48 protein-coding genes (2 of these 48 only partly in view) are annotated in these 57,671 nt (G+C 60.6%); 19 read left to right on the forward strand and 29 right to left on the reverse strand.

Annotation, left to right across the window (positions count from 1 at the left end):
- The 3 genes from Q7C33_RS01555 to Q7C33_RS01565 form a co-directional block, all read right to left on the reverse strand.
- Nucleotides 1-574, reverse strand: partial view of an extracellular solute-binding protein gene (locus Q7C33_RS01555; RefSeq protein WP_030138436.1) — the 5' portion only. It extends 530 nt beyond the left edge of the window; only the first 574 of its 1,104 coding nucleotides appear in the window; its start codon is at nucleotides 572-574; its stop codon lies off the left edge, out of view.
- Nucleotides 575-790: 216 nt separating this feature from the next.
- A complete protein-coding gene (locus Q7C33_RS01560) occupies nucleotides 791-2,239 on the reverse strand; it encodes an aldehyde dehydrogenase family protein (protein WP_217861345.1) in 1,449 nt (482 codons plus the stop codon).
- Nucleotides 2,236-3,873 carry a 5-guanidino-2-oxopentanoate decarboxylase gene (locus Q7C33_RS01565; RefSeq protein WP_407682849.1) on the reverse strand — a complete coding sequence of 546 codons (1,638 nt, stop codon included), beginning with the start codon at nucleotides 3,871-3,873 and terminating at the stop codon, nucleotides 2,236-2,238. The genes Q7C33_RS01560 and Q7C33_RS01565 overlap by 4 nt, the downstream gene beginning before the upstream one ends.
- A gap of 160 nt (nucleotides 3,874-4,033) precedes the next feature.
- Between Q7C33_RS01565 and Q7C33_RS01570 the strand changes: the two genes are divergently transcribed.
- Nucleotides 4,034-4,915, forward strand: a complete 882-nt coding sequence (locus tag Q7C33_RS01570) for a LysR substrate-binding domain-containing protein (RefSeq protein ID WP_258649165.1) — start codon at nucleotides 4,034-4,036, stop codon at nucleotides 4,913-4,915.
- A gap of 130 nt (nucleotides 4,916-5,045) precedes the next feature.
- Here Q7C33_RS01570 and Q7C33_RS01575 read toward each other — a convergent pair whose 3' ends face one another.
- Both Q7C33_RS01575 and metE read right to left on the reverse strand, forming a co-directional pair.
- The gene (locus Q7C33_RS01575) at nucleotides 5,046-6,065 is read right to left on the reverse strand and encodes an alpha/beta fold hydrolase (protein WP_407682717.1); all 1,020 of its coding nucleotides are present in this window, start codon (nucleotides 6,063-6,065) and stop codon (nucleotides 5,046-5,048) included.
- A gap of 267 nt (nucleotides 6,066-6,332) precedes the next feature.
- On the reverse strand, nucleotides 6,333-8,645 hold the full coding sequence (gene metE / locus Q7C33_RS01580; RefSeq protein WP_407682718.1) for a 5-methyltetrahydropteroyltriglutamate--homocysteine S-methyltransferase: 2,313 nt from the start codon (nucleotides 8,643-8,645) through the stop codon (nucleotides 6,333-6,335).
- Between the two features lie 109 nt (nucleotides 8,646-8,754).
- On the opposite strand from metE, the gene metR reads away from it, so the two are divergent.
- On the forward strand, nucleotides 8,755-9,672 hold the full coding sequence (metR, locus tag Q7C33_RS01585) for a transcriptional regulator MetR (RefSeq protein ID WP_030138430.1): 918 nt from the start codon (nucleotides 8,755-8,757) through the stop codon (nucleotides 9,670-9,672).
- Nucleotides 9,673-9,861: 189 nt separating this feature from the next.
- On the opposite strand, the gene Q7C33_RS01590 is transcribed toward metR, so the two are convergent.
- The 4 genes from Q7C33_RS01590 to Q7C33_RS01605 form a co-directional block, all read right to left on the reverse strand.
- Nucleotides 9,862-10,359 (reverse strand): GNAT family N-acetyltransferase, encoded by a 498-nt coding sequence (locus Q7C33_RS01590; protein ID WP_407682719.1) that lies wholly within the window; start codon nucleotides 10,357-10,359, stop codon nucleotides 9,862-9,864.
- Nucleotides 10,356-10,994, reverse strand: a complete 639-nt coding sequence (locus tag Q7C33_RS01595; protein ID WP_030138428.1) for a LysE family translocator — start codon at nucleotides 10,992-10,994, stop codon at nucleotides 10,356-10,358. Before Q7C33_RS01595 ends, Q7C33_RS01590 begins: the two co-directional genes overlap by 4 nt.
- Before the next feature lie 24 nt (nucleotides 10,995-11,018).
- The gene (locus Q7C33_RS01600) at nucleotides 11,019-11,435 is read right to left on the reverse strand and encodes an NUDIX hydrolase (RefSeq protein ID WP_030138427.1); all 417 of its coding nucleotides are present in this window, start codon (nucleotides 11,433-11,435) and stop codon (nucleotides 11,019-11,021) included.
- 215 nt (nucleotides 11,436-11,650) lie between these two features.
- Complete coding sequence (locus tag Q7C33_RS01605; protein WP_249875964.1) at nucleotides 11,651-13,018, reverse strand: HD domain-containing phosphohydrolase; 1,368 nt, start codon at nucleotides 13,016-13,018, stop codon at nucleotides 11,651-11,653.
- 227 nt (nucleotides 13,019-13,245) lie between these two features.
- Here Q7C33_RS01605 and Q7C33_RS01610 point away from each other — a divergent pair, with 227 nt between their 5' ends.
- The 6 genes from Q7C33_RS01610 to Q7C33_RS01635 all read left to right on the forward strand — a co-directional run bounded on the left by Q7C33_RS01610 (nucleotide 13,246) and on the right by Q7C33_RS01635 (nucleotide 23,459).
- Nucleotides 13,246-15,537, forward strand: coding sequence for an EAL domain-containing protein (locus tag Q7C33_RS01610; RefSeq protein WP_407682720.1), 2,292 nt, complete (start codon nucleotides 13,246-13,248; stop codon nucleotides 15,535-15,537).
- A complete protein-coding gene (locus Q7C33_RS01615) occupies nucleotides 15,534-17,408 on the forward strand; it encodes an EAL domain-containing protein (protein WP_407682721.1) in 1,875 nt (624 codons plus the stop codon). Before Q7C33_RS01610 ends, Q7C33_RS01615 begins: the two co-directional genes overlap by 4 nt.
- A 40-nt stretch (nucleotides 17,409-17,448) precedes the next feature.
- A complete protein-coding gene (locus Q7C33_RS01620) occupies nucleotides 17,449-18,408 on the forward strand; it encodes a cytochrome-c peroxidase (RefSeq protein WP_198796552.1) in 960 nt (319 codons plus the stop codon).
- A complete protein-coding gene (locus Q7C33_RS01625; protein ID WP_407682722.1) occupies nucleotides 18,405-20,204 on the forward strand; it encodes a DAHL domain-containing protein in 1,800 nt (599 codons plus the stop codon). The genes Q7C33_RS01620 and Q7C33_RS01625 overlap by 4 nt, the downstream gene beginning before the upstream one ends.
- Nucleotides 20,201-21,607 (forward strand): ATP-binding protein, encoded by a 1,407-nt coding sequence (locus Q7C33_RS01630; protein ID WP_030138528.1) that lies wholly within the window; start codon nucleotides 20,201-20,203, stop codon nucleotides 21,605-21,607. Before Q7C33_RS01625 ends, Q7C33_RS01630 begins: the two co-directional genes overlap by 4 nt.
- Nucleotides 21,608-21,839: 232 nt before the next feature.
- Nucleotides 21,840-23,459, forward strand: a complete 1,620-nt coding sequence (locus tag Q7C33_RS01635) for an FMN-binding glutamate synthase family protein (RefSeq protein WP_407682723.1) — start codon at nucleotides 21,840-21,842, stop codon at nucleotides 23,457-23,459.
- A gap of 79 nt (nucleotides 23,460-23,538) precedes the next feature.
- Here the strand turns inward: Q7C33_RS01635 and Q7C33_RS01640 are convergent, their stop codons facing one another.
- The 8 genes from Q7C33_RS01640 to Q7C33_RS01675 form a co-directional block, all read right to left on the reverse strand.
- Nucleotides 23,539-24,957 (reverse strand): glycosyltransferase family 39 protein, encoded by a 1,419-nt coding sequence (locus tag Q7C33_RS01640; protein WP_407682724.1) that lies wholly within the window; start codon nucleotides 24,955-24,957, stop codon nucleotides 23,539-23,541.
- Nucleotides 24,958-24,995: 38 nt separating this feature from the next.
- A complete protein-coding gene (locus Q7C33_RS01645) occupies nucleotides 24,996-25,937 on the reverse strand; it encodes a lysylphosphatidylglycerol synthase transmembrane domain-containing protein (RefSeq protein ID WP_407682725.1) in 942 nt (313 codons plus the stop codon).
- Nucleotides 25,934-26,674, reverse strand: coding sequence for an SDR family oxidoreductase (locus Q7C33_RS01650; RefSeq protein ID WP_407682726.1), 741 nt, complete (start codon nucleotides 26,672-26,674; stop codon nucleotides 25,934-25,936). The genes Q7C33_RS01645 and Q7C33_RS01650 overlap by 4 nt, the downstream gene beginning before the upstream one ends.
- The gene (locus Q7C33_RS01655) at nucleotides 26,671-27,987 is read right to left on the reverse strand and encodes an FAD-binding oxidoreductase (RefSeq protein ID WP_407682727.1); all 1,317 of its coding nucleotides are present in this window, start codon (nucleotides 27,985-27,987) and stop codon (nucleotides 26,671-26,673) included. The genes Q7C33_RS01650 and Q7C33_RS01655 overlap by 4 nt, the downstream gene beginning before the upstream one ends.
- A 55-nt stretch (nucleotides 27,988-28,042) precedes the next feature.
- A complete protein-coding gene (locus tag Q7C33_RS01660) occupies nucleotides 28,043-29,512 on the reverse strand; it encodes a UbiA family prenyltransferase (RefSeq protein ID WP_407682728.1) in 1,470 nt (489 codons plus the stop codon).
- Entirely contained in the window at nucleotides 29,509-29,874 is a 366-nt protein-coding gene (locus Q7C33_RS01665; protein WP_407682729.1) for a GtrA family protein, read from the reverse strand. The genes Q7C33_RS01660 and Q7C33_RS01665 overlap by 4 nt, the downstream gene beginning before the upstream one ends.
- Before the next feature lie 385 nt (nucleotides 29,875-30,259).
- Nucleotides 30,260-31,681, reverse strand: a complete 1,422-nt coding sequence (locus Q7C33_RS01670) for an amino acid permease (protein ID WP_407682730.1) — start codon at nucleotides 31,679-31,681, stop codon at nucleotides 30,260-30,262.
- Nucleotides 31,682-32,241: 560 nt separating this feature from the next.
- On the reverse strand, nucleotides 32,242-32,700 hold the full coding sequence (locus Q7C33_RS01675) for an REP-associated tyrosine transposase (RefSeq protein ID WP_407682731.1): 459 nt from the start codon (nucleotides 32,698-32,700) through the stop codon (nucleotides 32,242-32,244).
- A gap of 385 nt (nucleotides 32,701-33,085) precedes the next feature.
- Between Q7C33_RS01675 and Q7C33_RS01680 the strand changes: the two genes are divergently transcribed.
- Complete coding sequence (locus tag Q7C33_RS01680) at nucleotides 33,086-36,193, forward strand: transglycosylase domain-containing protein (RefSeq protein ID WP_407682732.1); 3,108 nt, start codon at nucleotides 33,086-33,088, stop codon at nucleotides 36,191-36,193.
- 19 nt (nucleotides 36,194-36,212) lie between these two features.
- On the opposite strand, the gene Q7C33_RS01685 is transcribed toward Q7C33_RS01680, so the two are convergent.
- From Q7C33_RS01685 to Q7C33_RS01720, 8 genes are all read right to left on the reverse strand, one after another.
- The gene (locus Q7C33_RS01685) at nucleotides 36,213-36,704 is read right to left on the reverse strand and encodes a CS1 type fimbrial major subunit (protein ID WP_407682733.1); all 492 of its coding nucleotides are present in this window, start codon (nucleotides 36,702-36,704) and stop codon (nucleotides 36,213-36,215) included.
- Nucleotides 36,705-36,838: 134 nt separating this feature from the next.
- Entirely contained in the window at nucleotides 36,839-37,330 is a 492-nt protein-coding gene (locus tag Q7C33_RS01690; protein ID WP_407682734.1) for an adhesin, read from the reverse strand.
- Between the two features lie 41 nt (nucleotides 37,331-37,371).
- Nucleotides 37,372-37,854, reverse strand: a complete 483-nt coding sequence (locus tag Q7C33_RS01695; protein ID WP_030138539.1) for a CS1 type fimbrial major subunit — start codon at nucleotides 37,852-37,854, stop codon at nucleotides 37,372-37,374.
- Nucleotides 37,855-37,892: 38 nt separating this feature from the next.
- Nucleotides 37,893-38,636, reverse strand: coding sequence for a molecular chaperone (locus Q7C33_RS01700; protein ID WP_407682735.1), 744 nt, complete (start codon nucleotides 38,634-38,636; stop codon nucleotides 37,893-37,895).
- Between the two features lie 60 nt (nucleotides 38,637-38,696).
- Entirely contained in the window at nucleotides 38,697-39,941 is a 1,245-nt protein-coding gene (locus Q7C33_RS01705; protein ID WP_407682736.1) for a hypothetical protein, read from the reverse strand.
- Nucleotides 39,942-39,980: 39 nt separating this feature from the next.
- Nucleotides 39,981-41,228 carry a hypothetical protein gene (locus Q7C33_RS01710; protein ID WP_407682737.1) on the reverse strand — a complete coding sequence of 416 codons (1,248 nt, stop codon included), beginning with the start codon at nucleotides 41,226-41,228 and terminating at the stop codon, nucleotides 39,981-39,983.
- A 139-nt stretch (nucleotides 41,229-41,367) separates the two neighbouring features.
- Entirely contained in the window at nucleotides 41,368-43,902 is a 2,535-nt protein-coding gene (locus Q7C33_RS01715; RefSeq protein ID WP_407682738.1) for a CS1-pili formation C-terminal domain-containing protein, read from the reverse strand.
- Between the two features lie 113 nt (nucleotides 43,903-44,015).
- The gene (locus Q7C33_RS01720) at nucleotides 44,016-44,507 is read right to left on the reverse strand and encodes a CS1 type fimbrial major subunit (RefSeq protein ID WP_198796563.1); all 492 of its coding nucleotides are present in this window, start codon (nucleotides 44,505-44,507) and stop codon (nucleotides 44,016-44,018) included.
- Between the two features lie 429 nt (nucleotides 44,508-44,936).
- Here Q7C33_RS01720 and Q7C33_RS01725 point away from each other — a divergent pair, with 429 nt between their 5' ends.
- From Q7C33_RS01725 to purT, 4 genes are all read left to right on the forward strand, one after another.
- On the forward strand, nucleotides 44,937-45,506 hold the full coding sequence (locus tag Q7C33_RS01725; RefSeq protein WP_030138545.1) for a PadR family transcriptional regulator: 570 nt from the start codon (nucleotides 44,937-44,939) through the stop codon (nucleotides 45,504-45,506).
- A complete protein-coding gene (locus tag Q7C33_RS01730; protein WP_217861328.1) occupies nucleotides 45,503-46,288 on the forward strand; it encodes a siderophore-interacting protein in 786 nt (261 codons plus the stop codon). The genes Q7C33_RS01725 and Q7C33_RS01730 overlap by 4 nt, the downstream gene beginning before the upstream one ends.
- A 262-nt stretch (nucleotides 46,289-46,550) precedes the next feature.
- Nucleotides 46,551-47,018 (forward strand): preQ0 transporter, encoded by a 468-nt coding sequence (locus Q7C33_RS01735; protein WP_407682739.1) that lies wholly within the window; start codon nucleotides 46,551-46,553, stop codon nucleotides 47,016-47,018.
- 89 nt (nucleotides 47,019-47,107) lie between these two features.
- The gene (gene purT, locus Q7C33_RS01740; RefSeq protein ID WP_030138548.1) at nucleotides 47,108-48,289 is read left to right on the forward strand and encodes a formate-dependent phosphoribosylglycinamide formyltransferase; all 1,182 of its coding nucleotides are present in this window, start codon (nucleotides 47,108-47,110) and stop codon (nucleotides 48,287-48,289) included.
- A 300-nt stretch (nucleotides 48,290-48,589) separates the two neighbouring features.
- Here purT and Q7C33_RS01745 read toward each other — a convergent pair whose 3' ends face one another.
- Nucleotides 48,590-51,004, reverse strand: coding sequence for a glucose/quinate/shikimate family membrane-bound PQQ-dependent dehydrogenase (locus tag Q7C33_RS01745; protein WP_198796566.1), 2,415 nt, complete (start codon nucleotides 51,002-51,004; stop codon nucleotides 48,590-48,592).
- 507 nt (nucleotides 51,005-51,511) lie between these two features.
- Here Q7C33_RS01745 and Q7C33_RS01750 point away from each other — a divergent pair.
- Together Q7C33_RS01750 and Q7C33_RS01755 are read left to right on the forward strand one after the other, a co-directional pair.
- A complete protein-coding gene (locus Q7C33_RS01750) occupies nucleotides 51,512-51,742 on the forward strand; it encodes a VF530 family DNA-binding protein (RefSeq protein WP_030138550.1) in 231 nt (76 codons plus the stop codon).
- Between the two features lie 30 nt (nucleotides 51,743-51,772).
- On the forward strand, nucleotides 51,773-52,390 hold the full coding sequence (locus tag Q7C33_RS01755) for a Pr6Pr family membrane protein (protein WP_030138551.1): 618 nt from the start codon (nucleotides 51,773-51,775) through the stop codon (nucleotides 52,388-52,390).
- Nucleotides 52,391-52,563: 173 nt separating this feature from the next.
- Here Q7C33_RS01755 and Q7C33_RS01760 read toward each other — a convergent pair whose 3' ends face one another.
- From Q7C33_RS01760 to Q7C33_RS01770, 3 genes are read right to left on the reverse strand one after another with little or no spacing between them, the layout of a single operon-like run.
- The gene (locus Q7C33_RS01760; RefSeq protein WP_264430889.1) at nucleotides 52,564-52,773 is read right to left on the reverse strand and encodes a DUF1289 domain-containing protein; all 210 of its coding nucleotides are present in this window, start codon (nucleotides 52,771-52,773) and stop codon (nucleotides 52,564-52,566) included.
- A complete protein-coding gene (locus tag Q7C33_RS01765) occupies nucleotides 52,770-53,294 on the reverse strand; it encodes a gamma carbonic anhydrase family protein (RefSeq protein WP_407682740.1) in 525 nt (174 codons plus the stop codon). The genes Q7C33_RS01760 and Q7C33_RS01765 overlap by 4 nt, the downstream gene beginning before the upstream one ends.
- A gap of 16 nt (nucleotides 53,295-53,310) precedes the next feature.
- Complete coding sequence (locus Q7C33_RS01770) at nucleotides 53,311-53,910, reverse strand: CoA pyrophosphatase (protein WP_030138554.1); 600 nt, start codon at nucleotides 53,908-53,910, stop codon at nucleotides 53,311-53,313.
- 146 nt (nucleotides 53,911-54,056) lie between these two features.
- Here Q7C33_RS01770 and Q7C33_RS01775 point away from each other — a divergent pair, with 146 nt between their 5' ends.
- From Q7C33_RS01775 to nagA, 4 genes are all read left to right on the forward strand, one after another.
- A complete protein-coding gene (locus Q7C33_RS01775; RefSeq protein ID WP_030138555.1) occupies nucleotides 54,057-54,608 on the forward strand; it encodes an NUDIX hydrolase in 552 nt (183 codons plus the stop codon).
- Between the two features lie 184 nt (nucleotides 54,609-54,792).
- The gene (locus Q7C33_RS01780; protein WP_217861325.1) at nucleotides 54,793-55,299 is read left to right on the forward strand and encodes a L,D-transpeptidase family protein; all 507 of its coding nucleotides are present in this window, start codon (nucleotides 54,793-54,795) and stop codon (nucleotides 55,297-55,299) included.
- 604 nt (nucleotides 55,300-55,903) lie between these two features.
- Entirely contained in the window at nucleotides 55,904-56,635 is a 732-nt protein-coding gene (locus Q7C33_RS01785) for a GntR family transcriptional regulator (protein ID WP_030139601.1), read from the forward strand.
- 17 nt (nucleotides 56,636-56,652) lie between these two features.
- Nucleotides 56,653-57,671 carry the 5' portion of an N-acetylglucosamine-6-phosphate deacetylase gene (gene nagA / locus Q7C33_RS01790; RefSeq protein WP_407682741.1) on the forward strand. Its footprint extends 88 nt past the window's final position, so 1,019 of the gene's 1,107 nt are visible here — the first part of the coding sequence; the start codon lies at nucleotides 56,653-56,655; the stop codon falls past the right edge of the window.

A 57,671-nucleotide genomic window follows, 5' to 3' on the forward strand; every position in this document is an offset into this window, starting at 1 on the left:
TCAGGTCCATGGCCTCGGTCCAGTTCGGCGGCGGCAGGAAGATATTCGGCGCCAACTCCCCATCCCAAAGCGCGGCGTAGCTGTCCGGCGCCTGTTTCAAGGTGCGAGTGCTGTAGACCAGGCTGTTGCACCACAACAGATAACCGATGCCATGCCCGCCCGCGCCCGTGCGGTATTGCGCCGGCACATCGACCAGGTTGGGAATGCGATTAAGATCAGGTTTTTCCAGCAACCCGGCGGCGGCCAGGCCTTCGGCGCCGACGCCCGCGAGCGTGATGATGTCGTACTGCGGGCGGTCGCCACCGGCCTTGAGCTTGGCGACCATTTCCGACGTGCTGCCGGTTCGATCAGCGATGACCTTGGCCCCGGTCTTGGCCTCGAACGTCGCGGCGATATTGCGCAGTGCGGCCAACCCGGTGTCATCGGACCAGGTCAACAGGCGCAGGGTCTTGCCGACAAACCGCGTGTCGCTGGCCCGGGCGCTGATAAAAGGCACGCTCATGGCGGCCGCCGCGACCGACACCACACTCGCGGTCTTGATGAATTGACGTCTGTTCAGATCATGCTCGCCCATGGAGGACTCCCTTTGTTCTTCTAAGTATGAGGTGGGTAAAACCTGTTGCGCCCGCACCGTCCAACGACGACCAAAGCCCCGTACTGCGAGGGCTTCGCCGCTGTCTGCGGCCATCCTGAGGTTGTGCAAAATCCCTGACTATCGAAAAAAACTCATTGAAGCCATGTCCGTGGCGCATGCCTTTTTTCGAGGCATGCGTGACCGAATAACGGGCCGTCAGACGGCCCGGATCACGTGCTTGATTTCCTGGAACGCCGCCAGTCCCCAAGGGCCTAATTCACGGCCAAGACTGCTCTGCTTGTAGCCGCCCCAAGCGGCCTGGGGAAAAATCACTTGCGGTGCGTTGATCCACACCAGCCCGGCCTGCAAGGCATCGGCGACCTTCCCGGCCGCCTCGGCATCGCGACTGACCACACTGGCGACCAGGCCGAAACGACTGTCGTTGGCCAGGGCAATCGCCTCCGCTTGGGAGCTGAAACTGCGTACACACAGCACCGGTCCGAAAATCTCTTCACACCACAACGCACTGTCCAGGGGCACGTTGGTGAAGAGAGTCGGCTGTAAAAAAAAGCCGCGCGACAGATGCGCAGGTCGCTGACCACCGCACACCAGCGTCGCCCCAGCGCTCAAGCCGCGGTCGATGTGTCCCAGCACCCGCTGGTATTGCGCCTGGTTGACCAGCGCGCCCATTTCCACGTCCGGGTCAAACGGATCGGCTACGCGAATCGCCTCGGCGCGCGACTTGAGCCGTTGCAGGAATTCATCGGCCAGCTCATCCGCCACCAACACCCGAGTGGTGGCCGAACACATCTGCCCGGCATTGAAGAAACCACCGCCGCAGGCCAGCTCCACCGCCAGGTCGAGGTCGGCGTCGGCCAGTACCAGCAAGGACGATTTGCCCCCCAGTTCCAGGCTCACGCCCTTCACCGTTTCCGCCGCCCGTTGCATCACTTGCACGCCCACCGCGTTGCTGCCGGTGAAGGAAATCTTCGCCACCCGCGGGTCTGACGCCAGCGGCGCACCAACGGCCAGGCCCGTGCCACAGACCAGGTTGAATACGCCATCGGGCAAGCCGCATCCGGCGATGATCGAGGCCAGTTCCAGCTCCGGCAGCGGCGTGACTTCCGAAGGCTTGAGCACCACACAGCAACCGGCGGCCAAGGCCGGGGCGAGTTTCCAGGCGGTGGTGACCATCGGGAAATTCCACGGCACGATCAAGCCGACCACCCCGCAAGGTTCGCGGCGGATGCGTGCGCTGAAATCGTCGCTGGGCAACGCCAATGGGCTGTCCTGGCGGACGTCCAGTTCTTCGGCCAACCCGGCGTAATACTCGAAGGTCGCGACCACATCGTCGACATCGATCGCTGCTTCGAAAAGCGGCTTGCCGTTGTTGCTCGATTGCACATGCATCAGCCGCTCACGAGCATCCCGCACGCCGGCAGCGATACGGCGCAGCAACGCGCCACGCTCGGCACCCGAGGTGCTTGACCATGGGCCAAACGCCTGGGTAGCGGCCGCCAAGGCTTGATCAACGGCATGCTCGTCGCCGCCATACACCGTGGTCAGCAGTGCCTCGGTCGCCGGGTTGATCACTCGCAACGGTTGATCGCCCGCCAACCATTCGCCATTGATGTACAGCCCGTCTTGCGTCGTAGGGAAATTCATTTCGCCACCTGTGCCATCCAGTTTGCCTGGTCGATTTCAATCAACGTCGGACCCTGCCGGTCGCAAGCGGCGAGTAAAGCGGTATGCAGTTGCGCCACGCCATCGACGGCTTCGGCAACGCAGCCCAAGGCCTTGGCGACACCAATGAAATCCGGCGTGTAGATGTCCACGCCCACCGGCTCGATGGCGCGGTTGACCATGTATTTCTTGATCTCTTCGTAGCCTTGGTTATTCCACAGCAGCACGATCACTGGCGTGCGCGCTTCCACCGCGCTGGCCAGTTCCGGCAGGGTGAACTGCAAGCCGCCGTCGCCGATCAGGCACACCACGGGCGGGCGACCATGACCGTTGTCGACACCGCCAAGCCAGGCGCCGATCGCCGCCGGCAACGCGTAGCCGAGGGTGCCGTAGCCCGTGGACGAGTTGAACCAGCGGCGCGGGCGTTCGGGATTGAAGGTGAGGTTGCCGGTGTAGACCGGCTGGGTGGAATCGCCGACGAAAACCGCTTCGGGCAATGCCCGCAGAATCGTCTCGAGGAACAGCGTCTGGGCGCGGGTCGGGACGTCCCATTGCTGATCGAGTTCAACCCGCAGCCGCTCGACACGAACCGCGCCCCAATTGTTGTCGCCCGCGCCGTGCACGCGACGGTTCAATGCATCGAGCAATGCCTGGGCGGCACTGCGGGCGTCGGCCACCAGCGCCAGTTTTGGCGGGTAGTTGCGCACGGTCTGGTCGGGGTCGATGTCGATGCGCAACAACGCGCCGGGAATCTCGAAGCCACCGGCGAAAGTGACGTCGTAATCAGTCTCGGCCAGCTCGGTGCCGATCGCCAGCACCACGTCGGCTTCGGCCACCAGCGCGCGGGTGGCGACCAGGCTCTGGGTCGAGCCGATCAGCAACGGATGGCGAGACGGCAGCAGGCCCTTGGCATTGATGGTCAACGCCACGGGAGCGCCGAGGCGTTCAACCAGTTCAGTCAACTCGACCCCGGCGTCCAGCGCACCGCCGCCGGCAAGTACCAACGGCCGCCGCGCCGTCGCCAGCAGGGTTGCCATTTGCTCAACGGCACTGGGCGCGGCCCCGGCACGGCTGATATTCACCGGCGTGCTGGTGAGCAAGCCATCGGCCTCCTCCACGAGCACATCCAACGGTATCTCGATGTGCACCGGTCGCGGCCGCCCGGCCTGGAACAACGCAAAGGCCCGGGCCAGCACGGCCGGCAATTCGGCAGCCGACATAAGCGTATGGGAAAACGCCGCCACGCCGCCCACCAGCGCGCCCTGGTTCGGCAGCTCGTGCAGCTTGCCGCGCCCGCCACCCAGTTGACTGCGCGACTGCACGCTGGAGATCACCAGCATGGGGATCGAATCGGCGTAGGCCTGGCCCATGGCGGTGGTGATGTTGGTCATGCCAGGACCGGTGATGATGAAGCACACGCCCGGCTTGCCGCTGACCCGGGCGTAACCGTCGGCCATGAAACCGGCGCCCTGCTCATGGCGCGGCGTCACATGGCGGATGCTCGAGCGGGCCAGCCCGCGGTACAACTCGACGGTGTGCACGCCTGGGATGCCGAACACCTGCTCCACGCCATAGCCTTCGAGTAACTTGACCAATACTTCGCCGCACGTCGCCATTGCCATTGCCTTTTTCTTGTCTTCAAAAGAGCCCCGCACGTCACCTGGCGGGCCCCTTTTGTTCTGAGGGAATGGCGTTATTGGAACGGTCAGGCCGTAGCGGCAACAATGGATAAAAAGTCATACTAGCCATGTCCTCACGTCATGGCTTGGATCCCAAATGAAACGACTCCCTCCGCTGCCGACGCTGCACACGTTTCTGATCACGGCCCAGTGCTGCAACTTCACCCGCGCCGCTGAACAACTGCACATCACCCAGGGCGCGGTGAGCCGGCAGATCGCCGGGCTGGAGGATCATCTGGGGTATGCGCTGTTCCAGCGCCAGGCACGCGGCTTGAGCCTGACCGCCGAGGGCCAGGCGTGGCTGCCCCGGGTGCAGCAAGTGTTCAGCCTGATCGGCGAAGCGGTCGAGCAGATCGGCGAGAAGCGCCAGACCCTCCAGCTCAAGGCCCCGACCTGTGTGATGCGCTGGCTGCTGCCGCGCCTGTTGCAATGGCAGAAGGAGCGCCCGGACGTGCCGGTGGAACTGACCACCACGGTCCGCCACGGCGTGGATTTCCAGCGTGAGGCGTTCGACGCGGCGGTGGTCTACGGCCCGCCGCCCGACGCCTCGCTTGACTGTCTGCACTTGTTCGATGAACAGCTGACACCGGTGTGCTCGCGCCCCTTGCTGGAAGGTCCGGTCCCCTTGGATTCACCCATCGATCTGCAACAACATTTGCTCCTGCACCCCACCGCCGACGAGCGCGACTGGAATGCCTGGCTGGCGGCGGCCGACGTGCACCTGAGCAACGTCAGCAAGGGCCAGCATTTCGAAACCCTGGACCTGGCGATGTCCATGGCCTCCCAAGGCACGGGCGTGGCGATTGGCGACTGGTCGCTGATCGGCGAAGACCTCAGCGCCGGCCGGCTGGTGATGCCGTTCGATTTGAAGGTCAGGACGGGGTTGGGTTATCACCTGGTGTACCCGCGCAAACCCGAGGTGTCGGGGCCGTTGCAGGAACTGATGGGGTGGTTGGTGGAGCAGGCCCAAACACGATAGCAGCGTTGCCACGACCCTGTGGCGAGGGGATTTATCCCCGCTGGGTTGCGAAGCGACCCTAAAACTTTTGGGCCTGCTGCGCAGTCCAGCGGGGATAAATCCCCTCGCCACAAAAGCACCCCCGTGTCAGTTAGAGCAGATTCGGCGCCTGCGCCGGCTCGATCTGCGCCCAGTGCGAGGTGTCTTCGCGATGCTGCTGCAGATACGGCAACACCGCCCCCAGCAACGGTTCCTTGAAGGCTTCCTGAAAGCGATGGGCCAGGCCCGGGATCAGCTTCAACTGGCTGCCGCGGATATGCGCCGCGAGGTGCACGCCATGCATCACCGGCAACAACGGATCGGCAGTGCCGTGGACGACCAGGGTCGGCACCTGCAGTTGGTTCAGCAGCGCCACCCGGCTCGGCTCGGCCATGATCGCCATGATCTGGCGCTTCACACCCTCGGGGTTGAAGGCCCGGTCGTAGGCGACCGCCGCCTGGTGCAGCAGGACCTGCCGATCATCCACCACCATCGGGCTGCCCAGCGCAGCGAGCAAGTCGGCCTGCTGCTCCAGCGCCACCTCGCGATTCGATGCGCTGCGCCGCGATAACAATTGCACCAGGGTTTCACTGGGCGCCGGCAAGCCTTGCGCGCCTGAAGTGGTCATGATCAGCGTCAGGCTCTCGACACGCCCGGGCGCCATTGCGGCCATGTGCTGGGCGATCATGCCGCCCATGCTGACGCCCAATACATGGAAGCTTTGCACGTGCAGAGCGTCCATCAAGCCCAGGCCATCGGCGGCCATGTCCGTCAGTGAATAAGGCGCCGCCACGGGCAGGCCGAGTTTGTAGCGCAGGGCCTCGAACGTGAGGTTGGCGCTGCCTGGCGCCTGGCGCCAGGCGGACAGGCCGACGTCGCGGTTGTCATAGCGGATCACCCGGAAACCTTGTTCGCATAGCGCGACCACCACTTCGTCCGGCCAGTGGATCAACTGCCCGCCCAAGCCCATCACCAACAACAGCGCCGGGTCGGAGGCACGCCCGATGCTCTGGTACGCCAGGCTTACCTGGTCCAGGTCGACCCGTTGGGTCGCGACATTGACATCACAACGAGAAGCCGCCAACGACGGCAAGCCGCACAACAACGCGGCCAGGAAAATGAATACACGCATGAAGAAACACCAAAACGCAGAACCCCAGTAGAGCGCGAGTCTGATGAAGTTTGTTCAAGCGCGCTGCCACAGTTGCGTGACAGTTTGATGAAGATTGCCGAGTGGTTATCTGAAGCCATGATCACCCGTGGCGAGGGAGCTTGCTCCCGCTGGGCTGCGTAGCAGCCCTTTGGGTTTGTCTGACGCACCGTGGTGGCGGGGAGATGTTCTGGGGTTGCTGCGCAACCCAGCGGGAGCAAGCTCCCTCGCCACGGGGGCGGTGGTGGTTCAGGCAACCTGCCCCCGCAACTGCCGCGCTGCCGCCACCATGTTCACCAGCGCCGCTTCCGTCTCCGGCCACGCCCGGGTCTTCAGCCCGCAATCGGGGTTGACCCACAACCGTTCGGCGGGGATGCGCTGCACGGCCTTGCGCATCAGCGCCACCATCTCGGCGGTGTCCGGCACCCGTGGCGAGTGGATGTCGTAGACGCCCGGGCCGATGTCGTTGGGGTAGTCGAACGCTTCGAATGCATCGAGCAGTTCCATGTCCGAACGCGAGGTTTCGACGGTGATGACATCGGCGTCCATGTCGGCGATGGCCTTGATCACGTCGTTGAATTCGCTGTAGCACATGTGGGTGTGAATCTGGGTTTCATCGCTCACGCCCGAGGCGCTCAGGCGGAACGCTTCCACGGCCCAATCGAGGTATTCCTGCCATTGCCCGCGCCGCAGCGGCAAGCCTTCGCGAAAGGCCGCTTCGTCGATTTGCACAATAGCGATCCCGGCTTTTTCCAGGTCCAGCACCTCGTCGCGCAAGGCCAGGGCCAACTGTCGGGCCTGGGTCTTGCGTGACACGTCCTCCCGGGGGAACGACCACATCAACATGGTCACGGGGCCGGTGAGCATGCCTTTCATGGGTTTGTCGGTGAGACCTTGCGCGTAGCGAATCCAATCGACCGTCATCGCCTCGGGCCGGCTGATGTCACCAAAGATGATCGCCGGTTTCACACACCGCGAGCCGTAGCTCTGTACCCAGCCAAAACGGGTGAAAGCGTAGCCGTCCAGTTGCTCGGCGAAGTATTCGACCATGTCGTTGCGCTCGGCTTCACCGTGCACCAGCACGTCCAGGCCCAGGCGTTCCTGGATCTGCACCGCGTGGCGGATCTCGGTGTGCATCGCGTCCTGGTAATCGTTGGCCGACAGCGTGCCTTGCTTGTAGGCCTGGCGCGCCAGACGAATCGCCGGGGTCTGCGGGAAGGAGCCAATGGAAGTAGTGGGAAACGCCGGCAGCTTGAGCCGCGCGCGCTGTTGCTCGATGCGCTTGGCGTACGATGAACGTCGCTGGCTGTCCTGTGGACCGATCGCCGCCAGACGCTCCTGGACGTGGGGTTTATGGATACGCGCCGAGGCCGCGCGGCGGGCCTGTACTGCTCGGCCGTGGATCAACGCCTGCTGTACGCCAGGCGCCTGCGGATCGTTCAGCGCATCGCGCAACACCGCGACTTCGCCGCACTTCTGCACGGCGAACGCCAGCCAGCTCTTGAGTTCGGGATCGAGTTTGTCTTCGCGCTCCAGATCCACCGGGCTGTGCAGCAGCGAGCAGGACGTGCTGACCCACAGGTTATCGCCGAAGCGTTCCTGGGCCGGTCGCAACTGCGCCAGCGCCTGCTCCAACTCACAACGCCAGACGTTGCGACCGTTGACCAGGCCCACCGAGAGAATCTTGTAGGTCGGCAGGCGGTCCAGCACTTGCCCCAATTGTTCCGGGGCGCGCACCGCGTCGATGTGCAAGCCGTCCACCGGCAGGCTCACCGCCAGGCCGAGGTTGTCTTCCAGGCCACTGAAATAGGTCGCCACCAGTTTTGTCAGCGGCGAGTACTGGAGGATGTGATAAGCGCGCTCGAAGGCGCTTTTCCAGGCCAGTGGCAGGTCAAGGGTAAGAATCGGCTCATCGATCTGCACCCACTCCACGCCTTGGGCCTTGAGGCGATTGAGGATCTCACCGTAGACCGGCAGCAGGCGCTCCAGCAGGTCGAGCTTGTCGAAGTCGCCGCCCTTGGCCTTGCCCAGCCACAAGTACGTCAGCGGGCCGATGATCACCGGTTTGACCCGATGCCCGAGGGCGTGGGCTTCGTCGACTTCGTCGAACAGCTGCTCCCAGCTCAGGGCGAAGGTCTGGTCGGCGGAAAACTCCGGGACCAGGTAGTGATAGTTGGTATCGAACCACTTGGTCAGCTCCTGGGCGTACTGCGCCTGACCGTGACCGGCGCCGCAGCAACGGGTCGTGGCGCCACGGGCCATGGCGAACAAGGTGTCGAGCGTCGGCTTGCCCTGATCATCCAAGGTGCCGTGGAAACGTGGCGGGACGGCGCCCAGCGTCAAGCTGTGACTGAGCACCTGGTCGTACCAGGCGAAATCGCCCACCGGCAGCAGGTCGATGCCGGCGTCTTTCTGCAATTGCCAATGCCTGGCCCGCAGTTCACGCCCAACGCCTTGCAAAGCGGTCGGGGCCAGGTCGCCTTTCCAATAGGCTTCGAGGGCTTTCTTCAATTCGCGGTCGGCGCCGATGCGGGGAAAACCGAGGGTATGGGCCAGGGCCATGGTGAATGTCCTTCTGTAAAAGATGGCGCCATTGTCGACAGTCAGCCCCACATGAGACAAACTCAACCTTTTCGTGTTGATCACAAGTTTTATTCATGGAGAAACCCCGGTGCTTGAACTCCGTCATCTGAAGACGCTGCATGCCCTGCGCGAAGCCGACAGCCTGGTGGAAGCCGCCGAACGCTTGCACCTGACCCAATCCGCGCTGTCCCACCAATTCAAGGAATTGGAAGAGCGCCTGGGCATGCAGTTGTTCGTGCGCAAGACCAAACCGGTCCGTTTCACCAGCGCCGGCCTGCGCCTGCTGCAACTGGCCGACGCCACCCTGCCGCTGCTGCGCAGCGCCGAACGGGACATTGCACGGCTGGCGGGCGGCACCGCCGGACGCCTACACATGGCCATCGAATGCCATAGCTGCTTCCAGTGGCTGATGCCGACCATCGACCAGTTCCGCGATGCCTGGCCCGAAGTCGAACTCGATCTCGCCTCGGGCTTTGCCTTCGCCCCGCTGCCGGCCCTGGCCCGTGGCGACCTGGACCTGGTGGTGACCTCCGACCCGCTGGAACTTGCTGGCATCACCTACGTGCCGCTGTTCACCTACGAAGCGATGCTCGCCGTTGCCAACCAGCATCGGCTGGCAGGCAAGCCGTACATCGTGCCCGAAGACTTGATCAGCGAAACCTTGATCACGTATCCGGTGGAGCGCGATCGCCTGGACATCTTCACTCGGTTCCTCGAACCAGCCGACATCGAACCGGCCCAGGTCCGCACCTCCGAGCTGACGGTGATGATGATGCAACTGGTCGCCAGCGGCCGAGGCGTCTGCGGCATGCCGCATTGGGCGCTGCATGAATACAGCTCGCGGGGCTACGTGAAGGCCAAGCGGCTGGGGGAGAAAGGCTTGTTCGCCACGCTCTACGCGGCGGTGCGGACCGACATGCTGGATGCGCCGTATATGCGCGATTTTTTGCTGACGGCGAAGGACACGTCGTTTTCAACCCTCGACGGTGTCAGCGCGGTGCGCTGACAGACGGCTTTTGTGGCGAGGGGATTTAGCGAAACGTCGCACCGCCCCGCTGGGGCGCGGAGCGGCCCTCAAAACAGGCAATTCGGTGTGTCAGGAAGATTGAGTTCTCTGGGTTAGGGCTGCTGCGCAGCCCAGCGGGGATAAATCCCCTCGCCACAAAAAGCTCCATCACTCAAATCTTCGGTGAGATCAGAGTTCAAGCCACATATGGACCTTGTCGAGGTATTCGTCCGCCACGCGGATCGCCATCGGCTCAAGGCCATACAGCACGAAACCGCAGCGTTGGTAGAGCTTGATCGCCGGCTCGTTGCCGGCGGTGACGGTCAGTTGCACGAGGCGCAGGAAGGCATGGCGACGGGCTTCGTCGAGGGCGGCCTGCATCAGGCGTTCACCCAACCCGGTGTGACGATGGGGCTCGACGACGTACATGCCAAACAACGTCGCCTTGTGCCGGGCCTTCAGCCGGGGCTCCAGGGCCAGGCCGACGATACCGACCAGTTCATCCGCCACGAACGCGCCGAGGATCACTTCGAGCCGGCTGGTCAGGCGCGATTCCCACCAATTGATGGGCAGCGCCGCTCGTTCGCTGGCGCTGGAGGTGAAGGCCTGTGGATGAAATTCATAAGCCTGGAGCATCAACTCGCGATAGCCCTCGGCATCACCTGCCTTCAGCCGTCGGATGCTCACGCCGAACGCCGTTGCTCAAGCATCAGTCGCAGGGCCAGCGCACCCAGCACAAAGCCCATGAAATAGCGTTGCGCCGCCAGCCAGGTCGGGTTGTGGACGAACCACGAAGCAATCCCGGCGGCGAACAGTGCGATCAGCAGGTTGACGCTGAAGCTCACGCTGATCTGCGTCAGCCCGAGGATGATGCTCTGGGTGAACAGCGAACCGTGTTCCGGGCTGATGAACTGCGGGAACACCGACAGGTAGAACACCGCGATCTTCGGGTTCAAGGCGCTGGTGAGAAAACCCATGGTGATCAGCTTGCGGGTCGAGTCAGCCGGCAGTTGCTGGGCCTGAAACGGCGAACGCGCGCCGGGTTTCACGGCTTGCCAGGCCAGCCACAACAAGTAAACCGCACCCGCCCATTTCAACACTTCATAGGCCATGGGCACCGCCAGGAACACCGCCGTCAGCCCCGCCGCAGCGGCAAACATGTGCACGAAGAAGCCCGCCACCACCCCTAGCAAAGAAGTGACGCCGGCCTTGCGGCCCTGGCAGATCGAACGGGAAATCAGGTAGATCATGTTCGGGCCGGGCGTGAGCACCATCAACAACGCGGCGGCGGCGAAAATCAGCAGGTCCGGCAATGGAATCATGGGTATCAGTCCTTGAGTCTTGGATCAGCAGGTCGCGAGGCAAGTGGCACGATAAAACGGCAGGATCACCTCGGTTGTCAACGGCGCCAGGAAAAGATCAATGTCGCCAATCGTGTCGACCCAGCAGATTTCTTCGATCTCAGCGGCGGGAAAAACCGGGGCGTCGATGTCCAGCAAAAAAACTTCGGCCTGCACGATGAACCCCGGCTCATTGGCAGCCGGCGCACTGAACTGCCCCAGATGACGGGCCTGCTCCGGATCGATCTTGAGCCCAAGTTCTTCGTCCAATTCCCGAGCCAGGGCCTGGACCGGTTGCTCATGGGCTTCGATCTTGCCACCCGGCTGCATGAAGGCCAGGGTTCCGCGCTTGCGCACCAGCAGGGTTCGGCCGTCCGGGCCGATGAGCAGGGCGGCGGCGATGCGGATCAGGGGGGTGGTCATGTTTTACAGAACCTCGGGCGGAAAATGCCGGGGAGATTACAGATCGCGGCGGAGGGAGCAAAGCCTGGCCTCGATCTCCAATGCGACACAGTTCCCCTGTGGGAGCGAGCTTGCTCGCGATAGCGGTGTGTCAGTCGAAAAATATCTGACTGATACTCCGCTATCGCGAGCAAGCTCGCTCCCACAGGGGAACCGAATCGCCTGTCAGACTTTCATCACCCCAACATCGGCTTCGGCGCCGAAGGGTCCGCCTCTTCTTCCGGAATCTTGACGAACACGCTGTACCGCGCCCCTTCCATCGCTTCGAAAGCGATGAGCTTTTCGATCAGCGGGCCGCTCATGACCTTGCCGGCGTTGAGCAGCAGCATGCCGTTGTCGGCGTTGAGGTTGCGCGCCAGGACCATGCCGGCCGCCAGCTCGCGGGTGGTCACGACCTTCACCGTCGGGTCGGACAGGGTCACGTCTTCCAGGTATTCGGCACACGCCTTGATGAAGTCCTCGACCAGGTCCGGGTCGTACAACTTGCCGGCGTATTTGCGGATGTAGACCAGCGCTTCGTCGCTGTTCATCTGCCGTTCCAGGATCAACCCGCGCTGCAACTCGATGAAATCCACCGCCAGCTTCAGCAGCCGCGAGCCGAACGGAATGGCCTCGCCGCGCAGGTGATCGGGGAAACCGCTGCCGTCCCAACGCTCCTGGTGATGAAGGATGATCCGCGCCGCGTCCTTCATCGGGTCGAGCGTCATCAGCAGCGATTCGCTCTGCTTCGGATAGGCGCGGTACAGCTCCAGTTCGCTGTGGTGCAGCATGTCGGCAGGCGTGACCATCATGTTGTCGGTCCAGCTCAGCTTGCCGATGTTGTAGAGCGCCCCGGCCATGGTCAGGTCGCGGTCGGTGGATTCGTCGAGAAAGTTGAGCCGGCTATAGACCCGGAGCAGTTCGATGATCTGCCGGTTGGTCTGCTTGGCCTTGGGCAGGCGCAGGTTGGCGATCAGCGAGAACACCTCGGTGCCGGTCACGTAGCTGCGCTTGAGCTCTTCATAGGCCAGGTCGAGCATGTCGGCGGTCTGCTGCAGCTCGGAAGTGCGCGACGCCACGCGTTTTTCCAGCGTGGCGTTGAGGGTCTTGAGTTGCTGGTTCTGCTCGCGGTTCAGGGCTTCGAGGCGCTGGCGCTCGCTTTCCGAATGCTGGTGGGCCAGGGCCTGGCGCAGGGCCTGCACCAGCTCCTCGTCGTTCCAGGGTTTGCTGAGGTAGCGATAGAGCTGCCCCTCGTTGATCGCCTTGGTCATCATGTCCACGTCGGCGTAACCGGTGAGCAGAATGCGTAAAGTCGAGGGATAAAGCTTGCGGATTTCCGCCAGCAGCGTGGCGCCATCCATGTTCGGCATGCGCGCGTCGGTCATCACCAGATCGACCGGCCGCTCCTTGAGAATCTCCAGCGCCTTGGCGCCGCTGTCGGCCAGCAGGATTTCATACGGCTGGCTGCGCAACAGCCGACGCAGGCTGTTGAGGATCGATTCTTCATCATCTACCAGCAATACCGTCGGCTTTCTTACCGGAACGTCCGGCGATTGATCTTCCATTGGAACCCCCTCCTGTCATTCGACAACCGTTCTACCTTAGCCCCAAAAGACAGGCTAGTAGATTGCGAAAATTTAGAAACAATTCGCCATCACTCACCTCGCGCTTCCGATGAGCCGACTATGCTGTACCCCATGAAGGGCCAAGTACAGGCCGAATACTCATGCTAGCGAAAGGGATATCCGATGTTCCCACGGTTCTGTAGTCCGCATTTCGACGGTGCACGGCCATGAGCCTGCCGTCGGAACGATCCAATCGGCGAATATTAATTGTCGATGACACGCAAACCATTCATGAGGATTTTCGAAAGATCCTCAGCCCCGACGCAGCCCCTGAAGACAACCTGAGCAGCGCTGAAGAAGCCTTGTTCGGCGCACCGGTGGCGGTTTCCAGCCAGAGTTTCGACCTCGACTCGGCGTTCCAGGGCATGGAAGCCCTGAACAAGGTCGAAACGGCCCTGGCCCAGGGCAAGCCCTTCGCCATGGCCTTTATCGACATGCGCATGCCGCCAGGTTGGGACGGCCTCGAAACCATCGAGCGGCTGTGGCGCGTCGACCCCAAGCTGCAAGTGGCGCTGTGCACGGCTTATTCGGATTATTCCTGGGAAGACATCGCCGATCGCCTCGATTTGGGCGACCGGCTGCTGATCCTGAAGAAACCCTTCGATGCCATCGAAATCCGCCAGATGGCCAGCACCCTGACCGTCAAATGGCAGATGACCGAAGACGCCGCGCTGAAAATGGACATGCTCGAACGGGCCGTGGAGGAGCGCACCCGGGAGCTGGCCGACGCCAACATCATCGTGCAGAACAGCCCGACCATCCTTTATCGCCTGCGCGGCGAACCGCCGTTCCCACTGATGTACATCTCCCACAACATCACCAAGTTCGGCCATGTCGCGGCGCAACTGATCGACTCGCCGGACTGGGCACAAATCCTGATCCATCCCGACGACCAGGCCAAGGTCGACGAAGCCATGGTCCGCGTGCTGGACCGCGACAACGCCGGCGCCTCCATCGAATTTCGCATGCGCACCGGCGACGGCACGTTCCGCTGGGTCGAGAACCGCTACATTCCGGTGCGCAACGAGCAAGGCCTGCTGCTGGAAGTCGAGGGCATTATCCTCGACATCACCGAGCGCAAGCTGGCCGAGGAGAAGATCGCCCTGCTGGCGCGCACCGATGGCCTGACCGGGCTGGCCAACCGCGCCACCATGATCGAGCGCCTGCACCAGGCCTTCGCCGCCGCACGCCGGGGCGCGGCGCCGTTCGCGATGTTCTACCTGGACCTGGACCACTTCAAGCGCATCAACGACACCCTCGGGCACCCGATCGGCGACCTGCTGTTGCAGGAAGTTGCGGCGCGCATCAAGGGCTGCACCCGGGAGAACGATGTGGTCGCGCGCCTGGGCGGCGACGAATTCGCCATCCTGCAACTGGACGTCCACGAAGCGACCCACTGCGCCGCGCTGGCGGCGAAGATCCGCGACACGCTGGTGGCGCCCTATTCCCTGGACGGCAATGACGTGCGCATTTCCGTGAGCATCGGCATCAGCCTGTACACCTCGCAGAGCCCGAGTGCCGACAGCCTGATGGCGCAATCCGACATGGCCCTCTATCGCTCCAAGGAAAAGGGCCGCAACCAGTATCACTTCCACAACGAGGAAATTAACCAGGAAGTGACGGACCGGGTCGCCCTGGCCAATGACCTGCGCCAGGCCATCGAGAATAACGAGCTTCAACTGCACTACCTGCCGGAAGTCGACCTTGGCACCGGCAAGATCCTCGGCATGGGCGTGCAGGTGCGCTGGAACCATCCCGAACGCGGCTGGCTCGAACCGGCGGCGTTCATGCCCGCCGCCGAGAAAACCGGGATCATCATCGGCCTCGGCCACTGGGTACTCGACCAGGCCTGCCAACAGATGCGCCAATGGCGCGACCAGGGCATGGCGCCGCCGGTGATCGCCATCGACCTGTCCCTGACCCAGCTCAAGACCGGCCCCGAGCTGATCTACGACGTACTGCGCACCACCGCACGCTGGGAGCTGGCGCCCTGGGACCTGCGCTTCGACGTCACCGAAGCGACCCTGGCCCAGACCAAATGGACCCACAACGACGTGTTGCCACGCCTGTGCGAACTGGGCGTGCAGGTCGCCATCGATGATTTCGGCACCGAGTATTCGTCGTTCGATTACCTGAAGACGTACCGGGTCAACCATCTCAAGCTCGCCCAGCGGTTTCTCGACAGCGCCAGTGACGACCCGGAAAACGCCTCGACCTTGCGCGCGATCCTCAACTTCGCCCGGGACGTGGGCATCGGCATCATCGCCGAAGGCGTCGAGACCCAGGAGCAACGCACCACACTGATGTCCAGCGGCGGGCCGATGCAGGCCCAAGGGCACTATTTCAGCACCGTGGTGGACAGCGGCCAGGCCGCCGAACTGCTCAAGGCCGGGACCATCATTCCCGTGGCGGATCACTGGACCCGGCCGGCCAGCCAGCTATCGGAGAGCAATCCATGAACCCCATGTCGGTACCCGCCAATCGGCGAATCCTCGTGGTGGACGACACCCCCGCCATTCACCAGGACTTTCGCAAGATCCTCAGCCCCAGCGCCGGCAATGACGACTCGCTGGACGACACCGAGAGCCTGTTATTCGGCACGCCCCAGGTCAATCGACTGCAGTTCCAGATCGACTCGGCCTACCAGGGCGAGGAGGCGCTGGAACTGGTCAAACGCGCCCAGTCCGAAGGCCAGCCCTATGCGCTGGTGTTCGCCGACATGCGCATGCCGCCCGGCTGGGACGGCCTGCAAACCATCGAAGAACTGTGGAAAGCCGATCCGCGCTTGCAGATCGCCCTGTGCACGGCGTTTTCCGACTACTCATGGGAAACCATGTCCGAACGCATCGAGTTCGACGACCAGTTGTTGATCCTCAAGAAGCCGTTCGACACCCTGGAAATCCGCCAGATGGCCAGTGCCATGACCTGGAAATGGCAACTGGCCCAGGACGCGGCCCGGAAGATGCGCACCCTGGAGCGCACCATCGAGGAGCGGGTCCAGGAATTGCTCAAGGTGTCCCACCTGCTGCAATACGACGTGCTCACCGAACTGCCCAACAGCATGTTGCTCGGTGATCGCCTGACCCAGGCCCTGGCCCAATGCCGCCGCCATGATCGGCAACTGGCGGTGATGTTCATCGGCCTCGACCGTTTCAAGCGCATCAACAATGCGCTGGGGCACCCGGTGGGGGATGAAATGCTCAAGCGCGTGGCGCGGACGCTGGCAACCGTGGTGCGTGAGTCCGACTCGGTGTTTCGCTACGGTTCCGACGAGTTCGTGGTGATCCTGGGCGATATCACCGACCCGCAGATGACCAAGGGCGTGGCGGAAAAACTGCTGGCGGCGATCAACTCCCCGCACCCCATCGATGGCCACGACCTGACGGTCACGGCGAGCCTGGGCATCAGCGTGTATCCAGCCGACGGCTTCGACGCTGTGGCGCTGATCAAGAAAGCCGAGACGGCGATGCGCAACGTCAAGGAAAACGGCCCCAACGATTACCGTTTTTTCACCGAGGACATGAACCGCCGGGCGCGGCAGCAGCAGACCATCGAGTCCGGCCTGCGCCTGGCCCTGCAGCGCAAGGAGTTCGTACTGCATTACCAGCCCAAGCTCGACCTGGCGAGCGGCAAGGTCGTCGGTGTCGAGGCGCTGGTGCGCTGGAACCGGCCCGACCACGGTCTCGTCTACCCGTCGGATTTCATTCCGGTGGCCGAGGACAGCGGCCTGATCGTGCCGCTGAGCCAATGGGTGCTCCAGGAAGCCTGCCAGCAGGCGTGTCGCTGGCAGGCCGAGGGCATGCGGCCGCTGTACTTGTCGGTCAACGTCTCGGCCATCGATTTTCGCCAGCGCGGTTTCGTCGACGGCATCGCCCGTACCCTCAAGGAAACCGGCCTGGACCCGACACAGTTAGAACTGGAGATCACCGAAAGCGTGCTCATGCAGAACATCGACGCCACCGTTGCCACCCTCAAGGCCATCAAGCACCTGGGTATCCGGCTGGCGATCGATGACTTCGGCACCGGTTATTCAAGCCTGAGTTACCTGCAGAAATTTCCGGTGGACGTGCTGAAGATCGACCAGTCGTTCGTCGGTGACCTGAGCATCGACAGTAACGACGCCAAACTGGTGAGCACCATCATCAGCCTGGGCAAGAGCCTGAACCTGCACATCATCGCCGAAGGCGTAGAGACCCGGGACCAACTGGAATTCCTGAAGATCCACCAGTGCGAAGAGGTGCAGGGCTATTACTTCAGCAAGGCCGTGGAGCCGCAAGCGTTCAGCCAATGGATGGCCGAATGGGAACAACGCCCGAACCCGTTTTCGTAAGCGCCAGAGTTCATAAACCCAGTTTCAAGGAAAGCACCCCATGGCGTCACACGGATTGATTCTGGCTCTCGGCCTGCTCGTGGGATTGAGCACGGCCGCTCACGCCGAGCCACTGGACGAACCGCTCAAGCCGCTGCCTGCCGTCCCGAACCTGGACCCCAAGCGGGTCCAGTTGGGCCAGCGGCTGTTCAATGACCCACGACTGTCGGTCAACAACACGCTGTCCTGCGCCAGCTGCCATCGCCTGGACAAGGGCGGTGCCGACGACAAGGCGTTTTCCCTGGGCTTCGACGGCAAGCCGGTGGAAGTCAATACGCCCACCGTGTTCAACGCCAGCCTGAACTTCCATCAGTTCTGGGACGGTCGCGTCGACAACCTGGAAGAACAGGTGCACATGGTAGTCATCAGCCCGACGGAAATGGGCAGCACCTGGGAAACGGTGGTCAAGCGCATCGCCGATGATCCGGACTATGCCAAGGCGTTTTCCAACGCGTATCCCGACGGGGTCAATGAACCGAATATCCGCAACGCCCTCGCCGACTACGAGCGCACCCTGCTGACCCCCAACTCGCGCTTTGACCAATACCTGCTGGGCAACACCGACATCCTCACGCCTCGGGAAAAATTCGGTTACCAGCGCTTCAAGGAATATGGCTGCATCGCTTGTCATCAAGGCGTGAACATCGGCGGCAACATGTTCCAGAAGTTCGGCGTCATGGGCGACTACATCACGGACCGCGGCACCCCCACCCGGGCAGACGAAGGGCGCTTCAACGTCACGGGCGACGAAGCCGACCGCCAGGTGTTCAAGGTACCCAGCCTGCGCAACGTCGCACGCACCGCGCCGTATTTCCACAGTGGCTCGGCGCCCACCCTGGAGCGTGCCGTAGAGGTCATGTTCAAGTACCAGTTGGGCCGCGAGCCCCTGAAAAACGATACGGAGCTGATCGTCGAGTTCCTCAAGACCCTCACGGGTGAATGGGAGGGCAAGCCGCTATGAGCCTCTCCCGCCGCCTCGGCCTGGCCTTCATCGGTGTATTGCTGGCCTCGATCCTGCTGTTTATGTACATCGAATCCGGTGCCCAGCAGGCCGCCTCGCACATTGAATCAAGGGACCTGATCCGCCTGCTCAAACAGCAGGATGCGATCTGGGATAACGAAGTGCTCAAGTCCCGGGTTGCCCTGAGCCGCAATTACGATCCGCTGGTTTCACCCTTGAATGAAATGGCACGCCTATGGCAGCGCCTGGATGCGATCGAGTCGGAAACGGGACGTCACGCGCCCTCGCTCTGGTCAACCCAGCGCGATGAGTACCTCAAGGCAGTCAAGGAAAAAACCCGCCTGGTGGAGCAGTTCAAGTCCCACAACGCGGTGCTGCGCAACTCCCTGGCCTTCCTGCCCACCGCCGAGGACGACATCCAGCGGCAATTCGCCCAACTGTCTGACGAAGACAAGCTCCGACTGCAAAGCGCCATCATCGACACCTACGACCTATTGCTCAGCACGCTGGAGTTCGCCCAGGTCACCACCCAGGACCAGGCTGCCGAAATCCTGATGGGCCTGAACCAGCTGGACATCAACAAGGAGCGACTGCCCGCGGGGCTCGTCGGCTCCGTCGATATTCTTCGCCGACATATCGCGCTGATCCTTCGCGAGCAACCGTTGGTCAATCAATTGATGCACGACTTCGACGCAGTCCCTCTCGCTCCCCGGTTGGATACCATCACCAACCTGTTGGAAAAGGACCAGGAGGTCGCCGCCACCAAGCACCAGCGCAACCACATTCTGCTGCTGGTGTTCGCCACCTTCCTGGTGCTGATATTGATCTGGCTGGCCGTCCGGCTGGTGCGCAGTTTCAGCGAAATCAAGCGGGTCAACACTGCCCTGCAAACCGCCAACGACGAACTCGAACAACGGGTCGAGGAACGCACCCGCCAGCTCAAGGACACCCAGAGCGAACTGATGGACACCGCCCGCCAGGCCGGCATGGCGGAAATCGCCACCAACGTCTTGCACAACGTTGGCAACGTGCTCAACAGCGTGAATATCTCTGCCGACCTGGTCAGCCGCAAGCTGCGCAGCAGCAAGGCCCTGGGGCTGGGCAAGGCGATGAACCTGATCAACGAGCACAGCCACGACCTGGGGCATTTCCTCACCGAGGACGAAAAAGGCAAACTGCTGCCCGGCTACCTCAACCAATTGGTGGAAGCCATCGCGGTGGAGCAACAAGGCCTGACCGACGAACTGGCGCAACTGAGCAAGAGCGTCGATCACATCAAGGACATCGTTTCCACGCAGCAATCCTACGCGGGCGCCAACACCTTGATGGAACCGCTGGTGGTCAGCGAACTGCTCGAAGATGCCCTGCGCATGAACTCCGGCGCCCTGACCCGCCACCATGTGACGGTGATCAAGGAGTACGGCGAGGTGCCACGGATCATGGGCGACAAGCACCGCTTGCTGCTGATCCTGATCAACCTGATCAGCAACGCCAAATACGCCATGGCCGGGGTTTCCAACCATGCGCGGAACATGACCCTCAAGGCCACGGTCGTAGACGAAGAGCTGCAGATCAGTGTCAAGGACGAAGGCGAAGGCATCCCGGCGGAAAACATGACGCGCATCTTCGCCCATGGTTTTACTACCCGTAAGGACGGCCACGGGTTCGGCCTGCACAGTTGCGCACTGGCGGCGATTGAAATGAACGGCCACCTCACCGTACACAGCGAGGGGCCCGGGACCGGGGCGACATTCGTACTGCAACTGCCCCTGAAACTCGCAGAAGGTGAGCCATGAACAGCATGAGTAACCGGCGCATCCTCTTGATCGACGATACGCCCGCCATCCATGACGACTTCCGAAAGATCCTGACGCCAGAAGAGGAAAGCAACGCCGAACTGCAGGACATGGAAAGCGCACTGTTCGGCGAAGCACCAAAGGCCGTCACCACGGTGTTCGAACTGGATTCGGCCTACGGCGGCCAGGAGGGCCTGGCCAAATTGCAGCAGGCCCTGGCAAAGGAGCGCCCTTATGCCCTGGCGTTTGTCGACATGCGCATGCCCGAAGGCTGGGACGGCGCCAAGACCATCGAGGAGCTGTGGAAGGTCGACCCGCAACTGCAAGTGGTGGTCTGCACCGCGTACTCGGATTATTCCTGGGACGAATTGCTCGACCGCCTGAACGGCCACGACCGGCTGCTGATATTGAAAAAGCCCTTCGACAACATCGAAGTCCAGCAGATGGCCAACACCCTGACCACCAAATGGGAAATGACCTCCCGCGCCCGTTTGAAAATGAACAAGCTCGAAGACCTGGTGGAACAACGCACCCTGGCGTTCAAGCAGGCCAGCGAATTGCTGCAGATGGAAATCGACGAGCGCAAGCTGCTCGAGACCCAACTGGTGCAGTCGGAAAAACTCGCCTCCCTGGGTCAACTGGCGGCTGGCGTCGCCCACGAAATCAATAACCCGATCGGCTTCATTTCGTCCAACCTTGGCGCCTTGGGTGGTTATTTCAGCAAGCTCGAGGAAATGCTCCAGGCCTACGGCAGCGCCGAGCAAGCCATCGCTTCGCCGGAACTGGTGATGAACCTGAAGAGCCTGCGCCAGGAGGTGGAACTGGATTTCCTGGTGGAAGACATTCCGGTCCTGATCAAGGAATCCAAGGACGGCATCGCCCGCGTCGGGCAGATCGTCAAGGACCTCAAGGACTTCTCCCGGGTCGACTCCAGCCAGGAATGGCAGATGGCGAATTTGCAGCAGGGCATGGATTCGACGTTGAACATCGTCGCCAACGAAATCAAGTACAAGGCCGACGTGGTCAAGCAATACAGCCCGCTACCGGAAGTCGAATGCCTGCCGTCGCAGATCAACCAGGTGATCATGAACCTGATCGTCAACGCCGCCCAGGCCATCGGCCCGGAACGCGGCACCATCACCCTGCGCAACGGTGTCGAAGGCGACAACGTCTGGATCGAAGTCGCCGACAACGGCTCGGGCATCCCACCGGAAACCCTGCAGAAAATCTTCGACCCGTTCTTCACCACCAAACCCATCGGCCAAGGCACGGGGCTTGGGTTGTCGTTGTCCTACGGCATCGTGAAGAAACACAACGGTGAGATCACGGTGAGCAGCGAAGTGGGTGTGGGGACGACGTTCCGGGTGGAGTTGCCGGTGCGGCAGATGAAGTTGGCGGGGTGAGTAACACCGGCCTGATCGACTCTGGTTCAAATTGTGGGAGCGAGCTTGCTCGCGATATCGGTGTGACAGTCAACGAAGGTGTTGAATGTTTGACCGCCATCGCGAGCAAGCTCGCTCCCACAGGTTTTTCCGCAGTCTCAGGCTAATTATTCCAGCCCTGCACAGCTCCCTCGCCACGGGGTGGCATTCCACGCTAATGTCTCGCCAGTCGCCCTCCCCCCAAGGAACCCGCATGAGCCTATCGTTGCTGAGCCGCTACGCCTTCTTCGCCGGCTGCGTGATCTTCACCCTCGCCAGCCTGCCGTTCCTGCAACACGACTGGCTCTGGCCATTTGCGCTGGTGACCGGGCTGCTGAGCCTGCTGGGGCTGTTCGACCTGTTGCAAAGCCGCCACGCCGTGCGGCGCAACTACCCGATCCTGGGCAACATTCGCTATCTGGTCGAAGGCATTCGCCCAGAAATTCGCCAGTACCTGCTGGAATCCGACAGCGACGCCCTGCCCTTCTCCCGTGCCCAGCGCTCGCTGGTGTATTCCCGGGCCAAGAACGAAAGCGCCGACAAACCGTTCGGCACCTTGATCGACGTGTACCAGACCGGCTTCGAATTCATCGGTCACTCCATGCGCCCGGCGCCGCTGAGCGACCCCAGCGGCTTTCGCGTGACGGTCGGCGGCCCGCAATGCACCCAACCCTATTCAGCCTCGGTGTTCAACATCTCGGCGATGAGCTTCGGCTCCCTGAGCGCCAACGCGATCCGGGCGTTGAACCAGGGCGCCAAGCTTGGCAATTTCGCCCATGACACCGGCGAAGGCAGCATCAGCCCCTACCACCGCGAACACGGCGGCGACCTGACCTGGGAACTGGGCAGCGGCTACTTCGGCTGCCGCACATCCGACGGGCGCTTCGACCCCGAGCGCTTCGCCGTCCAAGCCCGGAACCCGCAGGTGCGGATGATCGAAATCAAGATGAGCCAGGGCGCCAAGCCCGGCCATGGCGGGATCCTGCCCAAGCACAAGGTCACCCGGGAAATCGCCGAGACCCGTGGCATTCTCATGGGCGAGGACTGTGTATCGCCGTCCCGCCACAGCGCGTTTTCCACGCCGATCGAACTGATGCAATTCGTCCAGCAATTGCGCGAACTGTCCGGTGGTAAACCGGTGGGCTTCAAGTTCTGCCTCGGGCATCCGTGGGAGTTCATGGGCATTGCCAAGGCCATGCTGGAAACCGGGATCCTGCCCGACTTCATCGTCGTCGATGGCAAGGAAGGCGGCACCGGCGCCGCGCCAGTGGAATTCACCGACCACATCGGCGTGCCGCTGCGCGAAGGCCTGCTGTTCGTGCACAACACCCTGGTGGGCCTGAACCTGCGGGACAAGATCAAGCTCGGCGCCAGTGGCAAGATCGTCAGCGCCTTCGACATCGCCAGCGTCCTGGCCATCGGCGCCGACTGGGCCAACGCCGCGCGCGGCTTCATGTTCGCCATCGGCTGCATCCAGTCGCAAAGCTGCCACACCAACAAATGCCCCACCGGCGTCGCCACCCAGGACACCCTGCGCCAACGCGCCCTGGTCGTCCCGGACAAGGCCCAGCGGGTCTATAACTTCCACCGCAACACCCTCAAGGCCCTCGCCGAAATGCTCGCCGCCGCCGGCCTCGATCACCCTTCGCAATTGCAGCCCAAGCATTTGGTGCGGCGCATGTCGGCGACCGAGGTGAAGTTGTTCTCTCAGTTGCATGTGTTCTTGAAGCCGGGGGAATTGCTGACGGGTGAAGTGAATGGGGCGTTTTATTCGCGGATGTGGCAGATGGCGCGGGCGGATAGTTTTGAGCCGTGGGAAATTGCGGTGGCGTAAACATATCATTTCTTTCCGATACGCAGGCTCTTGTGGCGAGGGAGCTTGCTCCCGCTGGGACGCGAAGCGAGGTTGTTAACTAGGGAAACGCTGTACTGGAAAGCTTACAGTCAGCCTCCCCTTTCACTCTGAACACCGAGAGAAAGTTATTCTCAAAACTAGTTCTTTCAACAAGTTCCACATTGAGGTGCTTCTGATAAGGCCAGAAGCGATCATCCAGCACATAGAAACAAGGCGTAATCGTATTCGCCATCAGCTTGGCCTCCAACACCTCGTAGGACTCTATATGAAGGGGCAAATGCAAAATTCGGACATAGTCGGAATAGATCTCTCCACCATATACTGGCCATCCAGCTTTGTTACTACTAATTTTCAGTAAAGGTGCCCGCAAGTCGTGGGGGATTTTTAGTTTACTGTAGTCCGGATCACTGAACAAATAAGCCACTGACATGACACAAACAAAGGTCAATAGCAGCCACCTTACAAAGTTATCCCGTACCAAGCTAAACCCGTAAGACACGAGCACAATCAAAGCAGGAGCAAAAACAATCGTATTCTTGAAGGATAATATTGGGGTCGCAAGCACGGATCGCACATAAGCAATTGAAAAGCCTAAAAAACACCATAACAGTACAACTTTTAAAGCGTCAGATTTGTCCTCCGCGCGTAATAAAGCACCCAACCCAAGAACGAGAAAAAAAAGACAAATAACAACTACGCTTGTATCGCCAAATTGCAATACAAATGCATTCACCACAAAATCTGTGGCTGGTTTCGGAATCCAAGTTCCTGTTCGGCCAAAGTTCTGCACTACGTGATATGTGAGCGGAAGGATAGATCCCAAGACAAACAAGCCAGCGACCGCCCCTGCCATGAACAACCTTTTATTAAATCCCGACCGGGCGCAAAAAATCACAAATAAAATAAAATGAGTCATTACTGGAAAAAAACCAAAATAGTGCGTATTTACCAGCATTGCAGCAATAGCAGCATAAATGAAAATTGACCCTGGATTTTTTCTTTCGACCATCTTGATAAACGCCAAAAAAGACCAGATAACTAGTAAAACCAACAAACTATAGGACCTGGCTTCTTTCGACTCTGCCACTAACATGAAATTAACTGCACTCAACAAGGCAGCGATCAGACCTGCATGCTCGTTGAACAGGCGCCGACCCAACATATAGATAGACGGAATAATCGCGACACCTAGAATAGCCGATAGAGCCCGACCTACATGCTCACCGAAACCAAACACCTTATGAACGAGCCACAAAAGAATCTGATAAAACGGGGGGTGCACATCATTTACAGTCAGATCGAACACTGCGCTTAAGCTATAACTCGGATCACTGACACTGACGCTGAATACTTCGTCGTACCACAGACTCCTTTCAAACAGATCATGACTTCGTAATCCTGCACCCAGCAGCACGATAAGAAGTAGCACTGCATGTTTATTCAGCAACGCCCCAGCTTTATTCGATATCACCGTCATTCACCTTTTTGAAAGAATCTATACAAAGGTCTACAGACTCATCCCCGTATAGAAATCAGCATGATCGCTCCCAACCCCACCGCTAGCCATAACGTCACCAATCGCAGCAAAACCGTCGCCGCTACCGCATCACCCAGCCCCGCACCACCGGACACCAGCAACCCCACCATCACAGCTTCCGCACTGCCCAACCCACCCGGCATGAAACTCACAGCACCAGCCAACATTGAAATGGCGTAAATAAACGCCGCGAACCCCGGCGCAACCCCAAGCCCCATGTCCTGCAAGATCCAATAAAACGCCAACGCTTCGAGACTCCACGCTGCGATCCCCAAGGCCGACGCGCCGAGCAAGCGATACGGCGTGTGGCAGCGCCGGGACTGACGCAAGACATCGACAGCACCGCGCAGCATCCGGAAAAACCATCCTTGTCGGGCGCCGATGCGCTGCGCGATAGCGGCAACGAATGGCTCATACACAATCAGCACCACGCCACAAACCAGCAGCACCAGGCAGATGACAACCGGCCACAGCCAATCGCGATGCCCGCTCAACCCAATCAAGGCCAGCAGCGCCATGGCCAACAGATCTGAAAGCCGTTCACTGAACAAAGCGGCAAAACTGTCTGCGTAAGGAACGCCCCATCGCCTGAGCAAAACACCGCGCAACGCTTCGCCGGCCTTGCCCGGCGTAGTCGTCAGGGCGAATCCCGCCAGGTAGATCTTCAGGCTTGGCCACCAGGGCAGCCGATGCTGCAATGCGTGCAGGTACATCTGCCAACGCAGGAAGCGCAGGCCATAACCGAGCAAGACCAATGCGACGACCTGTATCGCGCCGCCCCACCCCACCCGGCTGATCGCATCGCCCACCGCCAACCATCCGCTCCACAGGGAGGCGCCAAGGTAGGCCAAGGCCGAGCAGACCACCGAACCGATCAGCAGCCGATAACGCCAGCCCGATAACAGCAGGGCCTGGCTCATAGGTTCAATCGCTTGAACAGAGGTTGGGGCAGCGCACGGATGAGAAACATGATCCAGGACCAGAACCTGGGCACATAAAGCACCGCCACCTTGCGCTCGATGCCCGCGACAATTCGACGGGCAACAGCCTCCGGTTGCGCCACCAGCAATGCCGGCAGCGACAACCCTTGGGTCATCGGCGTATCGACAAAACCGGGCTTGATGGTGATGACATGTACACCCACCTTGAACAACCGTGCACGCAAGCCTTCGCAAAAAGTGGATACGGCCGCCTTGGCCGAGCCATACACATAATTGGAGGGACGTCCCCGATCTCCCGCGACGGAGGATATGACGGCCAGCGTGCCGCTGCGCTGGGCCGCCAGCTGAGTTGCCAACAGCGTCATCAATGCGATTACGGTGCTGGCGTTATTGGCGAACTCAGCCATCGCCAGCTCGACGTCCCGCTCACATGCGGGTTGATCGGGCAGCGTGCCGTAGGCGATCAGGCAAATGTCCACGGTTTGCAACGCTCCCAAGCAGCGCTGCAGCATGTCGCGGTACAGGGCGGTGTCGTTGGCATCCATGACATATGGCACCGCCGCCCTTGCGCCATGAGCAAGCAAGTCCGCGCAAGTCTGCTGCAATTTTTGCGCATCCCTGGCCACAAGGAAAAACTCGCACCCGTCATTGGCCCAGAGCTTGGCGCAAGCATTGGCGATGGCTGAAGTAGCGCCCACGATCAGTATTTTTTTCATCGGGTGACTCGCTGCCAGAAACGGGACATCAGCACCGGGTCACGCATCGCTTCCAATTGCTCCCAGGCAGGATAGGCGCGCTGAAAATCGCGGGCGCTCATGTGGGCATCCTTGGCCGGATACAACCGACCACCGGCCTCATGAACAATGGCATCCAGACGCGGCAGCAAGGCATCGCTCAGGACGCAGTTCTGAGGGAAATCCAAGGCCAGCGAGGTTCCGGTCATCGGAAAGGACAGCAACCCCGGAGAAGCGACCTCGCCACAACGCTTGAGTACCGCCAGAAATGAACCCATGCCGCTGCGGGAAATGACCCTTAGCAACTGGGCCAGTGCGTCCTCGGCTACCGATTGCGGTATTACGCACTGAAACTGTTGGAACCCCTTTCGCCCGTAGATCCGATTCCAGTGCTCGATGCCGTCCAGCGGATAAAAGAAGGGACTGTAGGCAATGGTCTGGGCTTTACGACTCGCCGGTTGCAGATGCCAATAGCTGCGGTTGAACATACCCACCATGAATGGGTTGACCAAGGACACCGGTGGCCGGACAGGGATGTTCATGGCGCGGGTGGCCGGGGCTTCGAGCGGCCCGTGTTCGCTGTGATCACCAACGGTAATGACCCCGCGCCCCAAGCCAGCCCCCTTAGCCAGGCAATCGATCCAGGCCACGCTGTATTCGTGAGAAGCATCGAGTTCTGTCGACAAGGCAAAGAACTCGCTCAATCGACCAAATCGCACCCGAGTCGTATCGATCCGGCTGGATCGGATCTTGCGCAGGCGAATGCTCACCCAACTGATAACTCCCGTCAGGCCCAAACCGCCGAGGGTGGCAGCAAACCACTGGGGATTTTCCGTTGGCGAACACACCATTGGAGATTGCCCGGACCGGTGTAGGCCAAAGCACAGAACCGAGTGGGCAAACGTCCCGCGGCGGTGGTGATTCTTGCCATGGACATCGTTGGCCACCGCCCCGCCCAGGGTCACGTGACGGGTTCCCGGAGTCACTTGTAGAAACCACCCACGAGGAACCGAAAGCTCAAGCACCTCGCCCAGGGTAACGCCAGCCTCGGCACAGATTTCTCCCGTTAGCCAATCGGCCTCGATGAAACGGTTCAAGGCACGCAGGTGCAACACGTGGCCACTTTCGGCCAGGCAACTGTCACCGTAGCTGCGGCCATTGCCGAACGGCAACGTCGAGCCATGCTCATCGGCCACTCGCCGCATTTGGTCGTCCAGATCATTGCGCCAGGCACACGGGTGAGCCACTTGCGGCTCAGCGGGATATTGCCCCCATGAAGTCAGGGAAATGCTCATTTCTGATACTGCGCCGACAATTTGGTGAAACTGGCTTCGGCTTCACGACAGTTGCTCATGCGGCGCTCCAGAAAACGAAGAAAAACAGTGCACCGACGACCAGGCTCAAGGGGTCCTTAAGCGCAAACACCACCGGATCGTCCTTCATCAACCCGCGATGCGTAAGGATCCAGACCCGGGTGACCCAGAACAGCAGCAAGGGGCAGGCAAGCCAGATGATTTGAGGATGGTCGTAAAGGACGACAGTCGCGCTGTCGCGGATGTACAGCGCCAGTACCATGACCGCCAGATAGCCTGAGGCCGCGCCCAGCGATGACAGCATGGCCATGTCGGCGGGGTAGTAATCACGGCCGCTGGCTTTATCAGCCCCCCCGCTGCGCGATACCACAAGCAGTTCCGTGTAACGTTTGACCAGCGCAAGGCTCAGGAAAATAAACATGGAAAACGCGAGCATCCAGGCCGTCAGTTCCAAATCGAATGCCGCGCCACCCGCGATGATTCGTAACGTGTAGAGCAGCGCCAACGTAATCACATCCAATGTCATGACCCGCTTTAACTTAAGCGAATAGGCCAACGTCAAGACGTAGTAGAACGCCAACACCAAGACGAATTGCGAAGGAAGCCACAACCAGGCGCCTCCTAACGATGCGATCAACAGCAAAGGACAAATCATCAGGCCAGACTTGATCGACAAGTGTCCGCTGGCAAAAGGTCTGGCACGTTTGGTCGGATGCCTGCGATCGTCTTCCAGATCCAGCAAGTCATTCAGCACATAGACGCCGGATGCACATAACCCGAAAAACAGAAATGCCAGCAGGCCATGCCAGAACAACAGCGGATTGACGATCTGATGCGCCGCCAGCAAAGGCACGAAAATCAGCGCATTCTTGACCCATTGATGTAGGCGCAACGCCTTGCGCCACTCGCCAAGCCCCGTAGCATCCGAGAGGATCGGTTGCACAACGTTGTCCAGACTTTTGATCGCGAGCAGGACGGACGCTGAAGGGCTGACAACATATGCGTGTCGGGCAGCACGCCAGATCTTCAAGTCTTCCAGGGAGTTGCCGACGTAATCGAAACCTCGCTCACCGAATAGCTCAATCAGTAAATCACGCTTGTGATGACCGGACAGATTGCATTCCAACCGGGTCGCCAATATGTCGTCGAACAGTTGCAAATGCTCGCCGATCCGCCGCGCCAAAGAATGATAGCTGGCGGTGGCCAGCACGATCTGACGTCCCTGGCCACGTCGCTCCTCGATCATGGCTAAAACGTCAGGGTTGTAAGGCAACAGGCTGACATCGATATAGGTTGACTGGGCCAGTTGCTTCTTCAGATAGGCCTTGCCGTGGATGAGCCAACCAAGCAGCGTCAAACATCTCCACGGTTGGCTACGGACAAAAGCCATTGCGCACTCAAAAAGTGCATCGGACTTGAGGAGCGTTCCGTCCAGATCGACCACGAAAGGAATTGAAGCCTCAGGCCTTTTAATGGTCGGCTGCAACGCTTGCTGTGAAGCGGTCATACCCGATGATGACCATAAAGCAACTTAAGACGGTAAAAGCTGTACCCCAACAGCAGGCTCAACAAGAAGTACAAAGCTACCGTCACCCATCCAGGTGACCCCAGGCCGTCGCCAATCAAACCGATTCCATAGCTTGCGACGCCTATCACGCAATTGAGCGGCAAATAGCCGCGCCATGACTCCCCGGGCTCGAAGATGAAAAGCGCATTCACATAAAACGAAAACGCCGCAGCGACGCAAAACGCGGCAAAGTTACTGGTCGCCTGGGCCAGTCCGACGGCGCCATACAAAAGGAAAAAAACCTGGCCATGGATCAGTCCATTGACCAGTGCGATAACCATCAACGCAGAAAAACCGTTCATTGTGCAGCCTTGCCATTTGCCAGTTGGCGGGCTTCCACGCTAGGCCCCGGTCGTGGAGCGGTCTACTGTCAGATCTTACAGGTCGGGCACCGAATCCGACGGACGGTCACGCCCCGTATCTACGAAAAAGCCCCAGTCATCTGACCGCAATGCCGTTCACTTAAGAAAAATGATGACCCTGTGGCGAGGGAGCTTGCTCCCGCTCGGCTGCGAAGCAGTCGTAAACCGGCGGGTGCGGTGTGTCTGATACGCCGCACTTGGCAGGTTTTGGGGCCGCTTCGCGGCCCAGCGGGAGCAAGCTCCCTCGCCACGGGTTTGCCGATTGCCTTAAGTAAACAGCATTGCAGTCATCTGACCGGGGCTTTATTTCACATCGCGATTTATCTTACGAAACCGAACGCACCGAGCCCTGCACATCCCCGGTCGGCTGCAACTTGAAGGTGTAGAACAACACCGTCAGCAGCACCAGAAATGCCGGGCCGATATACAGCGCCACGCGGGTGTCGGGGAAGTACGCCATCAGCCCTACCACCAGCACCAGGAACGCCAGCGCCAGGTAGGAACTGATCGGGTAAAGCCACATCCGATACTTCAACGCCGCACGCTCGGAAGCGCTCAGGCCTTTGCGGAATTTGAGCTGGGCCAGCAGGATCATCACCCAGGTCCAGATCGCGCCGAAGGTGGCGATGGAAGTCACCCAGACAAAGACTTTTTCCGGCACCAGGTAGTTGAGCAGCACGCCCAGCAGCAAGGCGGCGATGGACAGCAGCAGCGCGCGGCGTGGCACGCCGTTGCTGGAGGTCTTGGCGAAGCCGGCCGGGGCCTGGCCGTTCTGCGCCAGGCTGTAGAGCATGCGGCCGGTGCTGAAGATCCCGCCGTTGCAGGACGACAGCGCGGCGGTAATCACCACGAAGTTGATGATGCCGGCGGCGGTCTTGATGCCCAGGCGCTCGAAGGTCATCACGAACGGGCTGCCCTGGGTGCCGATTTCGTTCCACGGGTAGATCGACAGGATCACGAACAACGCGCCGACGTAGAACAGCAGGATCCGCCAGAACACCGAGCCGATGGCGTTGGGGATGGTTTTCTGCGGGTTGCGCGCTTCACCGGCGGTCAGGCCGATCATCTCCACGCCCAGGTAGGCGAACATGACCATTTGCAAGGACATCAACACGCCGGAGACGCCGTTGGGCATGAAACCGCCATGGGTCCACAGGTTGGAGATGCCCAGGGCCTCGCCGTCGTTGCCGAACCCGAAGGCGATGATGCCGACGCCGCCGATGACCATGGCGATGATAGTGACGATCTTGATCAGGGCGAACCAGAATTCGAATTCGCCAAAGGCCTTCACCGCGATCAGGTTGATCGAGCCCATGCTGACCAGTGCGGCCAAGGCCCAGATCCAACGGGGTACATCGGGGAACCAGATGCCCATGTACACCGCCACGGCGGTGATTTCCGCGACGCAGGTCACCAGCCACAGGAACCAATAGTTCCAGCCGGTCAGGAAGCCTGCCAGTGGGCCGAGGTAATCCTGGGCGTAGCGACTGAACGAACCGGCCACGGGGTTGTGTACCGCCATCTCACCGAGGGCGCGCATGATCACCAGGATCGCCAGGCCACCAATGATGTAGGACAGCATGATCGCCGGGCCGGCCATTTCGATGGCCTTGGCCGAACCGAGGAACAGCCCGACACCGATGCAGGCGCCGAGCGCCATCAAGCGGATATGCCGCTCGCCGAGCTCACGTTTGAGCGGACCACCCTGCGCGGTCTCGCCATGGGGCAGATGATTGCCGACTGGCATAGGGATACAACCTCGTCTTGTTATTGGATTGACCACCGAGTCTCCAAAGCCGCGGGCGGGTGGGCCTGCAAGCCTTGCCGAAACCGGGCCTGCCTTGTGGGCAGGCCGTCCTGTGGGACAACAACCTCAGGATCAGCGGGTCGTGCAGTATAAAAAGCCGGGAACAGAAAGTTTCACTGTAAAAGCAGGTTAATTCAGGGAATGCCTCAGCCGATGATGGCTTTATCAAGAGGGATTATCTGAACCAAGGGCCTTTAAGAAGCGGCGCCGAGTATTGCACAGTGATGGTGCAGCGTCATGTTCTGGCATGGGGTGATGGCTCTGGTTCAAGGCTTTCAGACCATCGTGACTAGGGGATCTAATTGTGATTAAGGGATCTGATTGTGGCGAGGGGATTCATCCCCGCTGGACTGCGAAGCAGTCCTAAAGCCTGACAGCTCGGTGGATCAGATAGATTGAGGTGACTGTTTGGAAGGGCTGCTGCGCAGCCCAGCGGGGATAAATCCCCTCGCCACGGATGAATGTTTCGCCACCGGGGCTCATTGCTAAACCCAAGTGGCTCATAGCCACGCAGCGTCCCACAGCGGATAGTCGCCAATGCGACTCACCAGTCCCGCGCGAAGCGGATTGGCAACGACGTAGCGCGCGAAGTGCCGCACATCCTCATCATCTCGAATCGCGCGGTCATGAAAGCCGCTTTGCCAAAGTGGACCAGACAGTCCGATCTTTTTATTGACGCTATGGGTGCATCGAGCTTTGGTAACGCCTACGACGTGACTGAGATGACCATCAATAATCTGCAGCAACCAGTGGAAATGATCCGGCATCACCACCCAAGCCAAAGAATTCACCTGACCGGAATCATGAGCACGTTTGAATTCAGCGACCAATAGCCGTCCGATCTTCCAATCTGAAAAAACCGGTCGCCGCTGATGAACGACAGCAGTCACCAGATACGCTCGTTCTGGCTCCGAATAACGACCTCGACGCAAGCGATGGGAATTTGGGCGTGGATGCATTCCTTGCTTCCTTTGAATGGGCTTGAACGCAGCGTAGCCACGCCGATGTGATGTCAACGCCGCAAACGTCGAGTGAAATTTCCGAAACTCGCGTAATCCCTTTGATGAGAGGGATTTATCTGTGGCGAGGGGATTCAGCGAAACGTCGCACCGCCCCGCTGGGCTGAGAAGCAGTCCTAAAGCCTGACAGCTCGGTGGATCAGACAGATTGAGGTGACTGTTTGGGGGGCTGCTGCGCAGCCCAGCGGGGATAAATCCCCTCGCCACAGGAACCTCACCCCTCGCCGGTCTCACTTTGATGTCCACAATTTCCCCTCCCCCCACGCCAACCACCGTCTAAGCTTCAAGCAAGTCCGATCAATCTGCGTGAATGGATCAGTCGACTATGGGCGCTTTGTGGCAAACCGATTCGAATAAACCTGTGGTCCCGACTGAACGTATGGAAGAAGCGCCTTTACCCAAAAAAACTCGCCGCGCCCGGCATGGCTGGCGGGCGTTCTGGTTGTTGTTGCTGATCATCGTGGTGGTGGTCGGCCTGGCCGTGGCCAAGGAGATGCGCACCTCCCGGTTCCAGGCCCAGGAGGTCAGCAAGTACGCCGCATCCTTGACCTATTCGGTGCAACCGGGTCCGAGCGATGCCATCGTCTATCCCGGGGCCGGCCCGTTCGATCAGCGGTTGGGGTATAGCTCGCTGGGAGAATTCCTGCCGCGGCTGCTCAAGCGTGATTATGTGGTCGAGGCCCAGGCCCGGTTTTCACCGGCCTTGATGGACTACGTCCACAAGGGCTTGTTCGTGCCCTACGCGGAAAAGATCCAGGCGGGGCTGACCCTCACCGATTGCCGCGCCGCGCCGGTGTATCAGTTCAAGTACCCGCAGCAGCTGTATGCGAGCTTTGACGCCATCCCGCCGGTGGTGGTGCAAAGCCTGTTGTTCATCGAGAACCGCTTTCTGCTCGACCCCAAGCAGCCACTGGCCAACCCGGCGGTAGACTGGCCGCGCTTCGGCATGGCGGCTTGGTCGCAGGTGGCCAAGCTGTTGAGCCTGCCGGGACAGTCGGCCGGCGGTAGCACGCTGGCTACACAGCTTGAGAAATACCGGCACTCCCCCGAAGGCCTGACCGTGTCGGGCGCGGAGAAGATCCGCCAGATGATTTCCGCCAGCGTGCGCGCTTACCAGGCCGGCCCGCAAACCCTTGAGGCGCGCCAGCGGATCGTCCGCGACTACCTCAACAGCGTCCCCCTCTCGGCCGTGCCGGGGCATGGCGAAGTCCACGGCATGGCGGAAGGTTTGAGGGTCTGGTATGGCGCGGATTTCAAACGGGCCAATGAACGTTTGTTCAGCACCGCCACCGATCCCAAGAGCCTGGCGGAAAAGGGCCTGGCCCTGCGGGAAATGCTGTCGTTGATGATCGCCCAGCGGCGGCCGTCCCATTACCTTTCCAAGGGCCATGACGAACTCGCGCGCCTGACCGACAGCCACATCCGCTTGTTGGCGCAGAACGGTGTGATCGACGCCGCACTGTCCGAGGCCGCGCTGGCGAGCAAGGTTTCCTACCGCGACTGGGTCCAGGACCCGACCGTCCAGCCCAACGAAACAAACAAGGGCATCAGCGCCGCCCGCAGTCGCCTCGCGGCGCTGCTCAACCGTCCGCTGTACGACCTCGATCGCCTCGACCTCTCCGCCACCAGCACCTTGCAGAGCGACTTGCAGGCCCAGGCCACCGAGTACCTCAAGCGCTTGGCCGACCCGGCCTTCGCGACCGAGATCGGCCTGATGGGAGAACGCCTGCTGACCCCGACCAGCACCACGCAGGTGCGCTACAGCTTCACCCTGCTGGAACTGACCCCGGATGGCTCCCGCGTGCGCGTTCAAACCGACAGCACCGACCAGCCTTTCGACATCAACGAAGGCAGCAAGCTGGAGCTGGGCTCCACCGCCAAGTTGCGCGTGCTGACCACCTACCTGCAAATCATTGCTGAACTGCACGAGCGTTATGCCCAGCAGGCCCCGGCGGCGTTGAAGAAAACCGAGATCGCCGAGCAGGATCGCCTGTCGCGCTGGGCGGTGGACTACTTGATTGAAAACACCGACCGCAGCCTGCCGAAGATGCTCGAAGCCGCGCTGGATCGCACCTATTCGGCCAGCCCCGGCGAGGCATTTTTTACCGGCGGCGGGTTGCACACCTTCCATAACTTCCGCAAGGAAGACGACGGCCGCCTGCCGACGCTGCGCGACGCCCTGCGCGAATCCATCAACCTGCCGTTCATCCGCCTGATGCGCGACCTGGTGCGCTACGCCACCTATGCCGGCCCCAACAACAGTTCCGAGCTGCTCAAGGACGACAAGGACCCGCGCCGCCAGGAATACCTGGCCCAGTTCGCCGATCGCGAGGGCACGTCGTTCCTGCTCAGGTTCTGGAAGAAATATCAGAAGAAGGACACCGGCCAGCGCCTGGAAACCTTCCTCGACGGCATGCGTCCCACCGCAATTCGCCTGGCCGCCGTGCACCGCTATTTCTTTCCCAACGACAGCCAGGAGAGCTTCAATCGCTTCGTGCGTGCGCACTTGAAGACGGCCAAAAGCGCGGAAAAACTCACCGACGAACGCCTGGAACGGCTCTACCAAAGCTATGGCCCCGGCGCCTATGACCTGCCGGACCAGGGCTTCATCGCCAAGGTCCACCCGCTGGACCTGTGGTTGATGGGTTACCTGTTGAACAACCCCGACGCCAAGTTCAGCCAGATCGTCAAGGCCAGCCAGTTCGAGCGCCAGGAAGTCTATAGCTGGTTGTTCAAGAGCCGGCACAAGAGCGCCCGCGACAGTCGCATCCGCACCATGCTGGAGATCGAAGCCTTCCTGGATATTCACCAGCGCTGGCAGCAAGTCGGCTACCCGTTCGATCACCTCGTGCCTTCGCTGGCCACCGCCATCGGCAGCTCCGGCGACCGCCCGGCCGCGTTGGCGGAACTGGTGGGAACGATCCTCAATGACGGCGTGCGTCGCCCCGCCCTACGCGTCGACAGCTTGCAGTTTGCAGTGGACACACCCTATGAAACGCGACTGGTCAGCAACCCGGAAAACGGCAAGCGGGTGATGCCGGCGGAAGTGACCCGGGCCCTGCGCGGCGCGCTGTCCCAAGTGGTCGACGCCGGCACCGCGAAACGCGTGGCGGGTAGTTTCAAGCTCGCCGATGGCACGCCGCTGGCGATGGGCGGCAAGACCGGCACCGGTGACAACCGCATCGAAGCTATCGGTGCCGGCGGCCGAATCCTCAGTTCCAAGTCGATCAACCGCACGGCGACGTTCGTGTTCTACATCGGTGACAGCCATTTCGGCACCCTCACCGCCTACGTCCCGGGGGCCTCGGCACAGAACTTCAAATTCACCTCAGCCTTGCCGGTGCAGGTGCTCAAGGGTATGGCACCGTTTCTCACGCCGTACTTGCAACCGGGGACTCATACCCAATGCAAGCCGTTGGTGGCGGGACAATAACCTGCACCGGGACCTTGGATTACAGGGTTACACGAGGCACCGCATCGAAGACGACAGTGAAGTTCCCGGTGTACAGGCCAGGATCACGAGGAATGGGCCAATGATTGGCATGGATGAACATCTCCACCTGGGTCCCTGGCGTGGATGTGGCGTCATCGACTACTTCTCGAGGCATCTCGTCCAACAAGACGTCGTTGAACCAGACACGCAGCGGTATGAGGACGACACCATTGGATAAAATAGAGCGCCCATCAAGGTAGGCATGGACCGAGCCGTCGGTATTCTTTACATCAAAGGTCTGGCGTATGGAACTCAACTCGTAGCTGACAGGGTTGTAATTCATGTACTCGTCTTTACCAAAATCCGGATTGCGTGGCTGCACATGAAACTGCTTGTTCGGAATATTGGCAGTGACATGAATGGAAGAGCGTGCATCATTGGCAGCGAATACCCACGAAGCACTCAAGGCCGCGATAGCCAGGGCAGTCACTGACACCATCTTTTTAAACATACTTGACACCTTTCCTAGTAAAAAAACCTGTGGCGAGGGAGTTTGTTCCCTCGCCGAAGGGTTGTGTGCTGAAGCTCAATTGGCGCCCTACGAAGCACGGTGGCGGGCAATGAATCACGCCGTAGCGCGGTGGGTTAAAGGCTGATCCGCGGGACCGCGTCGAAGATCACGGTGAAATTGGCGTTGAATTGCCCTGACAGCCTCGGCGATACCGGGAACGGCGCTAAGACAACCAGCTCGGCCTGCGTACCCGGCGTAGACGTGGCGTCATCCACCACCTCTCGCGGCGTGTCGCCCAACTGAACGTTGTTGAACGTGACGGCAAGGACGATCGAATGGGTGCCGTTGCTCAGCCAGACTGCGCCATCGGTGTACGCATGCACCGAACCGTCGGTGTTCTTCACATCGAAGGTCTCGCGCAGCCAGGTCAATTTCCTGCTCACTGGATCCATGTGCATGACCTCGTTCTTGCCGAAATCAGGATTACGCGGCTGCACATGAAACTGCTTGTTCGGAATGTTCGCACTGATGTGGATGGCTGAACGCGCATCGTCAGCCGCCCCGGCCAGTAAAGGGCTCAGGGCTGCAGCCCCCAGCGCGACGGCAGATATTATTGTTTTGTACATGTCGTTACCTGTTGATGGTTGATAGAAACAAAGACCAAGCCTTAAGGCGCAACGGCATCGAACACCATGTGTACCGTGCCGTAGTAATCGCCGGGCTTGTAGTCGTCATCGGGCCGGATGGCGGCGATTTCCAACGGCACCTGGCGTCCTGGCCGGGCCTCGCTGGCCGATACCACCTGGGCCGAATCCAAGGTCAATTCGACGCCGTTGAACCTCACCCGCAGATCGATACGTTCTCGACCGTTGGACAGGTACGCCTCCTCCCCGAGGCGGGCGTCGATGGAACCGTTGGTATTTTTCACCTCGTAGGTCGCGCGCAGCGGACTGAGGTCATTGATGATCGTGTTGAAGGGCAAGCGCTGTTCGCGCTGGACCAATTGCGGGTCGAGCGGCAACACAAAGAACTCGACCGTGGGGATGGTCACGTAGAGTTCGAAGGTTTCCCGCTCGACCGCGCCCCAGGCCGGAGCCCAGGGCAAGGTCAGCGCGGCGACGGCGAGAGGGCATGCCAGTGTCTTGAACATAGTGGATACCTGTGGCGTCAGGGACGGTACGGCGACCGTCAACCCTTGATCGTGATGGGTTTGCTCTGGCTGCCTTCGATCAATGTGAAGCGGTACTCGCGCCCCGCCTCCTTGTCGAACGAGAACGTGCGGCCGGCCATGACGTGGTGCTTGGTGGTCGGTCGGCAGTCGTTTTCCTTCTTCGCCACGCAATCCTTGAACTCATCGATCACCAGCACGCTGTTGCCGTTGTTGCGCATCACGTAGCGGCTGGCGCTGTCATCGATCACCGTCTCGAAACGGGTGTTCTTGGGCCGAACGAAGAACACCGTGCCGTAGCCCGCCAGCACCTTGACCCCGGCTGTCACGCGTTCCTTTTTATAGGCCTCGCGTTCCTCCTCGCTGACGGCGAACTCGTCTTCCGCTTCAGGCACCACCGGCACGAAGCGCACCCGGAAATAACGCTCCTTGTCGCGGTTACCCAGGAACAGCAATCGCGTACCCTGCATGCCGTTGGCCGGCACGATCAGCCGGGCCGGGCTGGCCATCAAGCCATCCTTGGCCAGCCCGCCAGCCTGGCTCTGCACCGGTTCCTCGCGGTAGCTGCCGTCCTCGTTATAGAGAATTTCCAGGACATTGACCTTGATGAATGCCGTGGACGTTCCGCCATTGAACACCCGCTTCATGTAAGTGCTTTTATCACCGTCAAGGTAGTCGTAGACCACCCCGACACCGATTTGCGGCCCGGCCTGGACCACGCCGCAAAACAGGTACAAACCCACCCATGCCAATACGTGTTTCATTGTTTTCTCAACCTCATGCTTTAAGCGCAACTCACTGGATACCGCCGGCGATCAGGCCGCTCAAACTTCCGAATCCCAGATCACCGTGATGTTGCCGGAATAGACTTTGGCGCCGCCGTCGAGCATTTCTTCGATGCTTTGCCGAGTCACTTCGAAATGCAGGCTTGCAGGCCTGCGATCCACATAGACACTGGGCTGGATCAGCTCCGTGCCACTGCCATCTCGCAACAGGCGACGCTGGTTGATGGGTTGTCCGCCAAAATCGGTCAGCCCCTCAGGCAGCGTCACCCTGACTTCCACCGGTACGGAATGGCCCGAGCCGGCTTCGCCGATCGCGCACGTATTACCACTGATGTATTGGCAATCGAGCGCCATCTTGAAGCGTGACGATGTGGAGATATGGAAGCGTTGATCGCGCGCCAGCCGGCTCGGTTTGCTGCCGCCATTCAGCCAGGCTTGCCAGCCCCCATCGGGCACCAGCTCCACCCGGTTTCCGCCGGGAGGCACCTCGACCTTGAAGGTATGCTCGACATCGAGCCTGAAATTGAGCGTGATGGCCGAATCGCTGGGCAGCATGACGTCGCCCATGTCCAGCTCCCGCCCTGGTCCAACGCCGATGGTCAGATCCCCGGTGTACTGCCCCGCCGACATTCTCATCGGGTTCGGCATGCGCAGCTCATAGGCAAAGTCCACGTAGGGATACGCCATGCTGGGGATCACAAAGTTGGCCTTTTTTGCGCACTCGGTTTCCGACGGGGTCCGCCAGAAAAACTCGTAATGGTTGTCGCCGAAACGACTGAACCCGCTGGAGTTGCACGGTGAAGGCGCCTGGCCCCAGTTGTCGTTCCACAGCATCGTATGCGCAGTACCCGCTTCCACCCCGCCACCGACCAGTTCGATCACGCTGCCAGGGACTTGATAGCGAGCACCAATGCCGACCCACCGCACCTGGACGATTTCGGTCTCGCCCGTACCGGAATGAACGATCTGCGCCGTGCGCCAGTTGGCAGGTACTTGAAACATGGCCCCTTGTCGAACGTCGGCGTGCCCGGCCTGGATAGGCCTGATGGAATTCACACTCAGGGGCAGCCGGATGCTGAACATTTTCCATGCCCGGCATTGCGACGGAGCTTCGGCGCAATAACCACTCATTGGCGTGGTGTTGAGAAACCCGGTTTCCTGAGGCTTCGACGGGTCTGGCCTGAACACAGCGCTGATGTCCTGGGTCAAGGCGTTGGCCATGGGCATGGCCGCAAACAAAACCGTTGAAACCACACAGTTCGCGACTACCGGTGTTCCTTTCATGGGTATGACCTCATATTCAAATCCGTTGAATAGGTGTTTTTAAACTTCTGAATCCCAGATCACCGTGATGTTTCCGGTGTAGGCTTTGGCGCCGCTGTCCAGCATCTCTTCGACGCTGCCGCGGCCCACTTCAAAGTGCAGGGTGCCCGACCGGCGATCGACATAAAGCCCCGGCTGGAACAGTTCGGTACCGCTGCCGTCACGCAGTAACCGTCGACGGTTGACCGGCTGCCCGGCGCCGTCAGTCAAGCCGTCGGGCAGGGTGACGCTGACATCCACCGGCACGGCATGACCGGTGCCGGTTTCGGAAATTGCGCAGGTATTGCCGCTGACGTATTGGCATTCGAGTTCCATCTTGAAACGCGAGGACGCCGAGATATGGAAGCGCTGGTCGCGAAACAATCGTGTTGGCTTGCGACCGCTGTTCAGCCAGGATTGCCAGCCTTCCTGGGGTACCAACTCCACGCGGTTGCCGCCGGGGGGGACTTCGACCTTGAGGGTGTGCTCGACGTTGAGTTTGAAGTTGAGCGTCAGTGTTGAATCATCCGGGAGCATGACGTCGCCCATGTCGAAGTCTTGCCCTGGCCCAACCCTATAAGTCAGCGATCCGGTGTATTGGCCTGATGACATTTTCAACGGGTTGGGCGTGCGCAGTTCGTAAGCGAAATCCAGATAGTTGTAAGACATGGTGGGGATCAGGTAACGGGCTCTCTTGACACATTCGCCCTCTACCGGCGTTTTCCAGAAAAACATATAGCGCGTGCTGTTGTACGATCCGACGCCGCTGTACCTGCAAGGTGATGAGGCGTTCACCCAGTCACTGCCCACCCACAACTTCTGATGAGCGGTCAGCACACCTACGCCCCCACCGACTAAATCAACGACACTTCCAGGAAATTGATATTGCGATCCCATACCTGTGATACGTATTTCAATGTCCTCAACTTCTCCGGTCCTTGAATGCGTCACCTGTGCCCTGCGCCAATCGGCAGGTACCTTGAACATCGCACCTTGTCGAATACTTTCATGGTCCGCCTGGATTGGACCGGCCGAGTTGAAAATAAGGGGCAAGCGAATGCTGAACATTTTGGATGTGCTGCACTGCGCGGGATACTGTTCGCAGTAACCACTCACCGGTGTGGTATTGAGAAACGTATTCTCCTGGGGCTTGGAAGGGTCAGGCCTGAATATGGCGGTAATGTCCCGCTCCAAGGCATTGGCCACAGGCACACACGCAAACAGCAACACCGAGACCACGCTGCGCACTGCAACCGATAAGGGTTTCATTTATACAACCTCATACTTGAAGACAAATCACTGCGAGAAAATCAGAAACCCCGTGGCGAGGGAGCTTGCTCCCTCACGGGTTCTCCCAGCCACGGTTTCATCGTTTTTCCCGGGTGAACGGCATTACCAATAAGGTGCTTCATGAACGCTGCTTCACCCCACCAGCCTCGGCGACTGCCGTATCGGCCAAGGTGTCCGGCGTGCAACGCAAGTCCCCGATCATCAACACATCGCCTTCGCGGTTGGCAGTCTCCGGGTCGAGGCGGAACCGGCAGAACAATTCGTTTGCGTGGCGCACTTCCAGGGTCGGCGAGCCGGCATTCATTTCCATGGAAAAGAATCCGTCCGCCTCGCTGATGCCGCGGCTGGCATGGTTGATCACGTGGTGGCCTCGAAGCGGTTGGCCCTGCCCATCCACCAGGCGTCCGAGCACGGTCACCGTCCTCATCACGCTGATCTTGCGGTAGTCCACCCCGCCCTTGTTCAGGTGATAGCGGGTGCGCGAAGGTTGGATATTCGCCGCCGGCGGGTGCACGCCTTCGAAGTCGAAGGTCACCTGGCTGTTCTTGTAGGCAGTGATGGGCACGAAGTTGCGACCGGGGCGTAACGTGGTGCTGCCGCCGGTCAAGTCGTCGGCGCGCAGGACAACATCATCCACGTCGGCTTCGACGTCGACGATCATGCCCGCGCCGCGTCCATGAGGCGTAGCGGTAACGGCCGCTTTGCTGCCACCCACCGCCACCGTGCTGCTCAGGTTCAGGCCGCCGGTGAGGTTATCGTTATAGGACGAGCGCTGGACGAAGCCATCGCCGAAAAGCGAATCGGTTTCGAAACTGGCAATACTGGACAGGCCCACGCCATAGGTGTCGGCCAACACCGTGCCGGAAACGCTTTGCAGCACATGGTCTTCCAGGCTGCGGCGATACGAGAGCGAGGCATTATTGTCTCGCGCGCCATCGCGGGAGGTGCGGGTCCCGATGCTGCCCGACCAGTATTCCCCCGGCCCGCCCAAGGCCACGCTGACGCTCAGGTCCACGCCCCGATTGCGCTTGTCCCCCGTGCTGGTGGTGCCAGGGCGATCGAATACCGACACCCGCCAGTTGGCATCGCTGCCGCGCAGTTGGCCACGCTGGGTCCAGCCCAGGTCCAACCCTGTGCCCTGGATGTTGCCTTCGCTGTAGGCCAGTCGCCCATTGATGGAGGTCTTGTTGCTCAAGCGATGGTTGACCGACAGCGAGGAGTTGCTGGTGTGGCCGACATACACTTGGCGCTGGCGAATACGCGTGCCGTCCTGCAACGTTTCGTATGTGTTGCGGGTGTCCAGCCAACTGCGGTTGTGACTGGCCACCACGCTGCCGTTGAGGTAGCTGTACAAACCTTGCAGATCCATGCCGGTGCCATACTGCTGGGTTTGATAGACGTTGGCGTAGAGGCTGGTGTTGCTCGCCAGCGTCCAATCCACCGAGGTGCCCACTTGCAGCTTGTCCTGCACCTGGCGCGTGGAGGCTCCCAGGATGACCCGCGGGTGCAGCAGGTAATTCAAGCCGACCCCGGCTGTCGTGAAGCCGGAAGGCTGGTCTTCCCAGTTGCTCCAGAGCCGGGTTTCGCGGCCGGCAAACAGGTTGTAGCGCCAGCGGTCTTCGGTGCTGCTCCAGTTGTTGGGCTTGTAGACCAGCTCCTGGCTGGTGGCGCTGGTTTGCCCGTCCTCGACCAAGCGGACTTCCACTTCATAAATGCCGCCGGGCAAGGGCCGGGTGTCCAGGCTCTGCAAGCCGGCGCTGACCGCCTGCGTATTGATCAACAGGCCGTTGCGATAAATCTCCACCGAAGCCTGTCGGCTCGCGGTGACGTAGATGGGGTAGACGCTGGGCCGGGGATTATCGATGACCAGGCTGTCGGAGCTGCCATACATCACGCCCACGGCAGTGTCCGGGTTGGCACCGAACGAACGGATCTGTCGATTCAGGCCATCGGAGCTGGGCGTGAAATAACCCAGGCGAAAAAAAGTACCTTCCAGTTCTCGTTGGGTATAGAGCTCGTGGACGGCGTGGTAGATCTTGTCGTCCGGTCCGCCGAGACGCGAGAGTTGAAGGTCGAGCGATTGACTCCAGTTGCCCAGGCTGGAACTTGCATTCAGGCCATAGCGCCCGCCGGTGTCCTGCTCTTGGCCACCATTGATATTGAGCTGGTTGTTGAAGATCAGACCCAGGCTGCCACCTTCTGGCTGATCGTGGTAACGCTTGGTTTCAGTGCCGCGTTCCACATCCCGAGTCAGGATCGTCACCAACGAATTCTCGAGGCTGTAATGCATGGCGAGCAGCCCTGATGAACAATTGGCTTCGCATGCGCCCAGCGACTGTCCTTGCTTGAGCAGTTGTTCCCATTTCTCACGTTCGAGGTTGCTGATCGGACTGTCTTGCGTGTCGGTGAATTCGAGCAACGTAATACGATCGTCCCGGGTCAATACCACCATGGCTTCGCCAAGGTACTGTTGATTGAGTTCAACACGAACCGCCAGTGGCACATCGAAGAAGTGGGATTCAAACTCCGCCGGCAGTCCCTTGGCCTGGGACAACAGGCTTTTGGGCGTTGTACCGGGGGCAGTCGGCGCGGCCGAGGCGTTCGCGCACAACAACAGCGCGAGCGCACCCGCGATGGGTGTCATCGGAAACATCAACGGATTCTCTAATCAGCGAGCGTTCAAGGCGTTTCAGGTACAGGCCGACCGGCTGGGGAGTGCCGGCCGGCCTGCGAATGCCCGTGCAAATCAACGGGCATCGGATGGCATCACGGCGTAGCGCGAGGCACCGCGTCGAAGATGACGGTCATGTCGGCGGTGTACAGGCCGTTCTGGGTATCGAGAGGCCGGGCCGCGACGATGGTCATGTCGGCCTGGGTACCTGGGGTGGAGGTGGCATCGTCCACCACTTCCTGAGGCAGGGCGCTCAGGGTGACGCCGTTGAAGGCGGTGGTCAGGGCAATGGAGTTACTGCCGTTGTACAGCGCAGCAGGGCCGCCTTCGATATAGGCATGGACCGAACCTTCGGTGTTTTTCACGTCGTAGGTCTGGCGCAACGAAGTCAAGGTGCCGCTGACCGTGTTGTAGCTCATGGTCTCATCCTTACCGAAGTCCGGATTGCGAGGCTGCACATGAAACTGCTGGGTCGGGATGTTGGCAGTGATGTGGATGGAAGAGCGCGCGTCGTCGGCGGCGAATGCCAGCGAAGAAGTCAGGGCGGCAGCTGCCAGGGAAGCACCGGTTACGAGTTGTTTGAGCATGTTGTTCATACCTGTTCTTTTGCAATAGATAGAAGAGTTGAAGTTGCCGCCAGACAATCATTCTGGCTGCACTTCCAACGCCGGGCATGATCAACGCTATTGAAACAAAAAAAAGCAGGCAGATTCCTATATGCACGTAGTAAATCCGGCATACGCGTGCGAGAAAAAGAATCGGATTCTGTTAAAAACAGATTTTGGATGTCAGAAAGAACTTACAACGCCAGCAATAAAGCGGGCTTGATGATGTCAAGAAAAAAAGCCCGGAAAAATCAAACTCGGCCTCTATATCGCAATCAGGTAAGGTCTTGCCTCACTGTAAATAACGAACGGCAAGTTAGATATATCTTAGTTTCGAAATTTCGCGCACGTCAAAATATATCTTATGCAAAAAGTTATATCTCAACATCTAGGCAGAACGGAGAACAGCCTATGACCTCCTCTTACTCTTCCCCTGAAGACGAACATGACTGTTTTGAACGAGCCCCGACGGGCCGTGGACGTAACAGCCGAGGACCTCGCATCTTCGCTGCCGGTGATCTGAAGTTGCTGTCGTTGGCGCTGCTGGCCGAGCAGCCTTGCCACGGCTATGACCTGATGCGCCGGATCGAGCAAATGTTCGATGGCGCCTACAGCCCCAGCCCCGGCGTTATCTATCCGACGCTGGCCTTTCTGGAAATGAGTGCAATGGTCATTTGCGGTGTCGAAGATGGGAAAAAGAGTTACAGCGTGACCGATGCCGGACGTCTATCCCTTGTAGAGCAGGCCGACGCGCTGAATGAGGTGCGCAAGCGAATCGAAACCAGCAAGCGCATGCTGCGTGGCCCCGATCGTCCCCCTGAAATCCGTGAAGCGGTGTATAACCTGCGCCATGCGCTGCAAAAGCACCCTGGCCGCTGGAGCCCGGAAGAAGTCCAACGGGTGCGCGGCCTGCTCGACGACACCGCCAAAGCCATCACCGACGGCCCGGGCCGTCCACCTGTTTCGGAGTCAAACCCATGACTGAAGTCGATCCAAACACCATCCACCGCGTCAACCACGAGATCAAGCGCCGCCGCCTGCAAGTGCTGCGCGTCGTCGACCTGACCCCACGCATGCGCCGCATCACCGTCGGCGGGCCGGAACTGGCCGGGTTTGCAAGCCTGGGCACCGACGATCATGTGAAGCTGTTGTTTCCGCAGAACGCCGAGGAACACGCCGCCCTGGAAAACTTCAACCCCACCGCCGGCAAGGCCCAGGGACCGATGCCCGAGATGCGCGACTACACCCCGCGCCGGTATGACCTGGAAACCCTGGAGCTGGACATTGACTTCGTGCTCCACGGCGACGGCCCTGCCGCGACCTGGGCGACGCAGGCGGCACCGGGGCAACACCTTTACATCGCCGGGCCACGGGGCTCGATGATCGTGCCGGACATCTTCGACAGTTACCTGTTGATCGGCGACGAAACCGCCCTGCCCGCCATCGCCCGCCGCCTCGAAGGCCTGGCGCCCAACCGGCGGGCCCTGGTGGTGGTGGAAGTTGAAAATGGCGCCGAACAGCAAGTGCTCCAAAGCCCGGCGCAGGTGCATGTGATCTGGGTATTGCGCGAAGGCCGCCACGACAGCCTGCTGCGCACCGTGCAGCAATTGGAAATGCCGATAGGCAAGCTGTATGCCTGGGTCGCGACCGAAAGCAAAGTGTCTCGGCAGATTCGCAAGGTGTTGCTGGAAGAAAAAGGGTTGGACCAGGACTTTGTGAAGGCGGTGGGGTATTGGAAGTTGGATGACGGTGAGGAGGATTGAGGGACGGGCGGTGGCTGAAGTACCCTGCATCCACTGATGGGACTGTACATAACCCCTGTGGCGAGGGGATTTATCCCCGCTGGGCTGCGAAGCAGCCCCCAAAACAGTCACCTCAATCTGTCTGATCCACCGAGTTGCCTGATTTTAGGGCTGCTGCGCAGCCCAGCGGGGATAAATCCCCTCGCCACAAAATAGATTCCCTCACCACAGGGCTATCGCTGTCCTTTAACACCTTATCCGCCATCACCAGGTACCCCGCCCCATGCTTTTCCTGCTCGCCTACATCAGCAGCGTCGTGCTGATCAACTTCGCCTTCTCGGCCGCGCCACACCTGGACGTCATCTGGTCGGCCTGGGGCGGGCTGGTGTTTGTATTGCGCGACATGGTGCAGACCCGTTTCGGCCATGGTGCCATCGCGGCGATGGTGGCAGCGCTGGTGCTGTCCTATGTCACCTCCGACCCGACCATCGCCCTGGCCAGCGCCACGGCATTCGCGGTGTCCGAATGCATCGACTGGCTGGTGTTCACCGTCACCAAGCGCCCATTGCACGATCGCCTGTGGATAAGCTCGGCCCTGAGCATTCCCCTGGACACCTTCATTTTCTTCGGTCTGATCGATGCCCTGACACCCGCCGTGGTGACGACCGCCCTGCTTTCGAAATTCGCCGGGGTCACCGCCGTCTGGCTGATCATGGCCTGGCGTCTGCGCAAACAGGCCATCGCCGGCTGACGCGGTTCATGTAAAATGCCGCGCTTTCTCCCCTGGGAAGCTCGCCCGGCGCGCGCCCCGATGACCCGCTCCTGTTTGAGGACCTTCAGATGACCCGTATCGGAACTCCATTGTCGCCCACCGCGACCCGCGTTTTGTTGTGTGGCAGCGGTGAGCTGGGCAAGGAAGTGGTGATCGAACTGCAGCGCCTGGGCGTTGAAGTGATTGCCGTGGATCGCTACGCCAACGCGCCGGCCATGCAAGTGGCCCACCGCAGCCATGTGATCAACATGCTCGACGGCGCCGCCCTGCGCGCGGTGATCGAGGCCGAGAAGCCGCACTACATCGTGCCGGAAATCGAAGCCATCGCCACCGCCACCCTGGTGGAACTGGAGGCCGAAGGCTTCACCGTGATCCCTACGGCCCGCGCCGCGCAGTTGACCATGAACCGCGAAGGCATCCGTCGCCTGGCAGCCGAAGAGCTGGGGCTGCCGACTTCCCCCTATTTCTTCGCCGACACCGTGGAAGATTACCGCAAGGCTGTGGAAACCCTGGGTTTCCCCTGCGTGGTCAAGCCGGTGATGAGCTCCTCGGGCAAGGGCCAGAGCCTGCTGCGCAGCGCCGATGACGTACAGAAGGCCTGGGACTACGCCCAAGAAGGCGGCCGCGCCGGCAAAGGCCGGGTGATCATCGAAGGTTTCATCGACTTCGATTACGAAATCACCCTGCTGACCGTGCGTCATGTCGGCGGCACCACGTTCTGCGCGCCGGTCGGCCACCGTCAGGAAAAGGGCGACTACCAGGAATCCTGGCAGCCACAGGCCATGAGCCCGGCGGCCCTGGCTGAATCCGAGCGCGTTGCCAAGGCGGTGACCGAGGCCCTGGGCGGTCGTGGCCTGTTTGGCGTCGAGCTGTTCATCAAGGGTGATCAGGTGTGGTTCAGCGAAGTCTCGCCGCGTCCGCACGACACCGGCCTGGTGACGCTGATTTCCCAGGACCTGTCGCAGTTCGCCCTGCACGCCCGCGCCATTCTTGGTTTGCCGATCCCGTTGATCCGCCAGTTCGGCCCATCGGCTTCGGCGGTGATCCTGGTAGAAGGCCAGTCGACCCAGACCGCGTTCGCCAACCTCGGCGCCGCCCTGAGCGAACCGGACACCGCGCTGCGCCTGTTCGGCAAGCCGGAAGTCAACGGCCAGCGTCGCCTGGGCGTGGCCTTGGCCCGCGATGAATCCATCGAAGCCGCCCGCGCCAAGGCGACCCGGGCTTCGCAGGCCGTGAAAATCGAACTGTAAAAGCCCAAGGCTGAACACAATCCTTGTAGGGAAGGGATTTATCTGTGGCGAGGGGATTTATCCCCGCTGGGGCTGCGCAGCAGCCCCAAAGCAGCAAACCCAATCTGCCTGACACCCCGAGTTGTTGGGTTTAGGGCTGCTTCGCAGCCCAAGCGGGGATAAATCCCCTCGCCACAAAAGCTTGTTGTGTTCACAAAAGCCAAAGGCTCGTTGTATTCACAGAAGCCAGCGTGAAATCGGGTATTAAAATAAAGGCGACACCCGCAAGGGTGTCGCCTTTTTCATGAGCGCTGCTTGGATTTAATCCGGCAGTTTGTAGGCGATCACATAGTCACCCTGCTTGGTGCCCAGGGAACCGTGACCACCTGCAACGACCAGCACGTACTGCTTGCCGTCCTTGCCGGTGTAGGTCATCGGCGTGGTCTGGGCGCCTGCGGGCAGGCGGCCTTCCCACAATTGCTTGCCGTTTTTCACATCGTAGGCGCGCAAGTACTGGTCAAGCGTACCGCTCAGGAACGCCAGGCCACCGGCGGTGGTGAAGGTACCACCCAGGCTTGGAACGCCCATGCTCAGCGGGATCGGCACTGGCGAGCTGTCGCGCACGGTGCCGTTCTTGTGCTTCCACAGGGTCTTGTTGTTGGTCAGGTCCACGGCGGCGACATAACCCCACGCAGGTGCCTGGCACGGCAGGCCCATGGGCGAGAGCAACGCTTCGAGGATCACCCCGTATGGCGCGCCTTTGTTCGGCTGCACGCCTTCGGTTTCGCTCTTGCGACCCGGGCCACCCGCCACTTCCGCTGCTGGAACCAGCTTCGACTTGAACGCCATGTAGCTCGGGTTGACGAAGGCGATCTGGCGCACCGGATCGACCGAAATACCGCCCCAGTCAAACACGCCGAAGTTGCCTGGGTAGACGATCGAGCCTTGCAGCGACGGTGGCGTGAACATGCCGTCGTAACGCAGCGACTTGAAGTCGATCCGGCACAACATCTGGTCAAACGGCGTCACGCCCCACATGTCGCGCTCCTTGAGGACCGGCGGCACGAAGTTCAGGTCGGACATCGGCTGGGTGGGCGAGGTGTGGTCGCCCTCCACCGCGCCTTGCGGCACCGGGATTTCCTTGATCGGAATGATCGGCTGGCCATTGCTGCGGTCCAGCACGTAGATGCTGCCCTGCTTGGTCGATGCGAGTACGGCCGGTTTCACGCCATCGGCAGTCTTCATGTCCATCAGGGTTGGTTGGCCGCCGACGTCCATGTCCCACAGGTCGTGGTGAGTGAACTGGAAGTACCAACGCACCTTGCCGGTGGCTATGTCCAATGCGGTCAGGCCAGCGGAATATTTTTCCGATTCCGGGGTACGCATGCCACCGAACTGGTCGGGGGTCTGGTTGCCCATCGGCAGGTAGAGCATGCCGAGTTTTTCATCGACGCTGAACATGGACCACATGTTCGGCGAGTTGCGGGTGTAGGTCTTGCCTTCGGCAATCGGCGTGGTGTCGTCCGGGTTGCCGCTGTCCCAGTTCCATACCAGCTTGCCGGTGTGTACGTCGTAGGCGCGGATCACGCCGCTTGGCTCGTCGGTGGAGACGTTGTCGGTGACGTGGCCGCCAATCACTACCAGGTTCTGGGTGACCGCCGGTGGCGAGGTGGAGTAGTAACCGCCGGCCGTGAAGCCGCCGATGTTCGCGGTCAGGTCGACCTGGCCTTTGTCGCCGAAGTCTTCACACATCTTGCCGGTGTCGGCGTTGAGGGCGATCAGGCGCGTGTCGGCGGTCGGCAGGAAGATCCGCCGTGGGCACACGGTGCTGGCCGGCGTGGTGCTGGCGGTGCCGGTCGGGCTCTGCTCAGCGGACGCGTAGACAGCGTCGTCGTGGTAGGTCACGCCACGGCAGGTCATGTGGGCCCAACCCTTGAAGTTTTCCGCTTTTTGCGTGGAAAGCTTCGGATCGAAACGCCAGATTTCCTTGCCGGTTTCAGGCTCCAGTGCGATCACCTGACTGTGAGGTGTGCACACATACAGCATGCCGTTGACCTTCAGCGGGGTATTTTCCGCCGTGGTCTCGCCCGGGTCGTTCGGCCCTGGCAGGTCACCGGTGCGGAACGTCCAGGCTTCCTTCAGCTTGCCGACGTTCTGGGGGGTGATTTGTGCCAGCGGCGAATAACGGTCGCCGTGAGCGCTGCGGCCGTAGGAGTTCCAGTCCCCGTCCGGCATGGCCGGTGCGGTGTTGGCCATGCCCGGCACGCTGTCGCGGTCCAGTTGACCCTTGATTTCACCGGGGTTGGTAAACTGGCTGGCGAGGGCGGCGATACCGGCGATGATCACCGCGGCGCCCAGCGCTCGGGTGCCCATGGGCGATGCATCGGCGGTCAGCAACGGACGGCGGAACCATGGCAGCAGCAGGACAATGCCCAAGGCAAACAGCATTGCCAGGCGCGGCACCAGTTGCCACCAATCCAGGCCCACTTCCCACAGCGCCCAGACGGTACTCGCGAACAGCACCAGCGCATACAATCCCAGGGCCGCACGGCGGGCCATGATCAGCAGTACGCCGGTAATCGCCAGGCCGATACCGGCCAGCAAGTAATACAGCGAGCCGCCGAGCGTGCTCAGTTTGATCCCACCGGCCAACAAGGCCAGCCCCATCAATAGAAGCAGAATGCCGAGCAGGCTCGGTAACAGACGGCTTCGACTCAAAGCACCCTCAGTGCTCATAGTTGTATCTCCGTGACGTTTTAAGGAGTCCCGCGCAAGGTGTCACTTTAGATGACGATCCTGGCGGGGCATGGTTCAGTAAAAAAGGTAATTGGGTGGACGCGGACCATTGTGGGAGCGGGCTTGCTCGCGAAAGCGACGTGTCAGGCGACATTAAGGCCGGATGTGAAATCGTCTTCGCGAGCAAGCCCGCTCCCACAGAAAGTCGATCGTCATACGCCAAGAGACAGCGCTATCTCTCAAGTCTGAACGCTGGGTTTTCTTTGATTTTTCTATCGGATCAGGCTGTACGCAGAGGCTCTGTCACAACAGAAGAAGCGTTTCAGCAAGCGGCGCAAGGATAATGTCCTGTTACAAATAGAGAAAGCGCTTTTGTTGACATGGATCATCTCGGATTCGGTAACAGTGTGCCCAGCTTCACGAAGCCAGGATGAAAGCCATACTTCCACCCAACGGGCACCTCGGCTAAGGTGCGCGGCTTTAGACTTCTTCATGCAAAGGCCCGCCATGACCGAACCGAACAACAACCCGCTGCACGGCGTGACGCTGGAGCAGATCCTCAACGCCCTGGTGCAGCACTACGAGTGGTCGGGCCTGGCCGAACGCATTGATATTCGTTGTTTCAAAAGCGATCCGAGCATCAAGTCGAGCCTGACGTTCCTGCGCAAGACGCCGTGGGCGCGGGAAAAAGTCGAGCGCCTGTACATCAAGCTGATGCGCACCAAGCGGCCCCTCTGAACCGTGGACGTGCGAACCGGTTTCGTGTCGATGCTGGCGTTGCTCGGCTGGGTGGGGTTGAGCGTCCAGCTTTACCTGATCCTGCTGGGTCGCTGGGAATTGGGCGCGAGCCTGTTGGGCGGCTTGGTCAACTTCTTCAGTTTTTTCACGGTGCTGACCAATACCCTCGCCGCCGTGGTGCTGACCTGGGAACTGACCCAGCGTGAATCCGCCGTCCGGCGCTGGTTCCTGCTACCTGCGGTACGCAGCGGCATCGCGGTGAGCATCGCCCTGGTCGGCCTGGCCTATAACGTGCTGCTGCGCCACCTCTGGCAACCGGAAGGCTGGCAGTTTGTCGCCGATGAATTGCTGCATGATGTCATGCCCGTCCTGTTCATCATCTATTGGGGGCTGTGGGTGCCTAAAGGCACATTGCGCCTGGGTCACATCGGGCTGTGGATGATTTACCCGCTGGTGTACTTCGCCTACATCCTGCTGCGCGGGGATTTGCTGGCGGCCTACCCCTACCCGTTCATTGACGTGGCGAGCCTGGGTTATCCACAGGTGTTCATCAATGCAGGGGGGGTATTGGCCGGTTTTGTCGGGATTGCGCTGGGGGTGGTGGGGTTGGATCGATGGTTGGGGCGACGATCGGTTAAAGCCTTGTGACATGCCCCTGTGGCGAGGGGATTTATCCCCGCTGGGCTGCGCAGCAGCCCCAAAGCATTCAACTCATTCCGCCTGACACACCGAGGCGCCGAATTTGGGGGCTGCTACGCAGCCCAGCGGGGATAAATCCCCTCGCCACAGATAAATCCTCTGCCACAGGGGCGTGTTCACAATCATCGTTTTGCCGGCAACATCCACACCAACCCACTCGCCTTCGCCCGCTCATGACACAAGGCCAACACGCCGCGGCGCTCATCGTTGTCCATCCGGCTCCAACGGGTGATTTCCGCCACGGTGCGCTGGCAACCGGTGCAGGTATCGTCATCATCCAGCGCACAGATGTTCACGCAGGGCGAAGGAACCGGGCGTTCAGGCGCGTTCATTGTTCCTGCTCGACCAGGTCGCGGGCATAACGCTGCGAATTTTGAACGTAATGCGCCGCGCTGGCCTCGAGCATTTTCTTCTGGGCCTCGGTCAGTTCCCGCACGACCTTGCCCGGCGAGCCCATCACCAGGGAACCGTCGGGGATTTCCTTGCCTTCGCCGATCAGCGAATTGGCGCCGATGATGCAGTTCTTGCCAATCTTCGCGCCGTTGAGAATCACCGCGTTGATGCCGATCAGGCTGTAGTCCCCCACTGTGCAGCCGTGGAGCATGGCGTTGTGGCCGATGGTCACGCCGGTGCCGATGGTCAATGGATAGCCCATGTCGGTGTGCATCACCGTGCCGTCCTGGACGTTGCTGTCCTTGCCGATCAGGATCAGTTCGTTGTCACCCCGCAACACCGCGTTGAACCAGACGTTGGCGCCCTCTTCGAGGCGGACCTTGCCCACCAGCGTGGCGTTGGGCGCGACCCAGCTTTGTGGGTGGGTTTCGACACGGGCATCGCCCAGGCGGTATTTCATCGGAGTCCTCGGGGCATCATGTATTGATGAAAGTCTTGGGCGGCGTGTGCAGGTCGATACCGGCGTCGTACAGCAAGTTGACCAACTCCACGATCATGATCGCCGTCAGCCCCCAGATCTTGTACCCCTCGAAACGGTAGCTGGGCACGTACCAACTGTGGCCCTGGTAGTCGATGCGATGGGTGTGTTCGCGCGGATCCTTGCGGAAAAACTCCAGCGGCACGCTGAACACCGCGGCGATCTCGGCATCGTTGGCCTGGTATTCGACATAGTCCGGAATCACACCGACGTAAGGCGTGACCTTGATACCGTGCAATGAGATCAGTGGGCTGAGGGGACCGATCACCTCCACCAGGCCAGGGGGCAGGCCAATTTCCTCTTCGGCTTCGCGCAGGGCGGTGAAGATCAGGTCTGGGTCTTCCGGGTCTCGACGTCCGCCGGGGAACGCAACTTCGCCGCCGTGGGTCGAGAGACCGCTGGCGCGCAGGGTCAGCACCAGCTCCGGTTCATCACTGCGCGTGATCGGCACCAGCACCGCCGCTTCAGGGAAACGCCGATCGGTCTCCAGATCGCGCGGCGTATGGTTGCTTACTCGATGCAGTAGCTCGTCCAGCATGAGACTTCTCGATTTATTCGCTGCCTAGCATCATGCACCAATCAGGCAAGCGGCCCAAGCCCCGGACCGCGTCATGTCGCGAAACGACAACTTGCCGATACCGCCCAGTACACGCCAAGATAGGCACAGCCTCCAGGAATCCCAGCATGAAATTCTGCAGCCAGTGCGGTAACCCGGTAACCCAGCGCATACCCGAGGGCGACTCGCGACTACGCTTTGTCTGCGACACCTGTCACACCATTCACTACCAGAACCCCAACATCGTGGCCGGTTGCGTACCGACCTGGGGCAGCAAAGTCCTGTTGTGCCGGCGCGCCATCGAGCCGCGGCGCGGTTATTGGACACTGCCGGCGGGCTTCATGGAAAACGGCGAAACTGTCGAGCAGGCCGCCGCGCGTGAAACCGCCGAAGAAGCCTGCGCCCGGGTACGCAACCTGAGTATCTATACGCTGATTGACGTCCCGCATATCAGCCAGGTCCATGTATTCTTCCGCGCCGAGCTGGTGGACGAGGATTTCGCCGCCGGGCCGGAAAGCCTGGAAGTGAAGCTGTTCGAAGAAGCCGATATACCGTGGGACGAGCTGGCTTTCCGCACGGTGGGCCGTACCCTAGAATACTTCTACGCTGACCGGCGGGCCGAGGACTACCCGGTGCGATCCGAGTCGATACCGCCGCTGGCTCAGCCTGCCAATACGTAGGCTCTGTACGAAATGTGTTCGCGCGAAGGCCAGACAAGGCGAAACGGGGCGAGGAAGCGCAGTGTACTGGAGTACATGAGCATTCCGAGCCTCGTTTCAACGCAGTATGGGCAAGTGCGGATACATTTCGTACAGAGCCTAGAAAATCCAATATAGCCGCGACACCTCTAGGGATATCGTTTCAATGCGCTGGTTGCTTGTGCTGTTCTGCTTGTCGTTTACCGCTGTGTCCCAAGCCGCTGCCGTGGGGACCTACAACGGCAAGGTCATCGAAAAAGTCCTGGTGCTCAAATCCGCCCATCAATTGCAACTGGTCAATGATGGCAAGCCCCTCAAGACCTATCGCATCTCCCTGGGCAAGGGCGCCAAGAAAGGCCCCAAACTGATCGAGGGCGACAAGCGCACCCCCGAGGGCTTCTACTGGATTGACTGGCGCAAGGTCAGCGACAAGTTCTACCTGTCGATGCACATCTCCTACCCCAACATCAGCGACGCCGCCCGCGCCCGCCGCGAAGGCGTGGAGCCGGGGGGCATGATCATGATCCACGGCACGCCCGATACGGAAGAAAACCCCGAGCAGTTGTTCCATACCCTGGATTGGACCGACGGCTGCATCGCCATGCGCAATGTGGACATGCGCGAGGTGTGGAACCTGGTGCCGGATGGGACGATGATCGAGATTCGGCCGTAGCCCCATTTTCGCGGCGAGGAGCTCTTGTGGCGAGGGAGCTTGCTCCCGCTGGGTTGCGAAGCGGCCCCCTGCTTTACCAGCCATCACACCGCAGGGGATGCTGACGCATCCAGCGGGAGCAAGCTCCCTCGCCACAGGTTCGGTGTTCCACCGGAATTTTTGTGTCCGTCTTTCGATTTATCGCGATCAAGCTCGCTCCACAATGGATTTTTGTTGTTCACAGAACCAGTGATCGACACCTGCCCCTGTGGGAGCGAGCCTGCTCGCGAAGAGGCCGGCACATTCAGCATCTTCATCGACTGTGTTGCCGCCTTCGCGAGCAGGCTCGCTCCCACAGGAGAAACTCGGTGCCCCAGAAATAAAAATCAAATTGCGTAACCTGCCCTCGGTGCATACCACTGCCCTCAAAAACATCAGCTCGACACCGTAACTCCACGCACCACCTCCACCACACTAATACCACTTAAAGCCAACCTTCCAAAAATGCCCCATGAACTCATATCAAGCGCCAGAAGCAGCGTTGACATGGTATTCAAGTGGTATTAGCTTCCACCCCAATCACCGAGCGACAACGCCCACAACAACCGCATCGGACACATCGCACATGAACGACATCCTGGCCCTGCGCCCCGACGACACCCAACCCACCCCGCTCTACCTGCAACTGGCCCGCAACCTCGAAGCCGCCATCCACGCCGGCCAATGGAAAGCCGAGCAAGCGATGCCGTCCGAGCGCAGCCTGAGCGAGCAACTGGGCATTTCCCGGGTCACCGCCCGCAAGGCGCTGGAAGTACTCTTCGAACAAGGCCTGATCCGCCGCAACCAAGGCTCCGGAACGTTCATCACTCCGCGCCTGGAGCAACCGCTCTCGCGTCTCAGCGGTTTCAGCGAGATGCTCCGCCTCAAGGGCTTCGTGCCCGGTTCCCAATGGCTGGAGCGGGAAATCACCCCGCCGACCCACGAAGAACTGATCCGCCTGGGCCTGTCACCCACCGACAAAGTCGCCCGCCTCAAACGGCTGCGCAAGGCCGACGACACGGTCATGGCAATCGAGATGAGCACCCTGCCGGCGTCGATCATTCCCAAGCCGCAGGCGGTGGGCGATTCGCTTTATGAATTTCTCGATGGCATCGGCAAACCGGTTGTCCGAGCCTTGCAACACATCCAGGCCATCAACGCCTCGGACGAGTTCGCCGCCCTGGTGGGCATCGCCCCCGGCACCGCGATGTTGCTGATGACGCGGGTCGGCTACCTGGAAGACAACACGCCCATCGAAGTCACCGACACCTATTGCCGCAACGACTACTACGACTTTGTGGCAGAGCTACGGCGCTAGACGACCAGAGAATTCCAATGTCCGAAGACAACATCCTCACCGCCAACGGCTGGATACGCGGCCGCCTGATCCATGAACACGGCAAGGTCGTGTCCGTCGAAGGCCAGCCCTGCGACCCGACGAGCAACGACCTGCCCTACCTGCTGCCCGGTTTCATCGACCTGCATGTGCACGGCGGTGGCGGCAAGGACATCATGGAGGGCGCCCCAGCCTTCGAAACCATCGCCCGTACCCACGTGCGCTTTGGCACCACGTCGCTGCTCGCCACCACCATGACCGCGCCAAGCGAAGAAATCGCCAGCGTCCTCAAGGCCCTCGGTGAGTTCTGCGAACGGCGGCCCAGCGGCAGCGCACGTGTCCTCGGTGTTCACTTGGAAGGCCCTTACATCAACCCCGGCAAACTCGGCGCGCAACCGAATTTCGCCCACACCGCGTTAATGGCCGAGGTGGAAACGTACCTGGCCCTGGCGCCGATCCGGGTGATTACCATCGCACCGGAAATCGCCGGCCACGATGCCTTGATCCGTGTCCTCAGCGTTCGCGGTGTGCGCATGCAGATCGGCCATACCCTCGGCAGCTACGAAGAAGGCGTCGCGGCACTGGCCGCCGGGGCCAGCAGTTTTACCCATTTGTACAACGCCATGAGCCCGCTGCATCACCGCGAACCGGGCATCGTCGGTGCGGCGCTGGCCCATGCGCAATACGCCGAGCTGATCCCGGATCTGCTGCACGTGCACCCCGGTGCCATGCGCGTGGCGTTGCGTTCGATCCCGTGCCTGTATTGCGTTACCGACTCCACCGCCGCCGCCGGCATGCCCGATGGCGAATACAAGCTGGGCAGCCACACCGTGACCAAATGCCTGGGCGGCGTGCGGCTGGCCGACGGCACCTTGGCCGGCAGCACCCTGACGATGGACCAGGCCCTGCGCAACCTGGTGAAGATCGGCCTGCCCCTCGACGACGCCTCCCGACGCCTGTCGCAATTCCCCGCCGACTACCTCGGCCTGCCCGAGCGCGGACGCCTGCATCCCGGCGC

The sequence above is a fragment of the Pseudomonas sp. BP11-1-1 genome, assembly GCF_052112105.1.
Taxonomy (GTDB): domain Bacteria; phylum Pseudomonadota; class Gammaproteobacteria; order Pseudomonadales; family Pseudomonadaceae; genus Aquipseudomonas; species Aquipseudomonas alvandae.

Bases quoted from the DNA above. Each gene is read 5' to 3' on its own strand.
- Q7C33_RS01685 (WP_407682733.1), bottom strand. From the start codon at position 36,704: ATGTTTAAAAAGATGGTGTCAGTGACTGCCCTGGCTATCGCGGCCTTG.
- metE (WP_407682718.1), bottom strand. From the start codon at position 8,645: ATGGCCCTGGCCCATACCCTCGGTTTTCCCCGCATCGGCGCCGACCGC.
- Q7C33_RS01560 (WP_217861345.1), bottom strand. From the start codon at position 2,239: ATGAATTTCCCTACGACGCAAGACGGGCTGTACATCAATGGCGAATGG.
- Q7C33_RS01775 (WP_030138555.1), top strand. From the start codon at position 54,057: ATGAAATTCTGCAGCCAGTGCGGTAACCCGGTAACCCAGCGCATACCC.
- Q7C33_RS01760 (WP_264430889.1), bottom strand. From the start codon at position 52,773: ATGAACGCGCCTGAACGCCCGGTTCCTTCGCCCTGCGTGAACATCTGT.
- Q7C33_RS01650 (WP_407682726.1), bottom strand. From the start codon at position 26,674: ATGAAAAAAATACTGATCGTGGGCGCTACTTCAGCCATCGCCAATGCT.
- Q7C33_RS01615 (WP_407682721.1), top strand. From the start codon at position 15,534: ATGAACCCCATGTCGGTACCCGCCAATCGGCGAATCCTCGTGGTGGAC.
- Q7C33_RS01725 (WP_030138545.1), top strand. From the start codon at position 44,937: ATGACCTCCTCTTACTCTTCCCCTGAAGACGAACATGACTGTTTTGAA.
- Q7C33_RS01670 (WP_407682730.1), bottom strand. From the start codon at position 31,681: ATGCCAGTCGGCAATCATCTGCCCCATGGCGAGACCGCGCAGGGTGGT.
- Q7C33_RS01785 (WP_030139601.1), top strand. From the start codon at position 55,904: ATGAACGACATCCTGGCCCTGCGCCCCGACGACACCCAACCCACCCCG.
- Q7C33_RS01565 (WP_407682849.1), bottom strand. From the start codon at position 3,873: ATGGCGACGTGCGGCGAAGTATTGGTCAAGTTACTCGAAGGCTATGGC.
- Q7C33_RS01730 (WP_217861328.1), top strand. From the start codon at position 45,503: ATGACTGAAGTCGATCCAAACACCATCCACCGCGTCAACCACGAGATC.
- Q7C33_RS01660 (WP_407682728.1), bottom strand. From the start codon at position 29,512: ATGACCGCTTCACAGCAAGCGTTGCAGCCGACCATTAAAAGGCCTGAG.
- Q7C33_RS01680 (WP_407682732.1), top strand. From the start codon at position 33,086: ATGGGCGCTTTGTGGCAAACCGATTCGAATAAACCTGTGGTCCCGACT.
- Q7C33_RS01610 (WP_407682720.1), top strand. From the start codon at position 13,246: ATGAGCCTGCCGTCGGAACGATCCAATCGGCGAATATTAATTGTCGAT.
- Q7C33_RS01695 (WP_030138539.1), bottom strand. From the start codon at position 37,854: ATGTTCAAGACACTGGCATGCCCTCTCGCCGTCGCCGCGCTGACCTTG.
- Q7C33_RS01575 (WP_407682717.1), bottom strand. From the start codon at position 6,065: ATGCGTGTATTCATTTTCCTGGCCGCGTTGTTGTGCGGCTTGCCGTCG.
- Q7C33_RS01620 (WP_198796552.1), top strand. From the start codon at position 17,449: ATGGCGTCACACGGATTGATTCTGGCTCTCGGCCTGCTCGTGGGATTG.
- Q7C33_RS01715 (WP_407682738.1), bottom strand. From the start codon at position 43,902: ATGTTTCCGATGACACCCATCGCGGGTGCGCTCGCGCTGTTGTTGTGC.
- Q7C33_RS01720 (WP_198796563.1), bottom strand. From the start codon at position 44,507: ATGCTCAAACAACTCGTAACCGGTGCTTCCCTGGCAGCTGCCGCCCTG.
- Q7C33_RS01640 (WP_407682724.1), bottom strand. From the start codon at position 24,957: ATGACGGTGATATCGAATAAAGCTGGGGCGTTGCTGAATAAACATGCA.
- Q7C33_RS01765 (WP_407682740.1), bottom strand. From the start codon at position 53,294: ATGAAATACCGCCTGGGCGATGCCCGTGTCGAAACCCACCCACAAAGC.
- Q7C33_RS01700 (WP_407682735.1), bottom strand. From the start codon at position 38,636: ATGAAACACGTATTGGCATGGGTGGGTTTGTACCTGTTTTGCGGCGTG.
- Q7C33_RS01595 (WP_030138428.1), bottom strand. From the start codon at position 10,994: ATGATTCCATTGCCGGACCTGCTGATTTTCGCCGCCGCCGCGTTGTTG.
- Q7C33_RS01710 (WP_407682737.1), bottom strand. From the start codon at position 41,228: ATGAAACCCTTATCGGTTGCAGTGCGCAGCGTGGTCTCGGTGTTGCTG.
- Q7C33_RS01655 (WP_407682727.1), bottom strand. From the start codon at position 27,987: ATGAGCATTTCCCTGACTTCATGGGGGCAATATCCCGCTGAGCCGCAA.
- Q7C33_RS01755 (WP_030138551.1), top strand. From the start codon at position 51,773: ATGCTGGCGTTGCTCGGCTGGGTGGGGTTGAGCGTCCAGCTTTACCTG.
- Q7C33_RS01635 (WP_407682723.1), top strand. From the start codon at position 21,840: ATGAGCCTATCGTTGCTGAGCCGCTACGCCTTCTTCGCCGGCTGCGTG.
- Q7C33_RS01735 (WP_407682739.1), top strand. From the start codon at position 46,551: ATGCTTTTCCTGCTCGCCTACATCAGCAGCGTCGTGCTGATCAACTTC.
- Q7C33_RS01690 (WP_407682734.1), bottom strand. From the start codon at position 37,330: ATGTACAAAACAATAATATCTGCCGTCGCGCTGGGGGCTGCAGCCCTG.
- Q7C33_RS01570 (WP_258649165.1), top strand. From the start codon at position 4,034: ATGAAACGACTCCCTCCGCTGCCGACGCTGCACACGTTTCTGATCACG.
- Q7C33_RS01665 (WP_407682729.1), bottom strand. From the start codon at position 29,874: ATGAACGGTTTTTCTGCGTTGATGGTTATCGCACTGGTCAATGGACTG.
- Q7C33_RS01605 (WP_249875964.1), bottom strand. From the start codon at position 13,018: ATGGAAGATCAATCGCCGGACGTTCCGGTAAGAAAGCCGACGGTATTG.
- Q7C33_RS01675 (WP_407682731.1), bottom strand. From the start codon at position 32,700: ATGCATCCACGCCCAAATTCCCATCGCTTGCGTCGAGGTCGTTATTCG.
- Q7C33_RS01705 (WP_407682736.1), bottom strand. From the start codon at position 39,941: ATGAAAGGAACACCGGTAGTCGCGAACTGTGTGGTTTCAACGGTTTTG.
- purT (WP_030138548.1), top strand. From the start codon at position 47,108: ATGACCCGTATCGGAACTCCATTGTCGCCCACCGCGACCCGCGTTTTG.
- Q7C33_RS01750 (WP_030138550.1), top strand. From the start codon at position 51,512: ATGACCGAACCGAACAACAACCCGCTGCACGGCGTGACGCTGGAGCAG.
- Q7C33_RS01600 (WP_030138427.1), bottom strand. From the start codon at position 11,435: ATGACCACCCCCCTGATCCGCATCGCCGCCGCCCTGCTCATCGGCCCG.
- Q7C33_RS01770 (WP_030138554.1), bottom strand. From the start codon at position 53,910: ATGCTGGACGAGCTACTGCATCGAGTAAGCAACCATACGCCGCGCGAT.
- Q7C33_RS01630 (WP_030138528.1), top strand. From the start codon at position 20,201: ATGAACAGCATGAGTAACCGGCGCATCCTCTTGATCGACGATACGCCC.
- Q7C33_RS01780 (WP_217861325.1), top strand. From the start codon at position 54,793: ATGCGCTGGTTGCTTGTGCTGTTCTGCTTGTCGTTTACCGCTGTGTCC.
- Q7C33_RS01625 (WP_407682722.1), top strand. From the start codon at position 18,405: ATGAGCCTCTCCCGCCGCCTCGGCCTGGCCTTCATCGGTGTATTGCTG.
- Q7C33_RS01745 (WP_198796566.1), bottom strand. From the start codon at position 51,004: ATGAGCACTGAGGGTGCTTTGAGTCGAAGCCGTCTGTTACCGAGCCTG.
- Q7C33_RS01645 (WP_407682725.1), bottom strand. From the start codon at position 25,937: ATGAGCCAGGCCCTGCTGTTATCGGGCTGGCGTTATCGGCTGCTGATC.